We start from the raw sequence: 57,671 nt of genomic DNA, 5'->3' as shown, positions 1-57,671 counted from the left end.
TGAAGCGGCCCTTGTCGGTGAAGTAGCCGTCGGCCGCGTCGATGCGGAAGGTGACGGTCTGGTCGCTGAGGTTGCGGACCGCGGCCTGCTCCTCGGCGGTGGCGCCGGGGTCGAGGTCGAGCTCGACCCAGGAGCGCTTGTCGACGGCGCCGTCGGTCGCGGGGCTGACCGCCCAGGTGATCTGGTCGGTCGCGGCGGCGAGGGCCGGGGGAGCGGCGGAGAGCGCGAGCGCGCCGACGAGGACGGCGAGAAGGGTGCGGAGCGCGGAGGTCATGGGAGGTCCAGGTTCTCACGGGGTGGGGCAGACGCGGGCCCTCTGCCTGCGGAGCGAGGAGGCAGCGGAGCGGGCACTCTGCATGCTGATCGAGTAGCCCGCGGAGCGGGCATATCGAGTTCCACCGGGCTGAGCGGGGTGGGTCTCGATACGCCGCCCGCGGCGGCTACTCGACCGGCATGCGCAGGCTCACTCGAAGAGGGAGAGGGTGAGGGTGGAGCTGTAGTCGCCCGCGTCGACGGTGGTGGGGGTCTTCAGGGTCAGGGCCGCGTTCGCGGTCCAGGAGCCCTCCTCCGCCACTCCGGCGGAGTCGTTGGTGATGGCGAGCAGCTCCTGGTCGACGAGGCCGACTCCGTCCGGGCCGCCGTCGATGGCGGTGTCGACGACGTCGCCCTCCGCGACCAGGCCCGAGTCGCCGCCGTCGATCAGGTTCGGCGCCCAGCCCAGGTTCTCCGCGCCGATCGTGTCGCCGGTGGACGAGGTGAAGTCGCTCGCGGTGCCGAGGACGTACCAGCCGGCACCGGCGGGGATGTCGGCGGCGTCGCGGGTGTCGGTGACGGTGACCGTGGGGAGGGTGCCGGTGAACTGGCGGACCACGCTGGTGGAGCCGTTCTCGGTCAGCGCGGTGGAGTCGCTCGCGACGGTCATCGAGAGCGAGCCGGGCGTGGTGAGCGGCGCGATCTGCACGTTGACGTCGACGTCGTCGGCGCCCTGCTGCTCATCGGCGAACGCGGTCCCGGCGACGCCGAGCAGGAGCAGGCCTCCGGCGATGCCGGCGGCGCCACGGGTGAGGAGGGATCGGGCCGTAAGGGTGTTGTTCTGCATCAGGGTGTTCTCCGTTCTCGAGACGGCAGCGTCGCCGTCCGGTTCAGTGGTGTGGGGTCAGTGGTATCGGGTGGTGGAGGGAGGCGCGAGCGCGTCAGCCGCAGCTCGCCGCCGCGTACGGCGCGGTGGCCGTCGCGGTGGCGGGCTTGCCCGCGACGAACGCGGTGGCCGTGGCGGTCGCGGAGCCGGCGGGCAGCGCGGCGGTGCGGGTCGTGAAGGAGTGGGTGACGGACTTGCCGGCGGCCACCTCCTCGAACGTCTTGGAGCCCGAGGTCGAGGTGACGACCATCTTCACCGGGAAGGCGTTCGGGTTCGTCGCGACGACGGAGAGGACGACCTTGCCCTGCACGCAGCGGGTCGAGGCGGTGGCGGTCGCCGTGATGGCGGGGGCCGCCGTCGGCACCGTCTGCGGGCTGACGCTGGTGAGGGTCGGGACGACCTTCTGCATCAGGCCGGTCGCGGGGTCGAAGGTCACCTTGTCGATGGTGGTCTCGCGGTGCTGGCCGTCTCCGCCGGGGATGGCGAAGCGGTGGTAGGCGATGTACCAGTCGTCGGTGCCGGGGACGTTGATGATCGAGCTGTGGCCGGTGGCGAGGATGCCCTGCGAGGGGTCCTTCTCCAGGATCACGCCGCGGTAGGTCCACGGTCCGTCGATGCTCGTCGAGGTCGCGTAGCCGACCTTGTAGTTCTCGGAGCCGGTGTCGTCGATCGAGTAGGTCAGGTGGTAGAGCCCGTTGCGGTAGTTCATGAACGCGCCCTCGCGGAAGTCCGTGAGACCCGAGATCGTCTTGATGGTGCCGGCCTTGACGGAGAGCATGTCGTCCGAGAGCTCGGCGTACACGGGTGCGCCGTTGCCCCAGAAGAGGTAGCTCTTGCCGGTGGCCGGGTCGGTGAACGCGGCCGGGTCGATGGCCTGGCCGGACTTCACGGACTCGCCGTTGGTGATCATGGCGGAGGGCTGCGCGGTGAACGGGCCCATCGGGCTCGACGCGACGGCGACGCCGATCGTCTTGCGGTCCAGCGCGGCGTTGTGGCCGGAGAAGTAGAAGTAGTACTTCCCGCCCTTCTCGATGATCGTCGGCGCCCAGGCGTTGCCGGTCGCCCACGGGACGTTCCCGTTCGCGCCGTCCAGGGTCAGGATCGGCTGCGCGGAGCGGGTCCAGTCGACGAGGTTCTTCGACGACCAGGCGTAGAAGGTCTTGCCGCCCCAGCCGGGGAAGCCGTCCGAGGTCGCGTAGAGGTAGTAGGTGTCGCCGAAGACCGCGATGTTCGGGTCGGCGTAGAGGCCCGGGAGGACGGGGCTCTTCATCTCGACGGCCTTGAGCGTCCAGGTGGTGGTCGCTCCGCCGCCGGCCGGGGTCAGCACGACGGTCTGCGGGGTGCGCAGGTCGCGGACGGTGCCGGAGGCGGGGCTCGCAGTGACGCCCGCGGCGGTCGAGTAGGTGGCGGTCAGCTTCGAGCGGTCCGTGCCGGGCTTCACCGGGAGGGTGACGGTGCGGGTCGCCTGGTCGACGATCGGTGCGGTCTTCAGCACGTCGCCGGTGAGCGTCACGTCGGCCAGCACGGTGGTGTTGCCGGAGGAGGCGAGCACCTCGGCCGAGCTCAGGGCCCGGTTGTAGAGGGCGAACTCGCGGACCTGGCCGCGGAAGCGATTGTCGGCGTCGTAGTTCGAGCGGCCGATGGAGTTGGCCGTCGTCGTGCCGCCGCCGATGTCCTTCGGGTCGGCCGTGACGGTGCCGCCGCCGACGCGGACGCCGTCGAGGTAGAGCGTCGCGGTGGTGCCGGAGAGCGTGTAGGTCAGCTGAACCCACTGGCCGCGCGGCACGGCCGAGCCGGAGGAGACGGTCTGCTCGGTGGTGTAGTTCCCGGTGGCGAGGCTGGTGCGGTAGTTGTTGCCGGAGGTGAAGAGGTAGCCGTCGCCCGCACCGTTCGTGGTGTTGCCGAGGCCGTAGAGGAAGTAGGCGCCGCTCTGCGCGGAGTCGATCCAGACCTCGGTCTGCACGGTGACGTCGGTGACGCCCGCGAGCAGGTTGTCGGGCAGCTCGATGTAGTCGTCGGTGCCGTCGAGCTTCACCGAGCCGGTCTGCCAGGCGCCGCCCGAGACGATCGTCCCGTTCTGGCCATTGCCCGAGACGTCCTGCACCGTGGTGCCGGAGCCGCCGTCGAACGAGTAGCGGAGGATCTCGCCCTTCGCGTTCACCGGCTTCGGGGTCGGGCCGGTGGTCATGCCGCCGTAGGCCGCGGTCAGGCGCGCCTCCTCGGCGCTGGAGAGCCGCAGCACGGAGCCGTGGCGGAAGGGCTTCGAGAACGAGTACGTGTTCGCTCCGGTGGTGCCGACGGGCAGGGCGGTGAACCGCATGTCCGCGAGGGTGTCGGTGACGTAGGCGGAGTAGCCGAAGGAGTCGCCCATCACGACCCAGCGGCCGTCGGGCAGCTGGTAGACGGTGAGGCCCTCGAGGTGGTCGGAGAGGCCGCGGGACGTCTCCTCGCCGCGGGCGATCACGCGGGTCCACGGGCCGGCGAGGCTGCTCGCCTTGTCGACGACCGTGCGCCAGTCGGAGGTGGAGAAGCGGTAGTACACGCCGTTCTCGACGGCGATGGTGGTGTCGATGATGTTCGGGCCGTCGGCGTTGTTCGTCGACGAGTTCTCGTCGAGCCAGACCTTCGGGGTGGAGAAGCTCTGGAAGTCGCGGGTGGTGGAGACGTAGACGCGCAGCGCCCAGTCGTCCGTGTTCACCTGCGTCTTGTCGCGGCCGGACCAGTAGACGTAGTACTGACCGGTCGCCTCGTCCCAGATCGCCTCGGGCGCCCAGACGTTGCCCGCTTTGGGCGCGCCGGCGAAGACGAGGTTCTGCTGACCCCAGTTCACGAGGTCGGTGGAGCGCCAGACGACGAGCTTCTGACTGGCGTTCACCTGGTCCCAGGAGCCGCCGCCGGCGGTGCCCTCGGCGTGCAGGTCGGTGCCGAGGATCCAGTACTCGTCACCCGTGGGGGAGCGGACGAGGTGCGGGTCGCGGACGCCCAGCGTGCCGGCGAGGTTGGCGAGCACGGCCTTGTCGTTGTTGAGCTTCGACCAGTGCAGGCCGTCGGTGCTGGAGCCGAAGTAGATCTTCTCGTAGTCGGTCGACGCGAAGTGGGTCCAGAGGTAGCCGGCGTCGTACGCGGTGTCGAGGTCCGCGGGCGCGGCGGTCACGGTGACCGGGAGCTGCCGGGTGGCGGTGGTGCCGACGATCGTCGCGGTGAGGGTGACGGCGGTGGACGCGGCCTGGCGCTTCACGACGCCGGTGGTGCTGACGACGGCGGCGTTCGAGGAGGCCCAGGTCACGTCGTAGGAGCCGGCCTTCGCGGGCAGCGTCACGTTGCCGCGGACGTCGCCGGCGTTGACGATGCTCAGCGCGTCGAGCGCCTTCTGCGCGTCGGCGTTCGCGTCCTGCGCGGGCACGGTCGCGGTGAAGGTGCGGGTCTGCGTCGCGGAGCCGCGGGTGACGGTCGCGGTGAGCACGGCCTGGGCGCTGCCCGTGGCGGGCCGGGTGACGACTCCGCTCGAGGAGACGACGGCGGCGTTGCTGGAGGACCAGGCGATCGCGGAGCCGTTGGGCCCGGTGGTCGGCAGGGTCAGGTTCGCGGTGACGGCGGAGAGGTCGCCGAGGGTCAGCGCGGCGGCGTCGCGGGTGGTGCGGGTGGCGTCACTCGCCTGGAGGGTCGCGACGTCGGCGGCGCTGAGCGCGCTGCTGTAGATGCGGAAGTCGCGCACCGAGCCGGCCAGGAACTTGTCGCCGGTGTAGACCGAGCGGCCGATCGCGTTCGCGGTGGTGCTCCCGCCGCCGATCGCGCCGGGGGTGATCGTCACGCCGGTCTGCTGCGCGACCTGGGTGCCGTCGAGGTAGAGCCGCGCGGTGTCGGAGGCGTCGTCGAGCGTGTAGGTGAGCGTCTTCCAGACCCCGCGGGCGAGGTCGGCGCCCGAGTTCACGGTCTGCTCGGTGGTCCAGTTGCCGGTGGCGATCGAGGCCTTGTAGCTGTTGCCCGTCGTGTACAGGTAGCCGTTGCCGGCGCTGTTCGTCGTGTTGCCGAGGCCCCAGATGAAGTAGGGGGTGCCCTGGGAGGGCTTCACCAGGACCTCCGTGCTGACGGTGATCGAGGAGAGGCCGGCGAGCACGTCGTTCGGCAGCTTCACGAAGTCGTCGACGCCGTCGAGCGTCACTCCGCCGGCGCCGGTCGCGACCGCGCCGCCGGACAGGGTGCCGTCGCGGCCCTTGCCGGAGCTGTCGACGGCGGTCGTGCCGCTGGTCGCGTCGAGCGCGTAGCGGAGGACGAGATCGTCTGCCGGTGCGGCTGCGGCGGACTGCGCCGTCAGCAGGGGGACGGTGAGTGCGAGCGCCGTCACGAGGACGACCGGTCGCAGAAAGGGCTTCATCGCACTAACTCCTTGTTCGGCACCATTGCTGAAGGGAAAGGGTCCGGCACGCACCGGTAATGTTCACGGTAACACGATGTTCACGTCAACGCGACGGGTATCCGGAGGGGATTTCCACGCCTCGGATCGGCCGCGCCGAGACGTCGAGAACGGTCGCCCCCAGAGTTCCGAGGCGACCGTTCGTGACGGATCGAGTGGCGCTGCGGCCCGGCGTCAGGTCCGGTTGCGGGCCATCACCGCGCGCTGCAGGAGCACGAAGACGAGCAGGATGCCGCCGGTGATGATGGTGGTCGCCTCGGGCGGGATGCCGCCGTCGCGGGTGATCAGGACGTTCATCAGGCCGAGGACCAGGGCGCCGATCACCGAGCCGAGGACGAAGCCGACGCCGCCGGTGAGCAGCGTGCCGCCGATGACGGTCGCCGCGATGGCGTCGAGCTCCCAGCCGGTGCCGGTGATGTTCTGCGCGCTGCCGAGGCGGGCGGTGTAGACCACGCCGGCGAGACCCGCGAGGGTGCCGCTGATCACGTAGATGAGCAGCTTGGTCCGGACGACGGGCAGGCCCATCAGCGCGGCCGACGGCTCGGAGCCGCCCATCGCGTAGACCGTCCGGCCGAGCCGGGTGCGGTGCAGCACGAAGAACGCGGCGGCGACGACGATCACGGCGATGATCACGCCGGGGCTGATCACGAAGTCGTTGACCTTCGGTCCGTCGATCAGCTTGATCGGCGTCGCGAGCGACAGCACGGCCGAGTCCTCGGGGAGGCGCTCCGGGACCGTGCTCAGCATCGAGGCGAGGCCGCGGGCCAGGAACATCATCGCGAGGGTCGCGATGAACGGCTGGACGTTGAAGTACTGGATCAGCACGCCGGAGATCAGGCCGAACGCGGAGCCGATCAGCACCATCAGCAGCATCACGAGCCAGGGGTTCCAGCCGCTGTTGATCAGCAGCACGCCGCTGACGCTGGTGAAGGCGATCACCGCGCCGACCGAGAGGTCGATGCCGCCGGTGAGGATCACGAAGGTGAGGCCGACGGCGAGGATGATCAGGTGCGCGTTGTTGATCAGCAGGTTCGAGATCGTGCTCGCCTGCAGGATGCGCCCGTAGGCGACCTCGCCGTAGACGATCATGCCCAGGAAGATCACCAGGGCGGCGAGGGTCGGCAGCTTGTCGAGGTGCTGGCTGAGCCACGAGGTGGCGGAGGAGCGGTTCGACTTCGCCGGCGGGGCGGGTCGGGTCAGCACGGCGCTCATGCGGGGATCGCCTCTTTCTGCGGGACGCTGCGGCGCGCCTCGCGACGGTTCTTGAAGGCGGAGCGGACCCGCTCCGACTGCAGCAGGCACAAGGCGACGATGACGATCGCCTTGAAGGCGGGCGTCGCCGAGGACGAGACGCCGAGGAAGACGACCGTCTTGTCGAGGGTGGCGATCAGGACCGCTCCGACGGCCGCTCCGGTGATGTTGAACTTGCCGCCCGCGAGGGACGTGCCGCCGACGACGACCGCGAGGATCGCGTCGAGCTCGAGCTGGTAGCCGGTGCGCGAGACGTCGACCGTCATCACGCTCGCGGTGGCGAAGACGCCCGCGACGCCGGCGAGCACGCCGGAGCCGATGTAGGCGGTCATCAGCAGGCCGCGGCGGTTGATGCCGGCGAGGCGGGCCGCCTTCGGGTCCATGCCGATGGCCTCGATCATCAGGCCGAGCGCGCTGCGGCGCACCAGGACTCCGACGACCACGACGATCGCGATGGCGAGCAGGAAGACGACGGGGAGCCCGAAGACGTAGCCGTTGGCGAGCCAGCGGAACGGCTCGTTCGTCGCGGCGGTGTTCTGGCCGCCCGTGATGACCTTCGCCAGGCCGCGGCCGGCGAGCATCACGACGAGCGTGCTGATGAAGGGCTGGAGCCCCACCACCGAGACCAGGATGCCGTTCACGGCACCCAGCACTCCGGCGACCAGCAGCGCGAGGGCGAAGGCGGCGGCGGCGGCGCCGAGCGAGTCCGGCGCGCCCTGGGCGTTGAGGAACTCCATCGAGACGGCGCCGGCGACGACCATGATCGAGCCGACCGAGAGGTCGATGCCGCCGGTCGCGACGACGAGGCACATGCCGACCGCGATCATCAGGATCGGGGCGGCGGCGCGGGCGATGTCGATGACGTTGCCGACGAGGTAGCCCGTGGTCGGGCTGACGCTGACGCCGAGGTAGCTCGGGTCCTTGACGACGTTGACGAGCAGCAGCAGCACGATGGCCACCGCTCCCCAGAAGTACTGACGGCGGATCAGGCTCGCGAGGAGCGAGCCCCGGTCCGGTCGCGTGTCGCTGCTCATGATGCGGCCTCCTGCGTGGCGCCTTCGAGAACGACGACGTCCTCGTCGACGACTCCCTCTGCGGCGATGGTAGTGACGATCGACTCCGCAGTGACAGCGGGTCCGTTGAGGATCTCCGCGATCACGCGGTGGTCCTTGAGGACGATGATGCGGTCGCTGAGGCGGACGACCTCGTCGAGCTCGGACGAGATGAAGACCACGGCGACGCCCTCGCCGGCCAGGGCGACGACCTTCTCCTGGATCTCGGCCTTGGCTCCGACGTCGATGCCGCGGGTCGGCTCGTCGAGGATGAGGATCTCCGGGGCGGTGGCCAGCCAGCGCCCGAGGAGCACCTTCTGCTGGTTGCCGCCGGAGAGCTTGCTGATCGGGCGGTCCGGGTCGGCCGGGCGCACGTTGAGCTCGACCAGGTACTTGGCGACGATCTCGTCCTTCTCCTTCTTGGAGAGGGGACGGGCCCAGCCGCGCTTCGCCTGGACGGCGAGGATCAGGTTCTCCCGGACCGAGAGGTCGCGGATGATGCCCTCGTCGCGGCGGTTCTCGCTCGAGAAGGCGATCTTGTGCGCGAGTCCGGCGGTCGGCGTCGGGACGTCGACCTTCTTGCCGTGCAGCGTGATCTCGCCGGTGTCGGGCTTGTCGACGCCGTAGATCAGGCGGGCGAGCTCGGTGCGGCCGGAGCCGAGGAGACCGGCGAAGCCGACGACCTCACCGCGGTGCAGCGTGAGGTCGGTCGCCTCGATCGAGCCCTTCTTGGAGAGGCCCTTGGCCGAGTAGAGCGGGGCCTCGCGGTAGAGGTGGTCGCTGTCCGCGCGCTCGGAGTCGAGGGAGCGCAGCGCCGCGATGTCCTTGCCGATCATCTTGGAGATGAGCGAGGTGCGGTCCAGCTCGTGGGTGAGGTACTCGCCCACGTAGGTGCCGTTGCGCAGCACGGTGAGGCGGTCGCTGATCGCGTAGACCTGGTCCAGGAAGTGCGAGACGAACAGGATCGCGACGCCCTCCTCGCGGAGGCGTCGGATGACGACGAAGAGGTTCTCGACCTCGTTCGCGTCCAGGCTCGAGGTCGGCTCGTCGAGGATGAGCACGCGCGAGTCGCTGACGGTGGAGCGGCTGATCGCGACCAGCTGCTGCATCGCGATCGAGAGCGAGGCGAGCGGGCGGCGCGGGTCGAGGTGGCCGAGGCCGAGGCGCTCGAGGGCGCGCTTGGCGGCGTCGTGGGTCGCCCGCCAGTTGATGCCGAAGGGGCCGCGCACCTCGTAGCCCAGCATGACGTTCTCGCCGATGCTGAGGTTGGTGCAGAGATTGACCTCCTGGTAGACGGTCGAGATGCCGGCCGCCTGCGCATCGGCGGTGCCGGCGAGGCGCCGGGGCGTCCCTCCGACGACGATCTCGCCGCTGTCGATCTTGTAGACGCCGGTCAGCGCCTTGATGAGGGTGGACTTGCCGGCGCCGTTCTCGCCCATGAGGGTGTGGACCTCGCCCGGGAACAGGCGGAAGTCGACACCGTCGAGGGCTTTGACGCCGGGGAAGCTGATCGAGATGTTCTTCATCTCGACGATCGGAGGCGAATCCGCCATGTCGCGTCGTTCCGTTCTCGAGTGGCGCTGCTCTGCGCCGGAGGTGGGAGCGACCGGGACCCGCGGTGGGGCCCCGGTCGCTCCGATGGAGGGGTGGTGCTGCTGAGCGGTGCTTCCTAGAACTTGCGGTCGGGCAGGGCGGTCGCCGCGGCCTCGGGCGAGTCGAAGGTCTCGCTCGGGACGACGATCGAGGACTCGACGGTCTCGCCGGCGAGGGTCTTCTCGACGGCGTCGAGGGCGGTCTCGCCGAAGAGCGGGTTGTACTCGGCGACGAAGCTGAGCTCACCGTCGGCCAGGGCCTGCAGGGCGTTCTTGGTGCCGTCGATCGTGGCGATCTTGACGTCGACGCCCGGGGTGAGGCCGGCCTCCTGGACGGCCTGGACCGCGCCGAGACCCATCTCGTCGTTCTGGGCGAAGACCATCTGGACGTCGTTGTTGTTCGACTTCAGGACGGTCTCGAAGACGCTCTTGGCCTCCTCGGTCGACCAGTTGGCGGTCTGCGCGCCGACCTTGGTGAAGGCGGAGTCGGCGCCGATGACCTCGTCCCAGCCCTCGTTGCGCTCGTTGACGACCGAGACGCCCGCGGGGCCCTCGAGGGTGAAGTACTTCGCGCCGTCGGGGAAGCTCGACTTCGCCCAGTCGGCGACCGAGGTGCTGACCGCGATGTTGTCCGGCGCGATGCGGGTGACGTAGAGGTCGGTGTCGTCCGGCTCGATACCGCGGTCGATCAGGATGACCGGGATCTCGGCCTCCTGAGCGCGCTCGAGCGAGTCCTCCCAGCCGGAGCCCTCGGTGGCAGACAGCAGGATGATGTCGACGCCCTCGTCCACGAAGGACGTGAAGGAGTCGATCTGCGACTTCTGGTCGCCGTTGGTGGCGGGGGCGTACTTGAGGTCGTAGCCCGCGTCGGCGGTGAACGTCTCCTCGATGTTGGTCTCGTTCGCCTGACGCCACGCGCCCTCGGGGCCGACGGCCACGAAGCCGATGGTGGTGACGTCGTCGCCGCCGCCGCCGGCGGCCGTGTCCGAGCCGCCGGAGCAGCCGGCGAGGCCGAGCGCGAGTGCGCCGACTGCTGCGAAACCGAGGAACTGGCCGAAACGCCTCGTGTTGTACATGGATCTCCTCCTTGAGATCACGGACGCGCGGGAGCGTCCGTGGGTGCGGGCCCAGGGGCCCGGATGTGATGAGTGCAGTGCGGGCCTGGCGCCCGAGGTGCGGTGAGTGCAGGATGTGCGGTGGACGCCCGTCGTGCAGTGACACGTCCGGGTGCGTCCTGGGCAAAATGTTACCGTGAACAATTCTTGTGACGCAACAGCGCCGGAGCGACTTCGGTAACGATCGTGCATTGACGCCGAGGACCCGCCGCCTCCCGAGGGAGACGACGGGTCTCGATACGCCGCGGTGCGCGGCTACTCGCCGTGCCGCAGGCGGCGCCGCAGGAGCAGCGCACCGCCGCCGAGCAGGAGCGCGAGCGCCCCGAGCGGCAGCAGCGACAGGTCGACGCCGGTGGCGGCGAGGTCGCCATCGGGCCCGGCGACGGGCGCGGGCTCGTGCGGCGCGGGCCCACCCGGCGCGGGCTCCCCGGGAGCGGGGATCACGGGCGGCGCGGTCTCGGTCGGCATCGGCGCGGGCGTCGGCGTCGGCGTCGGCACCGGCTCCGTCCCCTCCTGCGCGAGCACCGGCACCGTCGACCAGTCGATGTCGCTCGCCAGCCCGTAGGACGTGTACGACGGCTGGTTGTACGCGGTCTGCTGGCGCGCGACCTCGACCCGGTACTGCGGGTCGTGCATCAGCGTGGTCAGCTTGCGGTCGGTGACCTCGGTGCTCGAGTAGATCCGGATCGCGCTCGAGTCCGCGGTCGGCAGCAGCAGCTCCTCGCGCCAGTCGCCGAGCACGTCCGCCACCAGGGACGGGTTGCCCTTCGTGCCGTTGTTCGTCACGGTGCCCTCGGCCGAGAGCAGCACCGAGCCGTCACCGGTGACGATCGTCGGAGTGACGGGCGTCGCGTCCTGCATCGTCGTGCTGGCCACGATCTGCGTGGTCATGTCCGCGGCCCAGCGGATGCTCTGGTTGGTGCCGGGCTGCTCCGCGGGGTCCCCGCCGGTGAGCGGCTCGCCGCTCGCCGAGAGCTTCCCGATCGCCCAGACCTCCTGGCCGGGGACCTCGGGGTCGACGTCGCCGATCATGCCGCGTCCGGTGTCCTTGCCGGAGTAGGCGCCGAAGAGCACCGCACCGGTGCCGGCGTCGCGCAGCGCGTAGCCGTAGGGCGCGCCGACTCCGCCCTCGTGCACGGTGAAGATCTCGAGTCCGGGGTTCGCCGGGTCGATGTCGGTCACGTGCATCGCGTCGCCGTGGCCGAGCTTGGCCTCGGTGCCGGGCGCGCTGCTGCCCTCGGGCAGGGTGTCGTAGGAGCTGTAGAGCAGGCTGCCGTCGTCGTCGAGCGTCGCGGAGCCGTAGACGATCTCCTGGCGGCCGTCGCCGTCGACGTCCGCCGCGCTGAGCGAGTGGAAGCCCTGCGTGGTGAGCGTCGCCCACTCCGGGCTGGTGCCCTCGCGGCCGTGCGGGGTGTCGTTGAAGGGGTTGGTCAGCGGGACGTGGCCGCTGTCGGCGACCCAGCGCTGCGAGAGCGAGGTGCCGTCCCAGTCGTAGGCGACGACGACCGCGCGGGTGTAGTAGCCGCGGGCGAAGACGGCGGACTGCGTCTCGCCGTCGAAGGAGGCGACGCCCGCGAGGAAGCGGTCGTTGCGGTTGCCCGGCTCGATCCGGGAGTAGGCGTAGTCGCCCCAGAGCAGGCCGTCGTCGCCGCGGGCCGGCTCGTAGGCGACGGTCTGCAGCTCCTCGCCGGACTCGCCGTCGAAGACCGTGAGGTACTCGGGGCCGCTCAGGATGAAGCCCTCGAAGGTCGTCAGGTCGTTGCGGTCGCTGCGGCTCGGCGCGTAGACGTCGATGAAGTAGTCGGCGAGCTCCGTCGCCCCGGCGCGGTCGAGCGGGTAGGCGTGCGTCGGCGCGATGCCGAACGCCTCCTCGAGCGTCGCGGGCCACTGGCCGCTCGTCACCTCCTCGCGGGTGCCCCAGCCCTCGAACACCTCGATGAGGTGCTCGCGGTAGCCGGCGGCGGAGAGGCGGTAGTCGTCCTGGGGAGTGACGCCGGCGGCGACGTCCTCGGGGAGGAGGGTGATCGACTCGGCGCGGGCGGGGTCGTCGCCGCGCAGGATCGTCGTGCCCGGGGCCGTCTTGGTCATGATCTCGGAGCGGCCGTCGCCGTCGAAGTCCGAGACCAGGAACTGCGTGTAGTGCGCGCCGGAGCGGATGTTCACGCCCAGGTCGATGCGGTGCAGCAGCGTGCCGTCGCCCTCGTAGGTGTCGAGGTAGGTGCTGCCGGTGTAGCCCTTCTGCGAGACGTCCTTCGCGTTCGAGGGGTACCACTTCACGACGTACTCGTAGTCGCCGTCGCCGTCCATGTCGCCGACGCTCATGTCGTTGGCGCTGTAGGTGTAGGCCTCGCCCGCCGGAGTGACGCCGTCGGCCGGCTTCTGCAGCGGCAGCGTCTCGAAGGCGTCTGCGGAGGCGGTGGCCGGTGCGCTCGGCTCGCCGGGGGCGCCGTCGACGAGCGGGACGACGCGGTACTCGTCGCCGGGCGCGCCCGCCGGGTCGTGCAGGTTGGTGCTGTCGGTGACGACCCCGACCCGCTCCGCCCCGCGGTAGACGGCGAAGTCGGCGCCGATCATCCCGGTGTCGGAGGAGTCGGTGACCTCGGTCGCGAGCAGTCGCCAGCTGACGAAGACGCCGCCGTCGGGCGAGGCGAGCGCGACGACCCCGCGGTCGAGGTCCTCCAGCTGCGCGGTGAGGACGGGGTTGGCGGGGGCGGTGCTCGACTCCGCCGCCGCAGGCGCGGCCCCGGTGAGCGCGAGCCCCGCGGCGAGCGCGGCGGCGACCGCGGTGGACGTGCGGCGTGAACGTGAATTCGGCATTGAATCCCTCGGCATCGATGGTCCGGGATGCAGGAATGCGCTTTCCCCGGTCCCGCGCCACCCTACGTGAGACGTTTCACAGGGGTCAACCACCTGCCCGGCCGACTCACCCACCCTGGTCGAGCAGCCGCGGAGCGGCGTATCGAGACCCCGGGTCACCAGCCGTCGTCGGCGGTGTCGTCGTCCGTGGTGTCGGCCGCGATCATCTCGACGATGGTGTCGACGGTGAGCCAGGGGCCGTTGCTGACCTCGCCGATCTTCTCGCGGTCCTTGAAGACGACGATGCGGTCGCTGAGGCGCACGACCTCCTCCAGCTCGGAGGAGATGTAGACGATCGAGACGCCCTCCTTGGCGAGCTGGGCGATGTGCGCCTGGATCTCGACCTTGGACGCGACGTCGATGCCGCGGGCCGGCTCGTCGAGCACCAGCAGGCGCGGGCGGGTGGCGAGCCAGCGCGCCAGGACGACCTTCTGCTGGTTGCCGCCGGAGAGGTACTTCACCGGCAGGTCGGGGTCGGCCGGCGTGATGTTCAGCGCCTCGACGTAGGTGGCGACGAGCGTGTCGGTCTCGGCCGCCGACAGTGGGTGCGCCCAGCCGCGCAGCGCCTGCAGCCCCAGCACGAGGTTCTCGCGCAGCGACAGGTCGCCGATGATGCCGTCCTCGCGGCGGTTCTCGCTCGAGTGCGCGATGCGGTGCCGCAGCCCCGACACCGGATCGACGATGTCCGCGTGCTCGCCGTCGATCAGCACTTCGCCGCTGTCCGGCCGCTCCACGCCGCTGAGCAGCGACGCCAGTTCGGTGCGCCCGGAGCCGCGGAGCCCCGCGAAGCCGACGATCTCGCCGCGGTGCAGCTCGAGGTCGGTGGGGGAGACGGCGCCCTTCCGGCCGATCCCGACCGCCCGGTAGATCGCCGGTCCGGTGGGCTGGCGACGGTGCTCGCGGCGGTCGGAGCCGATCTGCCGCAGCGCGTCGATGTCCTTGCCGATCATCTTCGCGATCAGCTCAGCGCGGTCCATCCGCCGCGCGGGGTACTCGCCCTCGGTGCAGCCGTCGCGGAGCACGGTGATGCGGTCGCTGAGCGTGAGGACCTGCTCGAGGAAGTGAGAGACGAAGACGATCGCGACGCCCTGGTCGCGCAGCCGCCGCAGCACCGTGAAGAGGCGTGCGACGTCGCCGAGGTCGAGGCTCGAGGTCGGCTCGTCGAGGATCAGCACCCGCGGCCGGTCGACCATCGCGCGGCCGATCGCGACCAGCTGCCGGATCGCGGGCGAGAGCGAGCGCAGCGGGAGGCGCGGGTCGAGGTCCTCGAGGCCCAGCTCCGCCAGCATCTCGGCCGCTCGCGCGTGGGTGCGCGACCAGGAGATGCCGAGGCGCCCGCGGATCTCGTGCCCGATCATCACGTTCTCGCCGATGCTGAGGTTGTCGGTCAGCCGCTCGTCCTGGAAGACCGCGGTGATGCCGGCGGCCTTCGCGTCGGCCGGTCCGCTGAAGCGCCGGGCGACGCCGTCGACGACGATCTCGCCGGCGTCGGGCTGGTGGATCCCGGTGAGCGTCTTGATCAGCGTGGACTTGCCCGCGCCGTTCTCGCCCATCAGCCCGTGGATCTCGCCGGGCACGAGCCGCAGCCGCGCGCCGGCCAGTGCCGGCCCGGACGAGAAGGAGACGTGGATGCCCGACATCTCGACCACGGGCTCCGGGCGTGCGGGACCGGGGCGTGCGGGAGTCGTCGTCGACTGAACTGACACGTGCCGTCCTCGGTTCGTGTGCGGAGCGGCGCCGGGGGAGCGCCGCGCCAGGGGTGCCGCCGATGATACGCCAGCGTCGACGGCGGCCGGGTCAGCTGCGCGGCGGCGCCGTCGACTCGCGCACCACGAGCTCGGTGGGGATGCGGGTGCGCTGCGGGATCTCCTGGCCGCGGATCCGCGCGTGGATCACCTCGGCGACGGTGGTGCCGAGCTTGTCGAAGTCCTGCCGCACGGTGGTCAGCGGCGGCAGGAAGTGCCGGGCGGTCGGCAGGTCGTCGAAGCCGACGATGCTGACGTCCTGCGGCACGCGGATCCCGCGCTCGACGAGGCCGTGGATGACGCCGAGCGCCATCTCGTCGTTCGCGACGACCATCGCGGTGAACTCCGGCACCGACTGCAGGCTGCGCGCGAACTCGTAGCCGGAGTCGGGGGTCCAGTCGCCGACGACGATCGGGCGCTCGCGCATCCCCCAGGCCTTCGCCCGGCTGTGGAAGGCGCGCTCGCGGGCGCGGGCGTCGAGCCAGTCGAGCGGGCCGGACATGTGCAGCACGTCGCGGTGGCCGAGCGAGGCGAGGTGGTCGACCGCCTGGCTCATCCCGGCCTGCTGGTCGACGGAGACGGTCAGGAAGTTGGCGTCCTTGTCGGACTTCACGACGAGCGTCGGCACGCCGATCTCGACGGTGCGCAGCGTCGCGACGGACGACGAGCGCGGCGCGATCACGCAGAGCGCGTCGATCCCGAGACCGGAGAGGTGCCGGATCGCGTCGACCGGGCTCATGTCCTGGTCGTCGCGCAGCGCGACGGAGGTGACGGAGTAGCCCTTCTCGCGCGCCGCCCGCTCGATCGCGCGGAGGGTGCTCGACGGGCCGAACTCGGCGCCGCTCTCGATCATCACGCCGATGCGGTCGGTGCGCTGGGTGACGAGCGAGCGCGCCGCGATGTTGGGGCGGTAGTCGAGCTCGGAGACGGCCTCGAGGACCTTCTGCCGGGTCGACTCCTTGATGTTCGGGTGCCCGCTGAGCACCCGGGAGACCGTCATGTGCGAGACGCCGGCGACCGCGGCGACATGCCGGAGGTTGGGCCGATCGGCCATGGCGCGGACCTCCTCCGCTCCCCTGCGGGAGAGCCGTGCACCCTCGGTGCGGGCGGGATGACGAGGGCTCGACATCGCGGGTCCGTTCAGCATAGTCAAGCGGGCCCCGGTGATCGCCGACAGCGCGCTTCAGTCCGCGACGCTCAGCACGAGCGAGCGTGCTCCGGGCTCTCCGGCGGTGGAGCGGACGGTGAGCAGTCCGGCTCCCGCGTCCCAGCGCGTGGCCCAGGCGGGCAGGCCCGCGGGGAAGGCCGTCCGCACCTCGACCGCGCGGCCGAGCAGGCTCGGGAACGCGAGGGTCGTCTCGGCGGCGTCGTCGCCGCGGTCCCAGAGCGAGAGCGCGACGGCGCCGGGCGCGCGCAGCGCCGAGGCGACCCAGCGGTCGGTCCAGCCCGGCAGGCCGAGCGGCCAGAGCGGCACGGAGCCGATCAGGTGCGGCCGGAGCTCCGCCGCCGCGCGCACCGCCTCGGCGACGAGGGCGCGCTGCGCCGGCGTCATCCGATCGAGGTGGCCGGTGAGGAGGAGCCGGCCCGCGAGGCCCGTCACCAGCGTGAAGGCGATCGCCTCGTCGCTCATCTCCGGCTGCGGGCAGGCCCAGTTCGCGGCCTGCTCGGGGAGCATCGAGAGCGGGGCCGCGGCGGCGATCGGCGGGGCGAGCAGCGGATCCTCCTGGTCGGAGGTCGACTGCAGCTGCAGCCGGGAGAGCATCGCGGAGTCGGCGCGCATCGCTCCGGAGGCGCAGTTCTCGAGGACCAGCTGCGGGTGGCGGTCGAGGACGCCGTCGATCCAGGCGAGATGCGCGCGGGAGTGCGCGAGGAGTCCCGCGCCGGCGCTCGTCGCGTCGCGGTCGGTCCCGGGGCCCGGATCGATGTTGTAGTCGAGCTTGAGGTAGCCGATGCCGAACTCGGCAACGAGCCGGTCGACGGTCTCGTCGAGGTGCGCGCGGGCCGCCGGATGGCGCAGATCGAGGTGGTGGCGGCCGCTCTCCTCCACCCGGAGGCCCGAGCGGGAGAGGAACGCGTCGTCGGGCAGGGAGCGGGCGAGCGGGCTGCCGGTGCCGATCACCTCGGGCTCGAGCCAGAGCCCGGGCACCATGCCGTGGCCGCGGATCGCGTCGACGACCTCGCCGAGTCCACCCGGGAAGCGCCGGGTCGACGGCGTCCACTCGCCGACCGTGTCCCACCAGGACTCCGTCTCGGCGTACCAGCCGGCGTCGACGCAGAACACCTCGGCGCCGACCTCGGCGGCCGCGGCGATCAGGGGCAGGAGCTTCGCGGTGGTCGGGTCGCCGCCGAGGGTGTTCAGGTAGTCGTTGAAGACCAGCGCCGGCCGGCGGTCGTCGGGGTGCGCGCGCCGGGCCGACCGCTTCGCGCGGGTGAGCGCCGCGGCGGCGTGCTCGAGGTCGGTGCCGACCGCGATCAGCGCCGGCACGGAGGAGAAGGACTCGCCCGGTGCGAGGAGCCGCGACCACTGGTGGTCGCGGTCCGTCGGGCCGGACGCGGCGAGGTAGGCGTCGCCGATCTGCTCGCCGACCTCCCAGCGCCAGGGGCCGTTGTGCGCGACCTCGCAGAGCCAGGTGACGTCCTGCCGGCGGGAGCGGACGGCGACGAGCGGGAGGGCGCCGCCGGTCGACCAGGTGCCGGTGGCGGTGCGGACGACGGACTTCCGCGGCGGCTGCGCGGTGTGCTCGGGATGCAGGTCCGGCAGCAGCTCGCGCAGCTCCCGGGCCTGCCAGCGGCCCTCGCCGAGCCACTCGCTGCGGCCCTCCAGCAGCTCCCAGTCGGCGGCCGGGTCGGTGGCGGTGCCGACGTCGAGCCGGGTGCCGAGCGGCATCGCCCAGCTCGTGACGGCCGTGAGCAGGATCCGCTCGGAGCCCGCGTTCTCGACCGAGGTGCTCGCCCGGAGGGCGCCGCCGAGCGCGTCGATCGCGGTCGTGACGAGCAGGCCGTCGGCGCTCGCCGAGACGATCCGGAGGGTGCTGTCGCCGGCTTCGTGCGAGACGTAGCGGAGGGAGTCGCCGATCGCGGTCTGCACGAGCCGGTCGGTCGAGGTGACGTGGCCGCGGCCGGCGGTGAGGATCCCGACCAGCGGCAGCGGGTGGTCGAAGCAGATCTCGAGCTCGCCGGCGACGAGCCGCGCGAGGCTCACGGGGGCGTCGGCAGCGCGGCGGAACTCGAGCTCGAGCCGCCCGGCGCGCCAGGAGAAGGTCTGCGCTGGCATGGGTGTCTCCGATCGCACGAAACGTTCGCTTCGGACTCTAGGCGGGGTGCAGTGGTCGATCAAGAGCGCGAGGCGAAACGTTTCGCCGACCGGGAGGAGGACGTCTTCCGGAGGGGTTTGACCTTGCGCAAGTGTCGCTGTTACCGTGAACAAAATCTCGCCCCGGCTCTCGGACCCGCGCTCTCGCGGCCGACCGGGTGCGCCCGCATCACGACTGACGACGGAGTCATCCATGCACCTGACCGCGCCCGCACCGGGCCTGCGCCGCCGGCTGACCGCCGGCCTCCTGATCCTGCTCGCGGCGGTCGTCGCGCTGCCGCTGGCTGCCGCGAGCCCGGCAGCGGCGATCGGCGAGTCGACGTTCACGAACCCGCTCGAGCCGGACACGGCCGATCCGACCATCGAGTTCCACGACGGCAACTACTACCTGGTCGCGACCACGTGGGACAACCGCGTGGTGATGCGCAAGGCGCCGACGCTCGCGGCGCTGGGCACCGCGACTCCGGTGACCGTCTACTCCGACACGAACCCGGGCCGGAACGCGAACATGTGGGCGCCCGAGCTGCAGCGGCTCGAGGGCCCGAACGGCTGGCGCTGGTACCTGATGTACACGATGGGCACCGCCGGGAACTTCGACCGCCAGCACCTCCAGGTGATCGAGAGCGCGGGCGACGACCCGATGGGCCCGTACAGCTACAAGGGCCGGCCGATCCCGACCGACGACTGGAACATCGACGGCGCCTACCTCGAGCTGAACGGCGAGCTCTTCGTCACCTGGTCGGCGTTCTCGGCCGGGCCGAACCGCCTGCAGAACAACTACATCGCCCGGATGTCCGACCCGTGGACGGTCTCGGGCCCGCAGAACGTGCTCTCGCAGCCGCTCGAGCCGTGGGAGACCATCGGCGCTCCCGTCAACGAGGGCCCGGTCCCGCTGCAGAAGGACGGCCGCACCTGGATCGTCTACTCGGCGAGCTTCTGCGGTACCGAGGACTACCAGCTCGGCACCCTCGAGTACGACGGGACCGGCGACCCCGTGCTCGCCTCTTCCTGGACCAAGAGCGACGGCCCGGTCTTCTCGAAGGCGAACGGCGAGTACGGCACCGGCCACAACGACTTCTTCGACTCGCCCGACGGCACCGAGACCTGGAACCTGTACCACGCGAACCCCGGCCCGGACGACGGCTGCGGCCGCCAGCGCTCGGCTCGCGCGCACCTCGTCGACTGGACCGCCGAGGGCGAGCCCGACTTCGGGGTCCCGCTCGGCACCGCCGCCCGGGTCCCCGTGCCCAGCGGCGAGAACGCGCCGATCACGGCCCGCGTCGAGGGCGCGCCCTGGCAGCTGGTCAGCCGCAGCACCGGCCTCTGCGCCACGGTGTCCTCCGCGCAGAGCGGTGACGGCGCCGGCGTCGTGCAGGGCTCCTGCGCCACGCCCCGCGCGAGCTGGACGCTCGACAGCACCGGCGACGGCTTCCTCCGCCTCGTGAACGCGAGCAGCGGGAAGTCGCTCGGGCCGGTCGGCTGCTCGACCGCCTCGGGTGCCGCGCTGCAGCAGTCCGCGTGGCTGACGACCTCCTGCCAGCAGTGGACGGTGGCCCCGGGTTCGGGCGGCTACTCGACGCTGACGAACCGCACGAGCGGCAAGGTGCTGGACGCGGTCTCCGGTGCGATCCGGCAGTCGATGCCGAGCGCCGCCGCCTCGCAGGAGTGGGCGCTGCGCCCGGCCGGCGCGGTCGCCGTCACCTCGCTCGTCACCGGCAAGTCCTTCGACCTGCCGAACTGCTCGACCGCCGACGGCGCGGTGCTGCAGCAGCAGGAGTGGCTCGGCTCGCCGTGCCAGCGCGTCACCTTCACGGCCGCCGCTGACGGCGCCGTCGAGATGCACCCCGTCTCGGCCGCCGCCAAGTGCCTCGCGGTCACCGGCGGCTCCACCGCCGACGGCGCGACCGTCACGCAGGGCGCGTGCAGCGTGACCGGCAGCAGCTGGCGGCTCCGCCCGGGGAACGACGGCACCGTCGAGCTCCGCGCCGTGCACAGCGGCAAGGCGCTCGACCTGTCGAACTGCTCGGACCAGAACGGCACCCGGATCGGCCAGTGGAGCGTGCTGAACAACGACTGCCAGCGCTTCCGCGTCTCTCTCGGCGCCCCCGCCGCCCCGGTCGCGCTGCAGCTCGCCGCCACCTCGTCTGTGCGCTGCGTCGCAGGCAAGCCGGTGCTCACCACGACCGTGAAGAACACGGACGACCTGCCGGCCGACATCACCGTCACCACCGCGGCCGGCACGAAGACCTTCGCGGCCGTCGCCGGCGGGAAGAACGCCACGGCGAGCTTCACGGTGCGCCAGCCGACGCTGGCCGCGGGCTCGGCGGCGGTCGCCGGCACGGGAGTCGACGACACGGGCCGCGCGGCCACGCAGTCGGCCGCCTACCCCGCGATCACCTGCTGACGCCGGGGTCTCGATACGCCGCTGCGCGAGGCGTGCATCTCGCTGGTCGAGTAGCCCGCGCAGCGGGCGTATCGAGACCCACCCTTCAGAACAACCGCCCCGTGCAAAGGAGCACCATGCCCACCCCCGCCCGCCGCGCGCCTCTGCGCGCGGCCCTCGCCGCCCTCGGACTCGGGGCGGTGCTCGCCGCCGGCCTCGTCGCCCCCGCCGCCACCGCGGCCGCCGCCGCGATCCCCACCGCCGGCCTCCTCGCCGACTACCGCTTCAGTCAGTCCACCGGTGCGACCGTGCCCAACTCCGCCGGCGGAGCCGTGGGAGCCGCGCGCGTCGTGAACGGGACCGACGCGCTCTGGACCGGCACGTCACTCCGTCTCACCGGCGGCGCGAAGACCAGCGCGGCCCCCTGGGTCGAGCTGCCCGACGACCTGCTCACGGGCAAGAGCTCCGGGACGGTCACGATCGAGACGCGCGCCGACGCGTCGATGCTGTCGAGCTTCCACTTCCTCTGGAACATCGGCAGCGACAGCACCTCGCAGTACTGGTTCGCCTCGGTCCGCGACAAGGTGCGCACCGCGATCACGACGTCCGGCGGCGGCGGCGAGAACAACGCCCGCAGCGCCTCCGGTATCGCGGCGGACCGCTGGTACAGCCTCAGCTCGGTGATCGACGGCGCGGCCGGCACGATCTCGTTCTACGTCGACGGCACCCGCGTCGCCTCCGCTCCGACCGCGCTGAGGCCCGCCTCGGTGGCGGACCAGTCGCTCAACACGATCGGCCGCGCGCCCTACCCCGACCCCTTCTACAAGGGCGAGGTGTCGAGCTTCCGCGTCTACGATCGGGCGCTGAGTGCCCAGGAGGTGGTGGCCGTGTCGACGATGGATGCGCAGGCGCACGCGGCGAGCTTCGCGCCGCTCGTGTCGGGAGTGCTGGACTCGGTCCAGCCGCTCACCATCGACGACTCGACCACGAACCTCCCCGACTACGGCGGCGCCGTGACCTGGGCCTCGAGCGACCCGACCCTCCGCGTCTCGGCCGACGGCCGCACGCTCGCCGCCGACCGCCCCGCCGTCGGGCAGGCCGCGCGCACCTCGACGCTCACCGCGACCGCGTCGATCCGCGGCGTCGCGCAGTCCCGCGACGTCGCCGTCACGGTCGAGCCGCAGGTCGGCGTCGACACCCCCTACGGCTATCTGATGGTGCACTTCGTCGAGGACGCGCAGGGCTACGCCGAGAAGATCTACCTCGACGTCTCGCGCGGCGACGACCCGGAGAAGTGGGACCCGCTGAACGGCGGGAAGCCGATCCTCGCCTCCGATCTCGGCACCACCGGCGTCCGCGACCCGTACCTCACCTACAACCCCGAGACGAAGAAGTACTACATCATCGCCACCGACCTCCGCGTCTTCGGCGGCGACCAGGGCTCGGGCTCCTGCACCACCTGGTGCTACTGGACCACGCAGGGCAGCACCAAGATGAACGTCTGGGAGTCGAGCGACCTCGTCTCCTGGAGCGACCTGCGCCAGTTCGACGTCGCGCTCGACGCGGCCGGCACGAAGCAGCTCGAGGCCGGCATGATGTGGGCGCCCGAGGCGACCTGGGTCCCCGACTACAACGGGGCCGGCAAGGGCGCGTTCGTCGTCTACTGGTCCTCGACCGTGTACCCGAACGCCGCGCACACGCCCGGCACCGGCGCCTCGCGGGTGCTCTGGGGAGCGACCACCGACTTCACGCAGGCCACGTACTCCTACGGCGGCACCTTCATCGACACCGGCGCCGACGTCATCGACACCACGATGATCCAGGACGGCGGCACGACCTACCGGATCTCGAAGGACAACGGCACCGGCCGCGGCATCTACATGGAGTCGACGACCGCCGAGCAGTGGTGGCTCCCGTCCACCGCGTGGACGCAGCTGCAGGACCGCATCGGCGCCGTCTGGGCCGGCGGCAACGCCGGGGGAGTCGAGGGACCGGCCGTCTTCAAGGACCATGATGCGGATCGCTGGTACCTCTACGTCGACGTCATCCCCTCGACCGGCTACCGCCCGATGGTGACGACCGACCTCGACGCCGGCTGGACCCAGCTGAACGACCCCGGCTTCTCGCTGGCGCCGTCGACCAAGCACGGCGGCATCGTGTCGCTCACCGCCGGTCAGTACGCCGAGGTCCGCGCGGCCGACGCCGCGACCGCCGTGCGCTCCGACCTGGGTGAGGTGGGCTCCGTCGCTGCGCTGCCCGCCCGGGCCGACGTCGTCCTCGCCTACGACCGCGGCACCGCCTCGCAGCCGGTGACCTGGGACACGTCTTCCGTCGGCACCGCGCCCGGCCGCTATCCGGTCACCGGAGTCGTGCGCACCATCGGCGCGAACGACAACCAGTGGGTCGGAGCGGGCGGATCGACGGCGTACAACGCGCCCGGCCGCGTGCTCTCGAGCTCGACGGCAGTGCGAGTCACCGCGACGGTCGTCGTGGCGGCGTCCACGGCGACCCTCACCGCGTCGACCCGCTGCGTGGCCGGCAAGGTCGTCGTGACCGGAGTCGTGAAGAACACGGGCACCGCGCCGCTGTCCGTCGTGATCCGCTCGGCCTGGGGCACCTCGCCCACGCTGACCGCGGCCCCCGGCGGCAACGCGACGCACGCCTTCACCACGCGCGCCACCTCCGTCGCCGCGGGCACCCTCACCGCGACGGCCGGCACCGCCACGCTGCAGGCCCCGTACACGGCCCGCACCTGCGGCTGACCCGCCCACGCCGATCGAGCACCGCGCATCCCATGCTGGTCGAGTAGCGCGGAGCGCGTATCGAGACCCGCCCTCCTGGTGACGCCGGATCTCGATACGCCCTCTGCGAGGGCTACTCGATCAGCATGGATCGGCGCCGCCGTGCTGAGCAGGCGTGCGCGCCCCTGCTGGTCGAGCAGCGCGGAGCGCTCAACGAACATGCTGGTCGAGTAGCGCGCAGCGCGTATCGAGACTCGCCTTCGTCAGAACGGAGGCGGTGCGTCCTCGAAGCGCGGACCCGGCGGGGCGCCGGCGAGGGCCGGTGGGCGGATCGTGACGAGGCGGCCGGTGGGGGTGGTCCAGACGATGCTGCCGTCCGGGTGGGGGACGTAGGTCCACCGGTCGCCGTGGCGGACGTGGTGGTGCGACGTGCAGAGGCAGACGAGGTTGTCGAGGGACGTCTCGCCGCCGTTGCGCCATTCGAGAGTGTGGTCCGCCTCCGCCCTCGAGGCGGTGCGGGTGCAGCCGGGGAAGCGGCAGGTCTGGTCGCGCAGCTGGAGGTGCAGACGCATCTGCGATGGCGGGACGCGGTAGGTGCGGCCGACGGACCTCACGGCGCGGGTGTCCGGATCGGTGAGCACGCGGGTGAACGACGCGCCGGTCGCGACCAGTTCGCGGGCGAGGTCGGCGGGGATGAGGCCGTAGCCGTCGAGGTCCGCAGGCGCGTCGTCGAGACCGACGGCCGTCGACGCGGCGAGCGTGAGCCGCACCTCGGCACGGATGCCGGGCACGTACGACGAAGGCATCTGAGGGCCGTCGCCTGCGGGCGTGGTGCCGACGATGTCGCCGTCGCGCAGAAGATCCGTCAGCACGTCGGCCTTCAGCTGCGCCAGGGTGCGCTCGTCGCCGCCCTCCCGGAGGCTGCGGGCGATGCGGTCGACGCGCTCGGCGATGCCCATCGCGTCCGGCGCGGGGAGCAGCGCACACAGTGTCGCCATCCCGTCGACCTCCGGCGAGACCCAGACGGCGCGGTCCTGCCGGGCGCGGACGTGCCGCTGGGCGAGGGGCTCCTCGTGCAGCTCGTCACGCAGCCGGGCGACGATCCGCCTCAGCTGCGTGGGCGTCACGTCCGGCGCGATCTCGGCGGCGCGCTCGTCGAACCGGGCGCGGGAGGTGGCGGGCAGGGTCGCGGCGGTCGCGCAGACGATCTCGCTCGACTCCCACAGCAGCCGGCCCTCGGCGAGCAGGGCGCGGATGCGGGGGAGGTCCTCGACGAGCAGCCGGGCGTGCTCGAGCACGGTCGCCGTCGCCCGCTCGGACAGGCGGAGCTTCACCGCGAACTCGGCGCGGACGGACCGCTCGACCAGGGTGCGCGCTTCGCTGCGGGAGAGCGAGTTCCCGCGGGCGAAGGCGTCGGGGACGGTGACGGCCGCGCGGTAGGCGAGGTGCAGGGTCTGCGCGCGGGTGAGGAGAAGCTGTGCGGAGGTGCGTCCGATCTCCGCGGCGATGTCGGTCAGCGCGTCGACGGCCGAGAGTGCGCTCGGCTGTCCTGCTGCTCCCGGGTCGCTGTGCTCATCCATACGCGTATTGAACCAGGGACCACCGACACCCGAGCGGCCATCGGGCGGAACCCTCGGACAACTCCGCGAGATCGGATCTGTGGAGGAGAGCGCTACTCCCGCCGCCACTCCTCGAGGAACTCGGCGGTCGTCTTCGTCTCGAGCTCCAGCTCGATCTGACCGAGCAGGACGTAGGGGTCGCCGATGTCGGCGGGCGTGCGGATGACCTCGGCGCCGGTGTCGAGGCGGGCGACCACGAGGTCGTGCGTCGTCATCACGCCGCCGCCGAGCAGGGCGTCGATCGTCATCCGGAGCCAGGTCAGCGTCCGGGGTCTCAGCTCGGCCCGCAGGTACTCGGCCGCGACCTCGCGCTCGCCGTCGTCGTCCCGCCCGTCGTCCTCGTTCACGCCGTCACTGTAGCGAGCGCGCTGCAGGGCTCGGCGTCAGTGGCGCACCTGGAACCAGCGGATCAGCTCGCGCAGCGCCGGCAACGTCGCGCTCGCGTCGACGTCGGTGTCGATGTCCTCGAAGGTGCTGCGGTAGCCGGGCAGCTCGGTCGTCATCGAGTCGGTGATCGCCTCGTACGCCATCGTCCAGGAGGGGAACAGCCGCTGCGCCGGCGTCTCCTCGAGCAGCACGCGCAAACCGGCGTGCCGGGGGTCGTCGGCGATGATCGCCATCCGCTCGCGCAGCGTCGCGTCCGGCCCCTCGAGCAGCTGCAGGAACCGGCCGTCGCGGAACAGCAGGATGCCGGTCAGGCCGAGGCGCTCGTTGTTCGCGCGGCACTGCTCGAGCAGCGCGGGCAGGTCCGCCTCCTCGAGACCGGCGGCGGTGTGGCTCGCGTAGACGATGGAGCGGAGGTCGTCGTCCTGGGACGGGCGAGCAGCGGAGTCGGGCATGACGCCATCCCATCAGGGGTGCGGGGAGACGGCAGCCCCCTGCCCTGATCCGCGCGGCCCTGCTATGCGTCGCGCCAGGAGGCCTCACAGCAGGTCCGTGCCGCCCGTCCGCCGCAGCGCCCTGCGGGCAAGAGCCCAGCCGAGCAGCCCCAGCCAGAACCACGCGGCGCCGAGAACGACGACGGCGCCGCTCTGCACCGCGAGCGCGCCGGTCCACCCCTCGTCGAGCAGGGTCCGCAGGGCGTCGGAGGCGTACCCCAGCGGCAGCACCCGAGCGACGGCCTCGACGACCAGCGGCAGCTCGCCGACCGGCGCCACGACTCCGCCGAGGACGGTCAGGACCGCCGTGAACGGCCCGACCCAGGCCAGCCCGTCGCGCGAGCGGAGGCCGAGCACTCCGACGGCGAACCCGCAGCCGCTGCCGGCGAGGGCGGCGCAGCCCGCGAGTGCGATCGTGCCGGCGGCGACCTGCCACGGGACGCCCTGCCCGAACAGCAGGAGGGCCCAGACCAGGGAGACGAGGCCCGCGGCGAACCCGACGACCGCCGCCGCGAGCGCGACCCCACTCCAGAGCAGGACAGCCGGACGGGTGCTGAGCAGCACGGTTCCGAGCACCGCATCGTGCCGCATGCGGATGAGCGACACCGTGACGGCGTCGACGGCGGTCAGGGTGGCGAGCAGGAGACTCGCACCCGCGCCGACCACGATCGACGGCGCCGAGACAGCAGCGAAGTACAGCACCTGCAGCACCGGCCCGACGACGACCGCGACCAGGAGCGTCCGCCGCGTCCGCGTGGCGTCGAACGACCGCAGCGCGACCACGATCGACGCCGCCACGAGCCCGCTCACGACAGCGCCAGCGTCCCGGCGAGCCGAGCCCGCCGCAGGGCCGTCCGCAGAATCAGGCGGGCCAGCAGCAAGGAGAGCAGAGACGTGATCAGCCCCTGCGCGCTCCAGAGCGCGATGACGTCGCCGGACGCGTCGCCCGAGTCTCCGGCGTGCAGGATCTGCACCGCACCGGTCAGCGGATCGACGACCCCGAGCAGCTGCAGCGGCACCGGCAGCTGCGCTCGGTCGATCACGGTGCCGGAGAGGAGAAGGACGGGAGCGACGAGGACCGGTTCGTAGACCGTCGCGTGCGGTGTCAGCACGAACAGGCCGGACAGCACGAGCGCGGTCGTCCCGCACGCGGCGAGGAGCAGGACCAGCCCGAGGGCGATGAGTGCGGGGGAGCGCGGCGCGGACCCGCTGCCGAGCAGCCACGAGGCGACGACCGCGGCGGGGATCGACAGCAGCCCGACGCCGGCGCAGGCGAGTGAGATCGGCGCGAGCGCACCGCCCAGCGGCCGAGGGGTCAGCGCGATCTGCTCCAGCGTCCCCTGCGACCGCTGGTAGCCGAGGATCCCGACCGCCGCCGCGGTCACCGTCCAGACGCCGACAACGGCTCCATCGACTCCCAGCGCCGGCCCGCCCCGACCCGCCTGGACGCGCAGGACGACGAAGACGACCGGTGCGATCAGAGCGGCCTGGACGAAGTAGGCGTTGCGGAGCAGCAGCCGCAGATGGAAGGCGCCCTCCTGCAGCCCCCCGATCACTCCCGCCCTCCTCGGCACCGGTCGACGAGGGCGAGGTAGCCCTCCTCGAGGGTCGCCGACCGGGTGGTCCAGGTCCCGGTCGGGACGTCGGTGACGACGGCCGCCAGGGCGCGCAGGTCGGGCTGCGAGGAGTCCCAGCCGACGACCACGACGGGCCGACCGGCGATGCTGTCGGAGCGGACCGAGCGGACACCGTCGAGCGCGGAGAGACGGTCCGCGAGCTCCGCGGTGAGTGCTGGAGCGGCGAGGGTCGTCACCTCGCCGAGCCCGCCCGCGGCGGCGATGTCCTGCGGTCGCCCCGCCGCGCGGATCCGGCCGTCGAGGAGGACGAGGCTCCGGTCCGACAGCTCCTCCGCCTCGTGCAGGTGGTGGGTGGTCAGAACGACGCCCCGCCCGTCCCGGCGCAGCTCGCGGACCAGGGCGCGGAGCGCGAGCGCCGCCTCCGGGTCCAGCCCCACCGTCGGCTCGTCGAGCAGGAGCAGCGGCGGCTCCGCCAGCAGCCCGCGGGCGAGGTGCAGCCGCTGGCGCATCCCGCGGGAGAACTCCTCGACGCGGTCGCCACGCCGCGCGCTGAGGTCGACCGCCGCGAGCACCTCGAGAATGCGGCTGTCCCTCCGCCGTCGCGGCACGCCCGCGAGAGACGCGAAGTACCGGAGGTTCTCGAGCGCGGTCGCGCGCAGGAAGAAGCCGCGCTCGCCGCCGAGGACGAGGGCGAGGAGGCGCCTCGCCTCGTCCGGCCTCGCGACGGCGTCGACCCCGTCGACCCGGATCGAGCCGCTCGTCGGCATCAGCAGCGTCGCGATCATCCGCGCGAGCGTCGTCTTCCCGGCGCCGTTCGGCCCGAGGAGCGCGACGACCTCGCCGGCCTCGACCCGGAGGTTCACGCCGCGGACGGCCCAGGATGCCTCCGTCCCGGTGCCGAATCGGCGCGACACGGATTCGACGTCGAGCAGGGGTACGCCCTGATCCATCGTGCCGGTCCTGCCCATCGTCCGCCCTTCGCCGCGGAACAGCGTTCCCCTTCTCCGCTCCCCAGTCCGCATCGGTGGCGCTCGCTGAAGACCGTGGCGGCGGGCGGCGCCACGCCTTCGAGCCCGCTCAGCCCGCGTGCCGAAACTTCACCGAAAGCAAATTGTTCACGGTAACATCGCGCCCAGTACCGATCTCAACGACGAGAGGCTCCACCGATGACGACGAAACGACGGATCCCGATCGCGACCGCGGCGGTGATGGCGCTGACGGCGGGACTGCTCGCGGTCGGCCCGACCGCGCAGGCCGCGCCGGCCACCTCCCTCGACAGCGCGAAGGTGCTCGAGCTGCCCTTCGACGGCAGCATCACCGACACCAGCGGTCGCGGCAACACGGTCGGGATGCAGAAGGGCACCGCCGCGTACGGCACCGGCCTCGCCGGCCAGGCCTTCGAGTTCACCGGCGGCAACGCGGTGTCGCTCGGCACCGACGCCCGCCTCCAGCCCGCCGACCTGACGGTCTCGTTCTGGTACAAGCCGACCGCGGCGATGACCGGCGAGCAGGTCTTCACCTGGAGCAAGACCGCCTACAACTCGGACGGCTGGTACCTCACCTCCGAGAGCGACGCCACTCCGCTCGCGCTCTCGATCGGCCCCTCGACCGGGCAGCCCTACAAGGTCGCGATCGACACCGCGCGCGCCGGCTTCTTCCCCACGAACGAGTGGACCCACGTCGTCGCCAGCTACGACAGGGCGACCAAGCAGGTCGCCTTCTACCGCAACGGCGTCAAGCAGCCCACCGTCACCAAGTACGAGGCGACCGGAGCGGCCACCGGCGTGCTCGGCTCCGAGGGCACCTCGACCAAGACGATCGGCTTCAACGGCCCGCAGTACAACGGCGCGCACCTGCGCGGACTCCTGGACGACTACGTCCTCTACGGCGAGGTCGCCACGACCACCGACGTCGTCGCCCTGACGAAGGCGCACAACGCGGCCTTCGACCCGGCCGCCGTCGCGAAGGCCGACCTCGACGCCGTCACCCTGCCCGCGAGCACGAGCACCGGCTTCTCCGTGCCGACCCGCGGCGCGAAGGGCTCCGACCTCAGCTGGACCTCCTCCGACGAGTCCGCGATCGCGATCTCCGGTGGCACCGCCACGGTCACCCCGCCCACTGGCACCGCGACGACCGTCACCCTCACCGGCTCCTCGACCTACGGCGGCAGCACCGCCGTCACCCGCACCTTCACGATCCAGGTGCAGCCGAAGGGCGTGAAGAGCTCGAGCCACCTGCAGGAGGCGGGCCTCTCGGATGTCACCGTTCAGGACCCGTACCTCGACAACGGCGAGCAGCAGACCGTCGAGTACCTGCTCAGCCTCGACCCCGAGATGTTCCTGCACTCCTTCTACACGCAGGCCGGACTCACCCCGACCACGGCCGGCGGCTACGGCGGCTGGGAGCGCGAGAGCGGCACCCGGTTCCAGGGCCACTTCTTCGGCCACTACATCTCCGGCCTCTCGCAGGCCTACGCGAGCGAGCAGGACCCGACCACGAAGGCCGCGCTCCTCGCGAAGCTCACCGCCTCCGTCGACGGCCTGAAGAAGGTCCAGGACGCCTACGCCCTCAAGGACCCGGCCAACGCCGGCTACGTCTCCCCGTTCCCGGTGAGCTACCTGCCCTCCGGCGCCGACGGCCTGCTGGTGCCGTTCTACAACCTGCACAAGGTGCTCGCGGGACTGCTCGACGCGCACCAGTACGGGCCGAGCGCCGTGTCCGCGGAGGCGCTCGTCGTCGCCGACGGCTTCGGCAGCTGGATCACGACGTGGGCCGGCCGCCAAGCGAATCCCGAGCAGCTCCTCAACACGGAGTACGGCGGGATGAACGAGGCGCTCTACCGCCTCTACGAGACCACGCAGAAGCCGGCGCACAAGCGTGCGGCTGAGTACTTCGACGAGACCGCGCTCTTCCGGAAGCTCGCGAACAACGAGGACGTCCTCAACGGGCTGCACGCGAACACGACGATCCCCAAGCTGATCGGCGCGCTCAAGCGCTACACCCTCTTCACTGACGACCCGGCGCTGTACGCGACGCTGACCGCCACCGAGAAGGCGGACCTCGACATGTATCGCCGGGCCGCCGAGAACTTCTGGCGGATGGTGGACGAGAGCCACAGCTATGCGAACGGCGGCAACAGCCAGTCCGAGCACTTCCACGGCGCGGACACCCTCTACCAGTACGCGACCAACGGCCAGACGACCGGCTACGGGGAGAACTCCACCTCCGAGGGCTGCAACATCTACAACATGCTCAAGCTCACCCGGGCGCTGTTCCAGGTGACGAAGGACGTGAAGTACGCCGACTTCTACGAGAACGCGTTCATCAACGGCGTGCTCTCGGTGCAGAACCCGGAGACGGGAATGGTCACCTACTTCCAGCCGCAGACCGCGGGCTACGCCAAGGTCTTCGGCGAGGAGCACGACGAGTTCTGGTGCGACCACGGCACCGGCGTCGAGAGCTTCACCAAGCTCGGCGACTCGATCTACTTCGAGGGGCCGAAGACGGTCTACGTGAACCAGTTCCGCTCGTCGGTGCTGAGCTCGGGCGGCAGCAACCTCAAGGTGACGCAGACGGCCGACATCCCGAACACCGACACCGCGCGCTTCACGATCGCGGCGCTCGGAGCGGGAGCGGTCGCCGAGGGCACCACGCTGCGCCTGCGGATCCCGGCCTGGGTCGACGGCGCGCCGACGCTCACCGTGAACGGCGCCGTCCGCGACGTCGCCGCGCTGACCGAGGGCGGCTACGCGGTCGTCCCGGTGGCGGCGGGCGACACCCTCACCTGGAAGCTGCCGGCGGCGGTCGCCGCTGTGGCGAACACCGAGAACGCGAACTGGACGGCCTTCACCTACGGGCCCGTCCTCCTCGCGACCGAGCTGAACCGGAACAACGTCGACGCCTCCTACCCCGCGGGCGTGCTCGTGCAGATGAGCGTCGCCGACAAGTCGGTCAACTCGAACGTGGTCGTCGCGAACGCGGCCGCGTGGACGTCCTCGGTGAAGCAGAACCTGCTCCGCCTGCCGAACGGCGCGAACGGCAACGGGACGACGACGATGCGCTTCGGCATGACGAACGTCGACGCCGCCTCCGAAGCCCGGATCTTCCAGCCGTACTACAGCCTCTACAACGCGCGATACGCGACCTACATGACGCTCATCGCCCCCGACTCCGCGGAGGCCCAGGCGCTGATCCTCAAAGAGAAGCAGCAGCTGCGGGTGGCGGAGACGACGATCGACTCGCTGACCTCGTTCGACAACAACAACTCGGAGGCGGACAAGAACTACAAGTACAACCGCTCGGCGGTCGGGACCTGGCGCGGCGAGGGCTACCGCGACGGCGAGCGGTCGGCGGAGGCGTACTTCCAGTACGACATGATCGTCGACCCGACGCTGCCGAAGAACCACCTCGGCGTCCGCTACTACGGCGGCGACGCGGGGCGCACCTTCGACGTCTACCTCAACGACGTGAAGCTCAAGACCGAGGTGGTCTCGGGCGCCGCGGGCGCGCTGAACTGGTACGTGCAGTACGACGAGATCCCTCGGGCGGTGCTCGACGGCATCGCGGCGAAGGACAGCTACAAGCGCAACCAGTCCGGCGCCTACGTCCTCGACGCCCAGGGGAACAGGGTGCCGAAGGTGACGGTGCGCTTCCAGGGCACCGGGACCGCGAGCAACGTCGGCGGCGTCTTCGGCGTCTCCACGACGGAGTCGACCGGGTTCGCGACGAACGCGGAGCTGACGAAGCTGACCTCGTCCGTGGGCACGTTCTCGCCGGCGCTCGCCGCCGGAGTGCGCGATCTGACGCTGACCGTGCCGGTCTCGACGACGAGCGTCGCGCTCGATCTCGACCCGGCCGTGGCCAGCGGGCTGGTGAAGGTCGACGGCGTGCTGATCGACGACACCGTCGCCCGGACCGTCCCCCTCGCGGCCTCGGGGACCACGAACGTCGTGATCACCTCCTCCGCGCAGGACCACACGACGTTGGCGACCTACCGGCTCGCGATCGTCCGGGCCGCTCCGGCCGCCGTGATCGACCTGACGGTCTCGGCCACGACGCGCTGCGTGGCCGGCAAGGTCGTCCTGACGACGACGGCCCGCAACGACTCGAAGACCGCGGCGTCGATCTCGATCGCGACGCCCTACGCCACGAAGTCCTACCCGGGCATCGCGGCGGGCAGGAGCGCGACGCAGGCAGACACGACCCGCGCCGCCTCGATCCCGGCCGGCACCGCGACCGTCACCGCGACGGCCACGATCGACGGGAAGGCGGTGACGACGACGAAGGCGGCCCCCTACTCCGCCCGCGCCTGCGGCTGACCCCGCGCCGGCTGCCTCCGCGAGATGCCACTTGTGCACGCTTTTCACGGCGTGTCGCGTACCCAAGTGGCATCTCGCGGCGGGGATCAGGGCGTGGGGAGGCGCCGGGCGTTACCTATTCGTTACACATCTCGACCAAACCAGCACCACACTGCGAACGGGCAGGTCAAGGGCGGAGCATGACTCCCATGGAACAGACAGGGAAGAACCCGCGCGTGCCGAAGCTGCGGTTCATCGCACTCTCGGCCGTCGCCGGCATCGTCGTCGCGGGCGTGCTGCTCGCGATCGCCGAGCTCGTCGCGCTCGTGGTCGCGAAGAACGCCAGCCCCGTGCTCGCCCTCGGGGCGTTCGTGGTCGACATCGTCCCGCGCCCGCTCAAGGAGTTCGCGATCGAGACGTTCGGCGCGAACGACAAGATCTTCCTGCTCGCGGGCATCGGCGTCGCCGTCCTGGTGGCCGCCGCCCTCGCCGGCGTGCTGCAGCTGATCCGCCCGCCGCTCGGCCAGATCCTGCTCGTGATCGCCGGCGGCCTGTCGATCGCCGCGATCGTCACCCGCACCGGAGCGACCCCGCTCTCCGCGGTGCCCACCCTCGTCGGCCTCGTCGTCGCCATGATCGTGATGCACCTCACCGTCTCGCGCCTGCGCCGCTGGCGCGCCGCCTCCACCGCCGAGAAGACCGGTGCCGCGCCCGCCGCCCGTCCGGTCGGCATCGAGCGCCGCGGCTTCTTCCGCGTCACCCTGATCGCCGCCGTCGGCGCCGCCGTGATCGGCGCCGGGGCCCGCGCCGTGAGCGCCGCCACCTCGTCGCTCGCCAGCGTCCGCGACGCTCTGCGCCTGCCCAGCCCGCGCAGCACCGTGTCGGTGCCCGCCGGCGCCGATCTCGGGATCGACGGCCTCACCCCGCTCTACACGCCCAACGCCGACTTCTACCGCGTCGACACCGCGCTGACTGTGCCCTCGATCGACCCCTCCACCTGGTCGCTGAAGATCTCCGGCATGGTCGACCAGGAGGTCACGATGTCGCTGCAGGACATCTTCGACATGGGCCTGGACGAGTACGGCATCACGATGACCTGCGTCTCGTACCAGGTCGGCGGCGACCTCGTCGGCAACGCCAAGTGGCTCGGTGTCCCGCTCCGCGACGTGCTGAAGAAGGCCGGCGTGCAGAGCGGCGCCGACATGCTGCTCTCCACCAGCGTCGACGGCTACACCGCCAGCACCCCGCTCTCCGCGGTCACCGACGAGAACCTCGACGCGATCCTCGCCGTCGGCATGAACGGCGAGGCGCTGCCCTTCGAGCACGGCTTCCCGGTGCGGATGGTCGTCCCCGGCCTCTACGGCTACGTCTCCGCCACCAAGTGGCTGACCGAGCTGAAGGTCACGACCTTCGCCGCCGACGAGGCCTACTGGACCCCGCGCGGCTACGACGCCGAGGCCCCGATCAAGATGTCCTCGCGCATCGACACCCCGCGCATCGACGCCGCGATCCCCGCCGGAGCGACCAAGATCGCCGGAGTGGCGTGGGCGCAGACCACCGGCGTCGCCAAGGTCGAGGTCAGCATCGACGACGGCGACTGGCAGGAGGCGACGCTGTCGACCGCGGTCAACCTCGACACCTGGGTGCAGTGGTACGTCGACTGGGAGGCCGAGACCGGCGCCCACTACGTCGCGGTCCGCGCCACCGACGCCGACGGCATGCTCCAGATCGAGGACCGCGCCGGCGTCGCCCCGAACGGCTCCTCCGGCTGGCAGCGCACCCTCGTCCGCGTCAGCTGACGCCGAACCGGATCTCGACAGGCGCTCGGCGAGCGCTCCTCGATCGGCATGATTGCGCGAACGGACCCGCGATGGGCTTCGAGCGCTGAGCAGCGCCCCGCACGGGTCCGCTCGAAGGCACCGCTGCGGGCGAGTGGACCCGCAGCGGGCCCTGCACCTCTGCTGCACCCCGCCCCGCGTCCAGTCGTCCCTCGCCCGCGCCACGCCCTCGCCCGCTCGATCAGCAGGATCGCCCCATGCTGGTCGAGGAGCCGCGCAGCGGCGTATCGAGACCCGCCGGCTCAGGGGCGGAAGGTCGCCGCGTGGTGCTCCGGGGCGAGGTGCGGGCCGGTGCCGAGCATGCGCTCGCGGAAGGTGGCGCCGGTGGGCTCGGGGTCGAGGCGGCCGCGGCGGCGCAGCTCGGGCTGCACCAGCTCGATGAAGTCGCGCATCGAGGCGAGGCCGAAGACGGCCTCGAGCATGATGCCGTCGAGGTCGGTCTCGTCCATCATCCGGTCGAGCTCGTCGGCGACCTCGACCGGGTCGCCGGTGATCGCGAAGCCGCGGGTGCCCTTGCCCTTCAGCTCGTCGAGGATCTCGCGCACAGTCGGCGCGGTGCCGTCCGGGCGGGTGAGGAAGCGGTCGATGTTGCTGGTGCCCATCTGGCCCGCCTGGTCGTCGAGCACCAGCTGCTCGGCGAGCGTCCGGTCGAGGTCGTAGGCCAGAAGATCCACGCCGGTGTTGCCGGCGTAGTAGTGCGCGGCCAGCTCATCCGTCTGCAGGGCGTCGAACTCGGCGCGCAGCTGCGCCGCCTCCGCCGAGGTCGGCGCGACGACGATCGTCACGCCCACCATCACCTTGATCGACGCCGGATCGCGGCCGTTCTCCGCGGCCCGGCGGCGGATGTCCACGATGTCCGCCGTGACTTTGCCGTAGGTCGAGCCCTGCACGAACACGCACTCGGCGTTCTTCGCCGCGAAGGCGCGGCCCACCGGCGAGGTCCCGGCCTGGAAGAGCAGCGGCGAGCGCTGCGGCGACGGCGGCAGCGTGTGGTACCCGTGCGAGCGGTAGAACTCGCCCTCGTAGGCCACCGGCCGGATCCTCTCCGGGTCGGCGAAGACGTTGCGCTCGTGGTCGAGCACGATGACGTCGTCGTCGTTGCCGCCCTCCCAGAAGGAGAAGGCGACGTCGACGTACTCCTGCGCGGCGCGGTAGCGCTCGTCGTGCGGGACCATCGCGGACTGGCCGAGCATCGCGGCCATCGTGTTCTGCGAGGCGCCGGTGACGATGTTCCAGCCGATGCGCCCGCGCGTGACGTGGTCGAGGGTGGAGAACTTGCGCACGGCGTGCAGCGGGTGGTCGGCGCCGGTGGTGCTGGTGACCACGAAGTTCAGGCGCTCGGTGCCGACCGCGAGCGCGGGGATGAGGTAAGCGCCGTCGAGCGCGAAGGTCATGCCGGCCTCGACGAGGACGTCGGAGAGCTCGCCGCGACGCGAGGAGTAGCCGAAGGAGCCGCCGGCGAAGAAGAGGAAGTCGAAGCCGGCGTCGTCGAGCAGCCGAGCCATCCGCTGCCAGTAGTCGATGTCGCGGAAGTCGCCGTCGCGGCTGCGCGGGTGCGACCAGCTGATGGTGCCGCCGACGTGCGGGGTCCCCGCTTCGAAGACTCCGAGGACGATCCGCTTCTGCATGCTCTCCCGCGTTCCGGCCGGCGTCCGCCGGCACTGCTCCGGGAACCCTAGCGAGCGCGCGTTTCGGGGCTGTTGCGGGGGAGGGCGTGCGGGGGGGGTCTCGATACGCCCGCTGCGCGGGCTACTCGACCAGCATGGATCGCGTGGCCAGCATGAATCGCGCGACCACCAGGGGGCGCGCCAGCACGCTGGTCGAGTAGCCGCGCAGCGGCGTATCGAGACCCGCGCCGTCAGTCCGCGGAGACGCCGGTCAGGCCGAAGCGGAACTCCAGACGCCCGTCGAGGGGACGGACCTCGTACTCGGGGTGCGGGCGCGCGCCCCAGGAGTCGTCGCCCGCGACGCCGCGCCGCCGCAGCGCCGGGCGCAGCACGGTGCGCTGCACCGGCGGCAGTTCGTTCGGGTGCTGCGCGTTCTCGATCTCGTACGGCGTCCACGGCAGGGCCGAGAACTCCATCCCGCCGGCGCAGTCGACCCGCAGGCCGAAGCCCCCGTCGTCGGTCACCTCGGCCCAGCGCGCTCCCGTGCGGCTGCCCGACTCCTGCGGCTTGAGGTACGGGGTCAGCTCGCGCGCGACGTCGCTCTCCCAGACGTCGAGCCGCGCGCCGAGCCGGCGGTCGGAGTAGCACTCGTCCGGTCCGTCGCCGTACCAGCGCAGCCGGTGGGCATCGGCGCCGGTGGTCAGCTGCATCCCGAACTCGGGCAGACCGGGCAGTCCGTCCGGCACCGTCATCGCGAGGGTCACCTCGATCCGCCCGTCGCCCGTCACCCGGTAGTCGACGTCGCAGACCGCCCGCGGCGTGGTCGGCAGCTCGTAGCGGAAGCCGACCGTCACCGCGTGCTCGTCGACGGACACCCGCGCGGTCCGCAGCGCCTCGCCCGCGGCCCGCGCGTACCGGCTCGCGAGCAGCCACTGTCCGTCCTCGAACGGTCCACCCCAGCCGCGCTCGTTCGAGGTCGGCGCGTGCCAGAAGGACGGCATCGGGATCGAGGTGAGCAGCTCGCGCCCGCCCTCGGGCCCGCCGCCCCAGCGGTACGACATCAGCCCGCCGTGCAGTCGGGAGAAGAGGACGCTGAAGTGCTCGCCCACGACGCCCACGTTGTGGGTGCCGTCGATGAGCTCCGGCCGCGGCGCGTGCTCCGGCCGCGCACTCCCCGCCGCGACCTCGAGCACGTGCTGCCCGCGCGCGACGACGTGCCCCGCCGCCGCCCAGCGGGTGTCCTCGCGCAGCCGCAGCTCGACGTCGAGCGTGTACTCGCCCGGCAGCTCGGGCAGCGGCACCGGCTGCGGGAAGCTCGAGGACCCACCCGGCGCGACATCGGTCGCGAGCTCCCGCTCCGCGAGCACCCGTCCCTCCCGCCGCAGCACGACGACCGCCGCGTACGCGGAGGACGCGGTGGCCAGCAGCCGGTTCCCGATCACGATCTCCGGCGCCGAGACGTCGACGCGGAACGGCTGGTACAGGTGCGCGACCTCCTGCAGCTTCGGCGTCGGCGTGCGGTCGGCGAAGAGGATCCCGTTGCCGCTGAAGTCGCCGTCGTGCGGCGACTCCCCGCTGTCGCCGCCGTAGCCGAGGAACGGCACCCCGTGCCGGTCGGTCATCGCGACGGCCTGGTCCGCGAAGTCCCAGATGAAGCCGCCCTGGAAGAGCGGCTCCCGCTCGGCCAGGTCGAGGTAGCGGTCGACCGCGCCGAAGGAGTTGCCCATGGCGTGCGCGTACTCGCAGAGCAGGAACGGCTTGTCGCGGTGCTCCGCGAGGTACTGCTCGATCTCCGCCGCCGGCGTGTACATCTGGCTGACCACGTCGGTCGTCTCGGGGTAGCGGGAGTCCCAGTGCACCCCCTCGTAGTGCACCGGCCGGTCGTCGACCGCGCGGAACCAGTCGGCGAGATCGCGGAGGACGGTGCCGCCGAACGACTCGTTGCCGAGCGACCACATCACCACGCTCGGGTGGTTCTTGTCGCGCTCGCGCAGGCTCCGCGCCCGGTCCTGCAGCGCGGGGGCCCACCGGCCGTCGTCGCCGGGCACCGACTCGGCGAGCGGCGCGTCGAGGTATCGGACGCGGTCCCACAGCCCGTGCGTCTCGAGGTTCATCTCGTCGATCACGAGGAAGCCGTACTCGTCGGCGAGGTCGTAGAAGTAGGAGTTGTTCGGGTAATGGCTGGTGCGGATCGCGTTGACGCCCACCCGCTTCAGGATCCGGAGGTCCTCCTCCGTCTGCGCCCGGTCGACGACGCGCCCCTGCAGGCCGAACTCGTGCCGGTTGACCCCGCGGAAGACGACCCGCCGCCCGTTGAGGCTGAGCACGCCGTCCTCGATCGCGAAGCGGCGGAGCCCGACGGTCTGCGGGATCACCTCGGTCACGGCGCCGTCCGCGTCCCGCACGCGCACCGTCAGGCGGTGCAGGTGCGGGTCCTCGGGGCTCCACAGCCGCGGCTCCGCGAGCCGGAGGCGGTGCACGCCGTCCGGGTCGAGCCGCAGCGGGCCGACGCCGTCGAGCTCGACCGTCGCCGAGCCCGCCCCGTCGAGCCGCAGCTCGACCGCGACCTCGGCGCCCTCGTCGTCGACCGTCGTCCGCACGCGGAGGTCCTCGACGTGCGCGCGCGGGCGGCGCAGCAGCACGACGTCGCGGAAGATCCCGGAGAAGCGGAAGAAGTCCTGGTCCTCGAGCCACGAGCCGGCGCTCCACTTGACCACCTGCGCGGCGAGCAGGTTCTCGCCGGGGAGCAGCGCGTCCGTCAGATCGAATTCGGCGGGCGAGAAGCTGTCGGCCGAGAAGCCGAGGTAGACACCGTTCAGCCAGAGGGCGATCGTGCTCTCGGCGCCGCGAACGTCGAGCGCGATCCGCTCGCCGGGCGCGAGCGGCGCGTCCAGCTCGAAGGTCGTCCGGTAGGAGGCCGTCGGGTTGAAGCGCTCGGGAGCCTGCCCGGGCAGGATGCTCTCGCGCCCGTCCCAGGGGTACTGCGTGTTCACGTACTGCGGGCGGTCGTGGCCGTGCAGCTGGAGGTGCGCGGGCACGGGGATCAGCTCCCAGTCGCCCGCGTCGAACTCCGGCCGCTCGAAGCCGGCCGGCGCGTCCGCCGGCCGGGGCGCGCAGTGGATCCGCCACAGCCCGTTCAGCGACTGCTCGAACGAGCTGACGCCGGCCTGCGCCTCCTCCTCGGAGCGGAACCAGCGGTGGTCGGAGTGGGCCGGCCGCCGGTTCTCGGCGAAGAAGCCGGGGTCGGACAGCCGTGCGAGGTCGAACACGGCAGCAGGCGCGGCGGCGCCCGGGAGCTCCGCGAGGCTCACTTGATCGCTCCCGTGATGCCCTCGGCGAAGGAGCGCTGCAGGATCATGAAGACGATGACGGTGGGCACCGAGGCGAGGAAGACGGCGAGCATCAGCACGCCGTAGTCGACGACGTAGCCGGCGCTGAGGTTCGAGATCAGCATGGGCATGGTCTGGAAGTCGTTGTTGACCAGGATGACCTTGGGCCAGAGGAAGTTGTTCCAGGCGGTCATGAAGGTGATGACGGCGGCCGCGGCATAGGTCGAGCGCATCGACGGCAGGTAGATCCGGGCGAAGATCCCGAGCTCGCTGACCCCGTCGATCCGCGCGGCCTCGATGATCTCGTAGGGGAACGAGCGCGAGGCCTGGCGGAAGAGCAGGATCAGGAACGGGGTGGACACCGCCGGGATGATGACCGCGGCGAGCGAGTTGATCATCCCGACCTCGGCGAAGACCTGGAAGAGCGGGATCATCGTGGCCGCGAACGGGATCATGATCGCGATCAGGAGGACCGCCATCACCAGGTCCTTCGCCCGCGAGTGGAAGACCTCGAACCCGTAGCCGGCGATCGAGCAGACGATCAGCGCGAGCACGGTGGTGCCCACCGCGACGGTCGTCGAGTTCCACAGCGCCGCACCGACGTCCTGCAGCTCGAGCAGACCGGCCAGGTTGTCGAAGAGCGCCAGGCCAGGGAGCATCCGCGAGTCGAGCACGTCCTGGCTGGTGTTCGTGGCCGAGACGGCCATGAAGTAGAGCGGGAAGATCGAGAAGACCGCGAAGACCGAGAGGAAGAGGTACTTCGGCAGACCGCGCAGCCGCGAGGACAAGGGCGCCGTGCGGACGGGCACGGTGGTGCTCGGGGCGACGGACTCGACGTCCTCGATCGCGGGCAGGGTGCTGACGCGCTCAATCACGCTTGTCACCGACTTTCAGCTGGACGAACGCGAGGACCGCGACGAGGAGGAGGATCACGTAGGAGAGCGCGGAGGCGTAGCCGAAGTTCGGGTTCTTCAGGAACGAGACCTCGTAGAGGTAGTGCGACATCGACATGGTCGTGTAGGCCGGACCGCCTCGGGTCAGCGCCCACGACTCGTCGAAGAGCTGCAGCGTCCCGTTCGTCGACATGATCGCGGTGAGCAGGATGATCGGCTTCAGCTGCGGGATCGTGACGTGCCAGAAGGTCTGCAGCGCGCTCGCGCCGTCCATCCGCGCGGCCTCGATGCTCGAGTAGTCGACGTTCTGCAGCGCCGCCAGGTAGAAGACCATGTTGTAGCCGGTCCAGCGCCAGAGCAGTCCGAGGATGATGACGAAGCGGCCGGTGTCGGGATTGCCGAGCCAGTTGATCGGCGAGTCCATCAGGCCGATGCCCATCAGCACGTCGTTGACGAAGCCGTCGTTGGCGAAGATCGTGCGGAAGACCAGCGAGTACGCGACGAGGGAGACGGCGCACGGCAGGAAGATCGCGGTGCGCCAGAAGGTCTTGAACTTGAGGTTCCGGCTGTTGAGCACATTGGCGAGCACGAGCGCCATGATCAGCATCACCGGCACCTGGATGATCAGGTAGATGAAGGTGTTCTGCAGCGTCAGCCGGAAGATCTCGTCCTGCAGCAGTCGCTCGTAGTTCAGCCAGAACGGCTGCGCGTAGCTGAGGTTCGCCCCGCGCCCGGTCTGCAGCGAGAGCAGGAACGCCTGGATCATCGGCAGGAAGCTGACCAGGAAGATCAGCAGCGCCGCCGGCAGGAGGAAGGCCCAGCCGGTGAGGCTGCGGCGGCGCTCGCCGGTCAGGCGGATCGGGCGGCTGCGGAGATCGCGCTGCGGCCGGGGTGGGACGCGCAGGCGCGGGCGCGGAGGGGCGGAGGTCGACACGGGCGGGCTCGCATTCTCGGAAGGGAGAGGGACGGGGAGGGACGGGCCGGGGAGGAGGAGTCCTCCCCGGCCCGGGGTGCGAGCCGGCTCGCGGTGACGCCGGCTCGCGGCGAGCCCTAGCTCATGGCGAACTCGACGTTCTTCTGCGCCTCCTCCAGCGCCGACGCGGGGTCCGCACCGCCGATGATCTGGGTGATCGCGGCGCTCACGGCGTCGCGGCCCTCGTAGTAGTACGCGCCGGTGTTGTTGCTCGGCACCTCGGCGCCGAACTCGGCGACCTCGGCGAAGATCGGCTGGCCGGCGAAGAACTCGTTCGGCGCCTCGTAGGCCGTCGAGGATCCGGCGGGCAGCCAGTTCGCCACGGCGCCCGACGTCGGCAGGATCGTGTCGTAGAGCTCGGTCGAGCCGGCGAAGGTCGAGGCGAGGAAGTCGGCCGCGAGGTCGACGTCGGCGTTCGCGCTGATCGCCCAGGACGATCCGCCGCTGGCCGTGTAGTTGGTCGCGCCGGAGATGCCGTCGAGCGAGGGGACGTTGGTGATCGCCCAGTCGCCGGCCTGATCCTCCGCGGACTGGATGGAGCCGACGATCCAGACGCCCTGGATGGTGCCGCCGACGGAGCCGTTCACGAAGGTGCCGAGGTACTCGTCCCACGAGTTGACCTCGACGAAGACGCCGGACTCGACGAGCTGCTTGTAGACGTCGATCGCGGCGAGGAGCGCGTCGTTGTCGGTGATCGTCGGGTCGCCCTCGTCGTCGAAGAGGCTGGCTCCGGCGCTCTGCAGCATCATCATGATCATGTCCGAGGAGCCGGCCTGACCGGAGAGCAGCGGCGACCCGGTCTTCGCCAGGACGTCCTTGCCCTTGGTCAGGAAGTCGGCCCAGGTGATGTCGGTGAAGTCGTCGATCGTGTAGCCGGCCGCCTCGAGGACGTCGGTGCGCAGCGCGGTGACCGCGGTGCCGGAGTCGAACGGCACGCCGTAGTGCACGTCGTCGACGGTCGAGTAGGCGGTGACCGCCTCGGGGAACTCCGCGAAGTCGACGGCGTCCTCGGGCAGCTCGCTGAAGATCTCCGGGTAGTTGACGAGGTTCTTCTGGAACGCGTTGTTCTGCATCAGGAAGACGTCGGGCAGCTCGCCGTACTGCTGCGACTGCGCGAGGGTGGTCAGCTTGGGCTGCAGGTCGTCCCAGGGGGTCTCGATGATGTCCAGCTCGAAGTCGGGGTGGTCCTCCTGGTAGATCTTCTCGGCCTCCTCGAGGGCCGCGATGTTGAACAGCGGGTCCCAGGCCCAGACGCTGAGCGTCTCGTCGCCGTCGCCTCCGCCGGCGCTGTCGCCACCGCCGCCGCCCCCGGCCGCGCAGGCGCTGAGGGCGAGGACGAGGGGCAGGGAGACGGCCACGACGGTCGTGAACTTCTTGGAGCTTCTTCGCACGGATTCGTTCCTTCTGTGTGGGTGGAGAGTGCTGCTGCGGAGTGCAGTGCTGCTGCGGATGCAGTGGTGCTGCGGGAGAGAGGACAGTGGTGCTGCGGGAGGGAGGAGAGGGGGCGCTCGGGCTCAGCCGAGCGGCTGCCAGGGCCCGTACGGGTCGCCCGGGGCCTGGTTGCGGGTCCACCACTTCGCGCGGTAGCGCTGGCCCTGGTGGACGACGACGTCGCCGGTGTCGAAGATCCGCGAGGCCGTCCAGACGGCGGTGCCGTCGGGCGCGGTCGCGAGCTGCTGCCACGGGCCGTTCGGGTCCCCGGGGGTCTGGTTGCTCGTCCACCACGACGCCCGCCAGAGCGAGCCCTGGAAGAGGACCGTGTCGCCCTGCTGGTAGACCGACCCCGCCGACCAGGAGGCCGCGGCCTGGCGGCGGAGGGCCAGCGCGTCGACCGTCAGTCCTGCGCCGCCGGGGCCGCTCGCCAGGATCGCGACCGTGGCGGTGCCGGCCGGCAGCGAGAACTCCGCCGAGCGCACGTCGGCCCAGCCGCTCGTCGCGGGGATCTCGGTGCGGTGCTCGACGCCGTCGGCCCCGGTGACCACGATCCGCGCGGAGTCGAGTCCTCCCGGCCGGTCCGCGCGGAGCGACAGCGTGTAGACGCCCGCGGGGACCTCGTCCTGCTGCTGCACGCCGCCCGAGAAGGCCTGCGCCGCGCCGAGCCGGAGGGCGAAGCGCGAGCCGTCGGCGCCGGGCGAGGGGTTCGAGACGAAGGCGGTGGTGGTGGAGGCGGGGTCGGTCGTCTGCGTCCAGCCGGTGATCGCGGTCACCGGGATCCGGTCGGCGGCGAAGTCGGGGTTGAGGATCCAGTTGTTGCCGGCGCCGACCTGCCACTCGCCGGAGCGGGCGTTCACATCCCACTCGCTCAGCGACTCGAAGCGGACGTCCGCGCCGGTCCCGCTGAGCGGCAGCCACTGGTTGTAGCCGAGGCCGTTCCAGGCGAAGTCGGCCCAGCGGTCGCCGGCGTAGATCACGGTGTCCTGCTCGGTGCCCTGCACCGTCAGGAAGAAGCCGCTCTGGGTGACGTGGCTGTAGTCCTTCTCGGTGCCGGGGAGCACGTACATGCTCGAGTACGGGCCCTGGATCCGCCCCTCCAGCGAGCGCACGAGGTAGGTCTGCGAGGTGTTCCAGCCGTGCAGGTCCGAGCTCGCGACGTAGTACTGGCCGTCGAGCTTGAACATCGCGTTGCCCTCGCGGCCGGCGCCGCGGTAGACCTCGACGGCCGTCTCGACCGAGAGCGAATCGGTGTCGCTGATCCGGCCCACGTAGGTGCGGCTGCGGCCGTCGCGGTAGGAGAAGACGAGGTAGTCCGCGCCGTCGTCGTCGGTGAAGACGGTCTGGTCGCCGGTGCCCTGCTCCCAGCCGGGCTTGCTCGGGTTCCGGTAGACGCCGGGGATGTGGGTCTGCAGGTTCGCGTACTCGAAGTCGGCGACGGGCGAGTCGCCGCTGAGGAAGAGGACTCCGGCGTTCGTGACGCGGGCGGGGTCGGGGCTCTCGAACTGGGTGAGCAGGACGTACTTGCCGGTCTGCTCGTTGTAGGCGACGCCGAGGCGGCCGATCCAGACCGCGTCGGCGAGCGTCTCCATGTCGGAGAAGTAGGTGCCGGAGACGTCCTTCGAGGCGGGGATGTCGAGGCGGGTGTCCCGGGTCGCCACGTCGTTCTCGAACGTCCAGTGCACGAGGTCCTCGGAGGAGTACGCCGTCACCGCGACGAAGTCGCCCTCGCCGGCCCGGGTGTAGGCGCGGGTCGGGGAGTCGTAGTAGAGCTGCGAGCCGGTGTACTCGACGCCGTACCAGTAGTAGCGGTCGCCGAAGCGGAAGATCCCGCCGCCCTGGGAGAAGATCGGATCGCCCGCGGTGTCGAGCCAGAACCGGTTGTTCTCGATGGTCTCGAGGGTGCCGTCGGCGAGCGGGACGAGGGCGGCGGCGGTGGTCTGCAGGCCGTTCTTCGCGGCGACGACGGCCGCGGCGCTCGCTCCGGAGTCGTCGAGGACCTCGCCCGCAGTGACGGTCGCCGCGGCGAAGGGCGCCCAGGACGCGGCCGTGTAGGCGGAGGGGACGCGGGTGCGGTACTCGTCGAGCCGCTCGCGCAGCCCGGAGATCCGGACGAGGCCGGTCTCGGCCGTCTCGAGGTCGCTGCGGGCGGCCAGCAGGGCGGCGTCGGTCGAGGCGGCGTCGTCGCGGGCGGCGGTCGCGGTCGCGACGGCGGCCGAGAAGGGGGCCCAGGAGGAGGCGGTGAAGTCCGGAGCGGCGAGGGCGCTCACCCGGTCGAGCGCGGCGGCGAGGCGGGCGCGCTCGTCGACGAGCACGGTGCTGGTGAACTCGGCGGAGGCGTGGTTGATGAAGCCGACCGTGACGACCCGGAGGACGTGCTCGCCGGGGGCGAGGCCGGTGAAGCTCGCGATCGGGACCGTCGTGGTCGATCGGGCGCCGCGGTAATCGGCCGAGCCGATCTTCTCCCCGTCGACGAAGACGTCCGCGGTGCCGTTGGTGGTGGCCTTCCGACCCGAGAGGGCGACCGTCTCGCCGGTGAAGGCGATCTCGAAGGCCGCGCCGCCGGTCGCCCAGGTGTGCGTGCTGTTCTTCGACCAGGCGCCCTCGTAGAAGGTGGCGTTCGGCGTGCCGCGGACGGTCGTGGTCTCGGTGAAGGCCACCGTCGTCGTCCGGATCTCGGCCGCCTCGGCGGTCTGCCCGGCGAGGGGCGACTGGCCGGTGAGCACGAGCAGCCCGGCGAGCAGAGCAGCGATCAGGGCGGGGAGCCGCCTCGTCGTCGTACGCGTCATGTCGTGCCTCCGTCATCGCAGGTCCACCGTGGTACAGCGCTGTACCACGAACGCGAATCTAGCCTGGAGGATCCTGCGAGGGCAAGGAGACTTTTCGCTGATCAGCGGGTCGTGCCGCGGGCGACGACCTGCGACCGGGCGAAGAGGGTGGTCACGGGGGTGTCCACCCGGTCGATGCGCGCGACCAGCCGCTCGAGGGCCGTGCGGGCGATCCACTCGATGCGGGAGTCCATCGAGGTGAGCGGCGGGGACAGGAACGCCGACTCCTCGACGTCGTCGAAGCCGATCACCTGCACCTCGTCCGGGATGCGCAGACCGCCCTCGCGCAGCGCCGAGAGCGCGCCGGTGGCGAGGACGTCGTTGAAGCAGACCAGGCCGTCGAACGGCACCCCCGCCTCGACGAGACCGCGGGCGACCCGGAAGCCGGAGCCGATCGTCCAGTCGTAGCCGGTGACGCCCACCAGCCGCGGGTCGAGGGTCCGGCCCGCGGCGGCGAGCTCCTCGAAGACGCCGCGCAGCCGCAGCTCGGCGTTGCCCTCGCGGGCGGAGCCGATCCGCCCGGCGTCGAAGGGGGCGTGCGCGCCCACGACGGCGAGGGTCGTGCTGCCCCGCTCGAGGAGGTGGGCGGTGGCGGCGCGCGCGTCGGCGACGTCGTCGGTCGTCACGCGGTCGACCAGCTCGTAGGTGTCGCGGGTGCCCAGGCAGACCAGGGGGTACTCGACGTCGAGCGCGGAGCGGTCGAGGGTCTCGTGCTCGGACAGCGAGAGCAGCAGGCCGTCGGTGAGCTGCGAGTTGAACCGCTCGAGCAGCCGGCGCGAGCCGTCGCCGCCGTCGTCGGGGTAGGTCGTCACGGAGACGACGAGATTCATGTCGCGCGCGGTCTCGATGACCGCCTCGGCCAGCTCGGCGAGGTAGACCGCCTTCAGGGTCGGCACCGCGAGCGTCACCGCATCGGTCCGGCCTCGGGTGAGGTTGCGGGCCGCGACGTTCACCGTGTAGCCGAGCTCCTCGACCGCCGCCCGGACGCGCTCCCGGGTGCCCTCGGCCATCCGGCCCGTGCCGTTGACGGCGTTCGACGCCGTCTTGAGCGAGACGCCGGCGCGCTCGGCGACGGACTCGAGCGTCGCCTTCCTGCGCGGTGGTGCCATGTCGAGCGCCTTCCGTCGTCCCGGGGTGGTCGGCCTCCCGGCCACCCCATGGATACACCACGGCTCGGCTCCGACACTGCGCGGGTGCCGATGGTCAACCCTCCCCGGTCGCCCGACCGCGATCGCGGAGCGCGGCGGATACTGGGAGCGCACCCGATAGCAGACAGATGTCGGACTGCGCGGAGCGCGGCCCGGCGAAGGAGGAATCGTGAAGGCACTGCGCTACACCACCGTCGGACAGGCCCCCGAGGTCGTCGAGATCGAGAAGCCCGTGCCCGGTCCGGGCGAGATCCTTCTGCGGGTGACCGCGGCCGGCGTCTGCCACTCCGACGACTACGTGATGAGCCTCCCCGAGGAGCACTACCTCGCTCAGCACTACCCGCTGCCGCTGACCCTCGGCCACGAGGGTGCGGGCGTGATCGAGGAGTTCGGCCCCGGCGTCGAGACGGGCCTGCAGATCGGCGAGGCCGTCGCCGTCTACGGACCGTGGGGCTGCGGTCACTGCCTCAACTGCTCGCGCGGCGCGGAGAACTACTGCACCAACGCCGAGGCGGAGGGCATCCGCCCGCCCGGGCTCGGCAATCAGGGCTCGATGGCCGAGTACATGATCGTCGACGACGTCCGCCACCTGATCCCGATCGGCGACCTCGATCCGGTGAAGAACGTCTCGCTCACCGACGCCGGCCTCACGCCGTACCACGCGATCAAGCGGAGCCTGCCGAAGCTCGGCGCGGGCACCTGCGCCGTCGTCATCGGCTCGGGCGGGCTCGGCCACGTCGGCATCCAGATCCTCAAGGCGCTCTCCGGCGCGACGGTGATCGTGCTCGACGTGAGCGAGGAGAAGCTCGAGCTGGCGAAGCACGTCGGAGCCGACGTCACGCTGATCAGCGACGCCTCCGCCGCCGAGAAGATCCGGGAGATCACCGGTGGGCTCGGCGCGGACGCCGTGTTCGACTTCGTCGGCGCCGGCCCGACCATCGCGACCGCCACGGCGGTCGCGGCCGTCGAGTCGGACGTGACCATCGTCGGCATCGGCGGCGGGCAGGCGACCGTCGGCTTCGGCACGATCGCCTACGACGCGGCCCTGCGGATCCCCTACTGGGGTTCGCGCAGCGAGCTGATCGAGGTCTTCGAGCTCGCCAAGGCCGGCCGGATCGACGTCGAGGTGCAGCAGTACGCCCTCGACGACGCCCCCCAGGCCTACGCGGACCTGCACGACGGCACCGTCCGCGGCCGCGCGGTCATCGTCCCGTAGGCCTTCCTGGTCGCCCCTTCCTGCTGATCCGGAGGGGCTCCTCTTCATGCTGGTCGAGTAGCCCCGGAGGGGCGTATCGAGACCCACGTCCTCCAGAACGCCGGATCTCGATACGCCCTCTCCGAGGGCTACTCGATCAGCATGGAGGAGACCCCACCCGTCTAGCCTTCGAGGATGCGCTCCCGGCTCCTGCACGCCCGCGAATCGTTCTGGTTCCTGCCCACGCTCTTCGGCGTCCTCGCGATCGTGCTGGCCTTCGGGCTGATCGAGCTCGACCGCCTGCTGATCCGCGCCGGGATACAGGACCTCCCGCTCGTCGAGGACCTCTCCGCGACCGGCGGCCGGGCGATCCTCTCCGCGATCGGCGGCACGATGCTCGGGGTCGCCGCGACCTCGTTCTCGATCACGATCTCGGTCCTCGCGACCACGTCCTCCGCCTACGGGCCGCGGCTGGTCCGCAACTTCATGGCCGACCGCGGCAACCAGGTCGTCCTCGCGGTCCTCACCTCGACGTTCCTCTACTCGCTGATCGTGCTGCGCTCGGTGCACACCGAGGAGGACGCGACCCTCGCCTTCGTGCCGGTCGTCGCGGTCGGCTTCGCGGTGGTGCTGGCCGTCGGCGACGTCGCCGTGCTCGTCTACTTCATCCACCACATCGCGCTGTCGGTGCAGGTGACCACGCTGCAGAAGCGCGTGCTCGGCGAGCTCGAGGACGTCATCGCGGAGCTCTCGGGCGAGGGTGAGCGGGACCCGCGCGAGGAGCCGTTCCCCGCCGGCGGCGTCGTGCTGACGGCGCCCCGCGCGGGCTACGTGGAGCAGCTGGAGCTGGAGCGCCTGATCGCGCTCGGCACCCGCCACGACGCGGTGCTGCGGGTGCTCGCCCAGCCCGGCGACCACGTGCTCGCCGGCGACCCGGTGCTCGAGGTCGTCCGAGGGGGCGACGGCTCGGGAGACCTGGCGGAGGCGGCGCTCGCCGCGGTCGTGATCGCCGACGCGCGCACTCCGCACCAGGACCTCCGCTACGCCGTGCAGCAGGTCGTCGAGATCGGCGTCCGCGGCCTGGCGACCGGCACCAACGACCCGTACACCGCGGTCAGCGCGCTCGACGCCCTGACCGGCGCGCTCGTCGAGCTCTGTCGGGGCGACGGCCCGCGCACCCGCTTCCGCGACGCCGACGGCGTCGCCCGCCTGTTCTGCACCTGGCCGACGGCGGCCGATCTCCTCGCCGAGGTCTACCTCGCCCTGCGCGCCTATGCGCTGGATCAGCCGCTCGTCGTCCGCGCCGGCCTCCGCCTGGCGCAGCGCCTCGAGCCGGTCGCCCGCGGTGCATCCCGAGCCGAGCTGCACCGCCAGATCGAGGCGTTCGCGGCGGCCTACGACGCCGCCGACCGCGACGCGCTCGAGGCCCCCGTGGTGCGCCGCGACCTGGCGGAGCTGCTCGCGCGCCTGTCCGCCGCGGATCGCGCGCGCGACTGAGGAACACCTGCTGACTCGATCAGCATGAATCGATTCGCAGCGACGGCTGCAGTCATGCTGGTCGAGTAGCCCCGCAGGGGCGTATCGAGACCCGCCGTCAGCGCAGCGGCGCCGTCGACGAGCGCAGCACGAGGCGCGCCTGCACGGCCGTGCGCTCCTGGCGCTCGCCGGTGCGGATCCGCGCGGCCAGCATCTGCAGGGCCTTCTCGCCCAGCAGCTGGTGGTCGAGGTGCATCGTCGTCAGCGGCGGCGAGTAGTAGGCGGACTCGGGCATGTCGTCGACGCCGACGATCGAGTAGTCGTCGGGTGCCGTGCGACCGCGCTCGGCCATCGCGCGGAGGAAGCCGAGCGCGATCTGGTCGTTGGCGGCCGACACCGCGGTGAACGACCCGGGATCGACGGCCCTGCCCTGCTCGGCTCCGGACCGCGCGTCCCACTCCCGGCACCGCAGCACCTCCAGCGGGGCGACGCCCGCCTCGGCCAGCGCCGCCCGGTAGCCGCGCTCGCGGTCGACGGCCTCGTTGCGGTCGCCGGGGCCCGCGAGGTGCAGGATCCGCCGGTGCCCGAGCTCGAGCAGGTGCCGGGTGCCGAGGAAGCCGGCACCGTAGGAGTCGGCGTAGGTGGAGTCGCCGGCCGGGCCGCCGCGCTCGGACCGCGTCACGACGGGGACGGACGCGGCGATGTACTCGACCAGCTCGTCGAGCCCGCCGTAGGGGGTGCCGACGATGATCCCGTCGACCTGGAACGAGAGCAGCTTGTCGACCGCGTGCCGCATCTCCTCGCGGGCGCCGGGGGCGTCCGGCCCGACCTCGATCAGCGCCGTGATCAGGGAGAGCCCCTCGGCGCGCGCCCCTCGGCTGACGCCCGTCAGCAGCTCGGAGTGCCCGTAGTTCAGCGGACCCATCGCGAGGAAGCCGATCGTGTCGGTGCGCTGCACCCGGAGGTTCCGGGCGACGCGGTTGTGCCGGTAGCCGAGCTCGGCGATCGCCGCCTCGATCCGCACGCGCGTCGCCGGTGCGACGTAGCCGCCGGTGAAGAAGCGGGAGACGGTCTGCGCCGAGACCTCGGCGTGCCGGCCGACGTCGGCCATGCTCGGCCGCGCGCGGGGAGGGGTCGTGCTCGACATCGAGGCTCCCTCCCTGGCGGCGACCCGCTCACTCTACTGAGCCGATTCCGGCCGGAATCCCGTTACCCGATCGTGACCCATCAACCGGTTGCGCGCATTGTCGTCCGAATGTGTTATCGATAACGTATCCCTCATCCACCGCCGCGAGAGCTCCAGTCCCGGCTCCGATCGGCGGATCCGACGTCGATGTCGCGCTGCTGCGATGTCGAGCAGCGAAAGGACGCGAAGATGCGTGCTCTGACCCGATCCCGTGCTCTGACCCGATCCGTCGCCCTCGCCACGGGAGCTCTCCTCCTCGCGGGCGTGGCCGGCTGCTCCGCGAGCGGTGGCGACTCCGGCGGGAGGACCGAGATCACCTGGTTCAAGCTCACCGAGTCGGCCGAGTCGGCCAACGCGACGATCAACGGGATCGTCGACGACTTCGAGGCCGCCAATCCCGACATCACGGTCAAGGTCGAGGAGCGCTCGACCGACGCCCACAAGGACGCGCTGCGCACCACGCTCGGCACGAGCGGCGCCCCCGACGTCTTCTTCTCCTGGGCCGGCCCCGGTCTCGGCGGCGAGTTCATCGACGCCGGCGCGAGCCTCGACCTGAAGGAGTACTACGACGAGTACGGCTGGGCCGACCGCTTCTCCGACACCGCGATGTCGACCGTCACCCAGTACGGCGGCTACGACGGCGTGCCCTACACCCAGCGCACCGAGGCGGTCTTCTACAACAAGGACCTCTTCGAGCAGGCCGGCATCGACGCCGCGCCCGCCAGCTACGACGAGCTCGTCGAGGACGCCGGGAAGCTCAAGGACGCGGGCATCACCCCGTTCGAGTTCGGCGGCACCGTCAACTGGCACGTGATGCGCCTGCTCGACAGCCTCCTCGAGACCGAGTGCGGCGCCGACGGCTACCAGGCCCTCGTCACCGGCGAGGCGAGCTGGGCCGACGAGTCGTGCGTCACCGACACCTTCACCGAGTTCGCCACCTGGACGAAGGACTACGTCAACGACGGCTTCATCTCGATCAACAACGACGAGTCCAGCTCGCTCTTCTTCGGCGGCAAGGCGGCCATGGCGATCGAGGGCGACTGGTTCAACCAGCAGGTCCGCGACGCCGGCATGTCCGAGGACTCGGTCGGCATCTTCGCCTTCCCCACCGGCACCGACCGCATCTACGGCTTCAACGAGAACAACTACATCTCGGCGAACTCCGAGCACCCCGCCGAGGCCGCGAAGTTCCTCGACTACCTGACCTCGGCCGAGGCGCAGTCGACGTTCATCGAGACCTTCGGCAGCCGCTCGGTCAACGTCGACGTCGCCCCCGAGGACCAGAGCGCCTTCGACGCCCTCTGGAACCCGATCACCGAGGCGGCGACCGGCGTCTACATGAACAACGACCAGAACCTCTCGCAGTCGCAGACCACGGAGTACTGGCGCATCCAGAACCTCGTCGCGACCGGCGAGCTCGACCCGTCCGACGCCGGCGCCGAGTTCCAGACGTTCATCGACCAGCAGTGACGCCGCGGGCGGAGGGGGCCGCGCGTCCCCTCCGCCCGAGCGCCGCCGTGCCCGAGCATCCCGTGTCCGAGACGTCCGAGAGGTCCGACATGACGACATCCACCCCCGCCCGCCCGCGGCGGGCCGCCCCGGAGCCGCCGCGGCCGAAGCACCCGCGCCGCCGGGCCCTCGCCCGCTTCGGCGGCACCGGCTTCCTCGCCGCACTGCCGTTCCTGGCACCGGCGCTCGCCGCCTACCTCGTCTTCGTGGTCGGCCCCTCGCTCGAGTCGGTGCGGCTCAGCTTCTTCGAGTGGTCCGGCTTCCAGGGCGCCCCGCAGGTCTTCGTCGGCCTGCAGAACTACGTCCGCATCTTCACCCAGGACCCGGTGTTCTGGACCGCGTTCTCGAACACCCTGATCTGGGTGGTGCTCTCCCTCTTCATCCCCGTCGGCCTGGGCCTCGTGATGGCGCTGGCGCTCAACCGCCCGCTGTTCGGCCGCAACGCTTTCCGCTCGCTCTTCTACATCCCGGGTGTGCTCGCCCCGATCGCCATCGCGAACATGTGGCGCTGGATGTACAACCCGAACTACGGCGTCGGCGTGAACCTCGCGCAGCTGTTCGACCTGCCCTGGCTGGCCGAGGTGCAGTGGCTCGGGGACAAGAACCTCGCGCTGTACTCGATCTTCGCGGCCTTCGTCTGGCAGATCGCGGGCACGAACATGGTGCTCTTCCTCGCCGGCCTGCAGAGCGTCTCGCCCGACCACGTCGAGGCGGCCCGGCTCGACGGTGCGAACGCCTGGCAGGTGTTCCGCAACGTGACGATCCCGGCGCTGCGGCCGACCACGGTCATCGTCGTGGTCCTCACGATCATCAACTCGATCAAGGTGTTCGACCTGATCGTCGGCATGACCGGCGGCGGCCCCGCGCAGCAGACGCAGGTGCTCGCGCTCTGGTCGTTCCAGCAGTCCTTCAACAACCACGAGTACGGCCAGGGCAACGCGATCGCCACGGTCCTGCTCGTGATCACCCTCGTCATCGTCGTCCCGTACATGGTGTGGACGGCACGTCAGGAGAAGAACTCATGAGCGTCACGAGCATCCCGACCAGCGCGCCCGGCCTGGTCGAGCCGCCGAAGCGGCAGCGCCGCCCGGTCGGCGGCCGCGACTACATCCGGGCAGGCCTCTGGATCGGGCTGGTCTTCGCCGTCCTGATCTGGGCGGTCCCGCTGATCTTCATGGTCTTCACCTCGCTGAAGAGCGAGGCGGACATCTTCAGCACCCCGGCCTTCGTGCCGCCGTGGTCGCCCGACTTCGGCAACTACGTCGAGGCACTGGACCGCGGCGACCTGCTCACCGCGGGCGGCAACAGCCTGATCATCGCGCTCTTCAAGGTGCCGATCGGTCTGTTCATCTCGGCGGCCGCCGCCTTCGCGCTGGCCCGGCTGCGGTTCCGCCGGCAGCGCCTGCTGATGGGCGTGATCGCGCTCGGCGCGATGGTGCCGATCCAGGTCGCGATCGCCCCGCTCTTCCAGGTGATCAACGGGCTGGGGCTGCTGAGCAGCAATGTCGGGATCATCCTGCCGTACATCGCGTTCGGCCTGCCGTACCAGACCTTCATCCTCTACGGCTTCTTCCGGCAGATCCCGGAGGAGATCGACGAGAGCGCGCGGATCGACGGCGCCGGCAACTGGCGCCTGTTCCTGACGATCATCCTGCCGCTGGCCCGCCCCGCCCTCGCCGCGCTGTTCATCCTCGACTTCGTCTCCACCTGGAACGAGTACTCCATCGCCCTCGCGCTGCTGCAGAGCCAGGACTCCTGGACGATCCCGCTCGCGCTGCAGGGCTTCCAGTCGCAGTTCACCAGCTCCTACGGGCCGCTGAACGCCTTCACCATCATGTCCGTCTTCCCCGTGCTGATCGTCTACCTGATGTTCCAGCGCTACTTCGTCGAGGGCGCCTTCGCCGGCGCCGTGAAGGGCTGACCGTGCCGCACACCACCGACACCGCCGAGCGGTTCTCGCGCGAGACGCGCCTGTTCGAGGTCCTCCGCGACCCGCGCGGGCACGCGATCGTCGAGCGCCGCCTCCCCGGGCTGGTGCACTCCTCGATCCTGCACACCCTGCACGGCTATCCGATCGGCCTCGTCGTCGACACCGAGGAGTCGCTCGGCGAGGCGGAGCGCGAGGCGCTGCTCGCCGAGGTCGCCGCGATCCCGACGGAGGAGCCCGCCCCGGTCCGCGAGCAGGAGCGGTTCGCCGAGCCGTCCGGGGACTACGAGGGCGCGGAGGTGCCGCTGGCGTCCGCCGCGGTGTCCGCGCCGGCCACGGCCTCCGTCTTCGGGCGCGTCGAGATCGAGCTGCGCGGCCCGTCGCACGGCAACCCGTTCGTCGACGTCGCGCTCTCGGCGATCGTCGACGGGCCGGGCGGCTCGGTGCGCGTGCCCGGCTTCTACGACGGCGACGGCGTGTACCGCCTGCGCTGGATGCCCGAGGCGACCGGCGAGTACGCCTGGACCACCTCGAGCAGCGCCCGCTCGCTCGACGGCGTCACCGGCTCCGTCTCGGTGACCGCGGCGCTCGAGGGGCGCCACGGCCCGGTGCGGGTGGCCGACACCTTCCACTTCGCGCACGCCGACGGCACCCGCCACCGCCCGCTGGGCACCACCTCCTACGCCTGGACGCACCAGGGCGACGAGCTGGAGGAGCGCACGCTCGCCGCGCTCGCCACCGCGCCGTTCACGAAGATGCGGATGTGCGTCTTCCCGAAGTCGTACCTCTTCAACGAGAACGAGCCCGAGCGCTACCCGTTCGAGGGCTCGCCGGCGACGGGGTTCGACTGGCAGCGCTTCGATCCGGAGTTCTGGGCGCACCTGGAGCAGCGGATCGAGCAGCTGGGGGAGCTCGGGATCGAGGCGGACCTCATCCTCTTCCACGCCTACGACCGCTGGGGCTTCTCGACGATGGACGCCGTCGCCGACGACCGCTACGTGCGCTACGCCGTGGCGCGGCTCGCCTCGTTCGCGAACGTCTGGTGGTCGCTCGCGAACGAGTACGACCTGCTGTTCGAGAAGACCGAGGAGGACTGGGAGCGCTTCGCGAGCATCGTCGTCGAGGACGACCCGTCGCGGCACCTGCTCTCGATCCACAACTGCCGCGAGTTCTACGACCACTCCCGCCCGTGGATCACGCATGCCAGCATCCAGCGGCAGGACGTCTACAAGACGGCCGAGATGACGACCGAGTGGCGCCGCTGGGGCAAGCCGGTCGTGATCGACGAGTGCGCCTACGAGGGCGACATCGACCAGGGCTGGGGCAACATCACCGGCGAGGAGCTGGTGCGGCGGTTCTGGGAGGGCGCGCTGCGCGGCGGCTACGTCGGGCACGGCGAGACGTACGTGCACCCGGACGACGTGCTCTGGTGGTCGAAGGGCGGCGAGCTGCGGGGGACGAGCCCGGCGCGGATCGCGTTCCTGGAGTCGGTGCTGGCCGCGGGGCCCGCTCGCGGCCTCGAGCCGATCCCGCTGGACTGGGACGTGCCGCGCGCCGGCGTCGAGGGCGAGTACTACCTCTACTACTTCGGCTTCGACCGGCCGACCTACCGCCGCTTCCTGCTCGAGCCCGACGTCTCGTACACGGTCGACGTGCTCGACACCTGGGCGATGACCGTCGAGCGCCTGCCCGGCACCTACTCGGGCCGCTTCCGCATCGACCTGCCGGGCCGCGAGCACATCGCGGTGCGCCTGCAGCGCGCGCACTGACGCCTCCCTGCTGATCGAGTAGCCCGCGGAGCGGGCGTATCGAGATCCACCCTGCTGACGACGGTGGGTCTCGATACGCCCCTGCGGGGCTGCTCGACCAGCATGGTGCGGGCGCATCCGAAGCAGGAGCAGCATGTTTATCGAGGACTCGAATCAATTCGACTAGGCTCGACGGCATGACCGAGAACACAGGCACCACCGAGACTCCGGGGGAGCTGCGCGTCGGCGTCGTCGGCCTCGGCTTCGCCGGCACCACCCACCTCGACGCCTTCCAGGCCCTCCCCGGCGCGCGCGTCGTCGCGCTCGCCGGCCAGGAGGAGGAGCGCCTGCGCGAGCTCGGCGCCAGCCGCGGCGTCCCCGACCTCTACGCCGACTGGGAGGACCTCGTCGCCCGCGACGACCTCGACGTCGTCTCGATCGGCGTGCCCAACCACCTGCACCACCCGATCGCCGTCGCCGCGCTCGCCTCCGGCAAGCACGTCTTCTGCGAGAAGCCGCTCGCCACGACCGCCGAGCTCGCCGCCGAGATGGTCGACGCGGCCCGCGCCAACGACCGCGTCCTCGAGATCGCCTACAACCACCGCCGTCGCGCCGACGTCGCCTACCTGCGCACCTACCTCGACGACGCCCCGCTCGGCGAGATCTACCACGCCCGCGCGAGCTGGCAGCGGCGCACCGGCATCCCCGGCATCGGCTCCTGGTTCACCAGCAAGGAGCTGGCGGGCGGCGGCCCGCTGATCGACCTCGGCTCGCACGTCCTCGACATCGCGCTGCACCTGCTCGGCGAGCCGCGGGTGACGAGCGTGTCCGCGGTCGCCTACGGCGAGATCGGCCGCTCCGGCCGCGGCGGGCGGCCGCACGGCGTCGCCGCCGCCGGCACGCACGCCTTCGAGGTCGAGGACTTCTCCAGCGCGCTGCTGCGCCTCGACAACGGCCGCAGCCTGCAGCTCGACGCCTCCTGGGCCAGCTACTCCAAGGTGCACGAGGACATCGAGGTCGAGCTGCTCGGCTCGGCCGGCGGTGCCCGCCTGCACGTCGCCGACTACGCGACGGAGGGGACGCTCACGTTCTACTCCGAGGTCGCCGGGGCCCCCACCACCTCGCGCCCCGACGTGCCGGTGCCCGCCGGGCACCACCGCTCGGTGATCGCGGAGTTCCTGGCCGCCATCGCCTCGGGTGCCGACGCGCCCGCCGGCGGACCCCGCTACGCCGGCCACTACGGCGACTACGCGCTGCACCGCAGCCGGGTGGTCGACGCGATCTACCGCTCCGCCGCCGAGAAGAAGGAGGTGGCGGTCGCATGAGCGCTCCCCTCGAGGTCCTGGTCTGGAACGAGTTCCGCCACGAGACGCGCGGCGACGAGACCGTGATGCGGCACTACCCCGACGGCATCCACCGGGTGATCGCGGACGGATTGTCCGAGTCGCTCGGCGACGCGGTCTCGGTGCGCACCGCGACCCTCCCCGAGCCCGAGCACGGGCTGACCGAGGAGGCGCTCGCGAAGACCGACGTGCTGCTCTGGTGGGCGCACATCGCGCACCCGGAGGTGTCGGACGAGGTCGTGCAGCGGGTGCTGCGGCACGTGCAGGAG

Annotated in this window: 37 protein-coding genes (2 of these 37 running past the window's edge); 12 read left to right on the top strand and 25 right to left on the bottom strand. The window is 71.4% G+C overall.

All coding sequences use genetic code 11. The features are described from left to right. The 11 genes from HRK28_RS07700 to HRK28_RS07650 all read right to left on the bottom strand — a co-directional run. Positions 1 to 274: the beginning of a DUF916 domain-containing protein gene (locus HRK28_RS07700; protein ID WP_173250899.1), read on the bottom strand. It extends 758 nt beyond the left edge of the window; only the first 274 of its 1,032 coding nucleotides appear in the window; it begins with the start codon at positions 272 to 274; its stop codon lies beyond the left edge, outside the window. A 189-nt stretch (positions 275 to 463) separates the two neighbouring features. Then, positions 464 to 1,099, bottom strand: a complete 636-nt coding sequence (locus HRK28_RS07695; protein WP_173250898.1) for a hypothetical protein — start codon at positions 1,097 to 1,099, stop codon at positions 464 to 466. 94 nt (positions 1,100 to 1,193) lie between these two features. After that, positions 1,194 to 5,513: a family 43 glycosylhydrolase gene (locus HRK28_RS07690; protein WP_173250897.1), complete on the bottom strand. Its 4,320-nt coding sequence runs from the start codon at positions 5,511 to 5,513 to the stop codon at positions 1,194 to 1,196. A 213-nt stretch (positions 5,514 to 5,726) separates the two neighbouring features. Continuing rightward, a complete protein-coding gene (locus HRK28_RS07685) occupies positions 5,727 to 6,764 on the bottom strand; it encodes a sugar ABC transporter permease (RefSeq protein ID WP_173250896.1) in 1,038 nt (345 codons plus the stop codon). After that, positions 6,761 to 7,837, bottom strand: coding sequence for an ABC transporter permease (locus HRK28_RS07680; RefSeq protein ID WP_173250895.1), 1,077 nt, complete (start codon positions 7,835 to 7,837; stop codon positions 6,761 to 6,763). The genes HRK28_RS07685 and HRK28_RS07680 overlap by 4 nt, the downstream gene beginning before the upstream one ends. Further along, positions 7,834 to 9,408 (bottom strand): sugar ABC transporter ATP-binding protein, encoded by a 1,575-nt coding sequence (locus tag HRK28_RS07675; RefSeq protein ID WP_173250894.1) that lies wholly within the window; start codon positions 9,406 to 9,408, stop codon positions 7,834 to 7,836. The genes HRK28_RS07680 and HRK28_RS07675 overlap by 4 nt, the downstream gene beginning before the upstream one ends. A 116-nt stretch (positions 9,409 to 9,524) precedes the next feature. Continuing rightward, positions 9,525 to 10,523: an ABC transporter substrate-binding protein gene (locus HRK28_RS07670; protein ID WP_160086789.1), complete on the bottom strand. Its 999-nt coding sequence runs from the start codon at positions 10,521 to 10,523 to the stop codon at positions 9,525 to 9,527. A 294-nt stretch (positions 10,524 to 10,817) separates the two neighbouring features. After that, entirely contained in the window at positions 10,818 to 13,379 is a 2,562-nt protein-coding gene (locus HRK28_RS07665) for a rhamnogalacturonan lyase (RefSeq protein ID WP_173250893.1), read from the bottom strand. A 155-nt stretch (positions 13,380 to 13,534) separates the two neighbouring features. Next, the gene (locus tag HRK28_RS07660; RefSeq protein WP_367948358.1) at positions 13,535 to 15,124 is read right to left on the bottom strand and encodes a sugar ABC transporter ATP-binding protein; all 1,590 of its coding nucleotides are present in this window, start codon (positions 15,122 to 15,124) and stop codon (positions 13,535 to 13,537) included. A gap of 91 nt (positions 15,125 to 15,215) precedes the next feature. Next, complete coding sequence (locus HRK28_RS07655) at positions 15,216 to 16,217, bottom strand: LacI family DNA-binding transcriptional regulator (RefSeq protein WP_167306038.1); 1,002 nt, start codon at positions 16,215 to 16,217, stop codon at positions 15,216 to 15,218. A 129-nt stretch (positions 16,218 to 16,346) separates the two neighbouring features. Continuing rightward, complete coding sequence (locus HRK28_RS07650) at positions 16,347 to 18,437, bottom strand: glycoside hydrolase family 36 protein (protein WP_173250892.1); 2,091 nt, start codon at positions 18,435 to 18,437, stop codon at positions 16,347 to 16,349. A gap of 232 nt (positions 18,438 to 18,669) precedes the next feature. Here HRK28_RS07650 and HRK28_RS07645 point away from each other — a divergent pair, with 232 nt between their 5' ends. Both HRK28_RS07645 and HRK28_RS07640 read left to right on the top strand, forming a co-directional pair. Next, positions 18,670 to 20,880 carry an RICIN domain-containing protein gene (locus tag HRK28_RS07645; protein WP_173250891.1) on the top strand — a complete coding sequence of 737 codons (2,211 nt, stop codon included), beginning with the start codon at positions 18,670 to 18,672 and terminating at the stop codon, positions 20,878 to 20,880. A 116-nt stretch (positions 20,881 to 20,996) separates the two neighbouring features. Next, entirely contained in the window at positions 20,997 to 23,621 is a 2,625-nt protein-coding gene (locus HRK28_RS07640) for a LamG-like jellyroll fold domain-containing protein (RefSeq protein WP_173250890.1), read from the top strand. A gap of 242 nt (positions 23,622 to 23,863) precedes the next feature. Here HRK28_RS07640 and HRK28_RS07635 read toward each other — a convergent pair whose 3' ends face one another. The 6 genes from HRK28_RS07635 to HRK28_RS07610 form a co-directional block, all read right to left on the bottom strand. Next, entirely contained in the window at positions 23,864 to 25,180 is a 1,317-nt protein-coding gene (locus tag HRK28_RS07635) for an HNH endonuclease signature motif containing protein (protein ID WP_173250889.1), read from the bottom strand. Positions 25,181 to 25,272: 92 nt separating this feature from the next. Then, positions 25,273 to 25,566 carry a hypothetical protein gene (locus tag HRK28_RS07630; RefSeq protein WP_173250888.1) on the bottom strand — a complete coding sequence of 98 codons (294 nt, stop codon included), beginning with the start codon at positions 25,564 to 25,566 and terminating at the stop codon, positions 25,273 to 25,275. A gap of 36 nt (positions 25,567 to 25,602) precedes the next feature. Beyond that, on the bottom strand, positions 25,603 to 26,058 hold the full coding sequence (locus HRK28_RS07625) for a BLUF domain-containing protein (RefSeq protein ID WP_173250887.1): 456 nt from the start codon (positions 26,056 to 26,058) through the stop codon (positions 25,603 to 25,605). An 84-nt stretch (positions 26,059 to 26,142) separates the two neighbouring features. Then, positions 26,143 to 26,907 (bottom strand): ABC transporter permease, encoded by a 765-nt coding sequence (locus tag HRK28_RS07620; protein ID WP_173250886.1) that lies wholly within the window; start codon positions 26,905 to 26,907, stop codon positions 26,143 to 26,145. Next, positions 26,904 to 27,653: an ABC transporter permease gene (locus HRK28_RS07615; protein WP_173250885.1), complete on the bottom strand. Its 750-nt coding sequence runs from the start codon at positions 27,651 to 27,653 to the stop codon at positions 26,904 to 26,906. Before HRK28_RS07615 ends, HRK28_RS07620 begins: the two co-directional genes overlap by 4 nt. After that, the gene (locus HRK28_RS07610; RefSeq protein ID WP_173250884.1) at positions 27,650 to 28,624 is read right to left on the bottom strand and encodes an ABC transporter ATP-binding protein; all 975 of its coding nucleotides are present in this window, start codon (positions 28,622 to 28,624) and stop codon (positions 27,650 to 27,652) included. The genes HRK28_RS07615 and HRK28_RS07610 overlap by 4 nt, the downstream gene beginning before the upstream one ends. A 216-nt stretch (positions 28,625 to 28,840) precedes the next feature. On the opposite strand from HRK28_RS07610, the gene HRK28_RS07605 reads away from it, so the two are divergent. Together HRK28_RS07605 and HRK28_RS07600 are read left to right on the top strand one after the other, a co-directional pair. Continuing rightward, positions 28,841 to 32,992: a beta-L-arabinofuranosidase domain-containing protein gene (locus HRK28_RS07605; protein ID WP_173250883.1), complete on the top strand. Its 4,152-nt coding sequence runs from the start codon at positions 28,841 to 28,843 to the stop codon at positions 32,990 to 32,992. Between the two features lie 188 nt (positions 32,993 to 33,180). Beyond that, positions 33,181 to 34,770 (top strand): molybdopterin-dependent oxidoreductase, encoded by a 1,590-nt coding sequence (locus HRK28_RS07600; protein ID WP_173250882.1) that lies wholly within the window; start codon positions 33,181 to 33,183, stop codon positions 34,768 to 34,770. A gap of 281 nt (positions 34,771 to 35,051) precedes the next feature. On the opposite strand, the gene HRK28_RS07595 is transcribed toward HRK28_RS07600, so the two are convergent. From HRK28_RS07595 to HRK28_RS07565, 7 genes are all read right to left on the bottom strand, one after another. Further along, positions 35,052 to 36,437, bottom strand: coding sequence for an NtaA/DmoA family FMN-dependent monooxygenase (locus tag HRK28_RS07595; protein ID WP_173250881.1), 1,386 nt, complete (start codon positions 36,435 to 36,437; stop codon positions 35,052 to 35,054). 230 nt (positions 36,438 to 36,667) lie between these two features. Then, positions 36,668 to 39,727 (bottom strand): glycoside hydrolase family 2 TIM barrel-domain containing protein, encoded by a 3,060-nt coding sequence (locus HRK28_RS07590; protein ID WP_367948357.1) that lies wholly within the window; start codon positions 39,725 to 39,727, stop codon positions 36,668 to 36,670. Continuing rightward, on the bottom strand, positions 39,724 to 40,620 hold the full coding sequence (locus HRK28_RS07585; protein ID WP_244231746.1) for a carbohydrate ABC transporter permease: 897 nt from the start codon (positions 40,618 to 40,620) through the stop codon (positions 39,724 to 39,726). The genes HRK28_RS07590 and HRK28_RS07585 overlap by 4 nt, the downstream gene beginning before the upstream one ends. Beyond that, the gene (locus HRK28_RS07580; RefSeq protein WP_244231747.1) at positions 40,613 to 41,572 is read right to left on the bottom strand and encodes a carbohydrate ABC transporter permease; all 960 of its coding nucleotides are present in this window, start codon (positions 41,570 to 41,572) and stop codon (positions 40,613 to 40,615) included. The genes HRK28_RS07585 and HRK28_RS07580 overlap by 8 nt, the downstream gene beginning before the upstream one ends. Before the next feature lie 116 nt (positions 41,573 to 41,688). Then, positions 41,689 to 43,002 (bottom strand): extracellular solute-binding protein, encoded by a 1,314-nt coding sequence (locus HRK28_RS07575; RefSeq protein WP_173250879.1) that lies wholly within the window; start codon positions 43,000 to 43,002, stop codon positions 41,689 to 41,691. Positions 43,003 to 43,125: 123 nt separating this feature from the next. Next, positions 43,126 to 45,831 carry a carbohydrate-binding protein gene (locus tag HRK28_RS07570; RefSeq protein WP_173250878.1) on the bottom strand — a complete coding sequence of 902 codons (2,706 nt, stop codon included), beginning with the start codon at positions 45,829 to 45,831 and terminating at the stop codon, positions 43,126 to 43,128. Positions 45,832 to 45,932: 101 nt separating this feature from the next. After that, entirely contained in the window at positions 45,933 to 46,979 is a 1,047-nt protein-coding gene (locus tag HRK28_RS07565) for a LacI family DNA-binding transcriptional regulator (protein WP_173250877.1), read from the bottom strand. Between the two features lie 208 nt (positions 46,980 to 47,187). Here HRK28_RS07565 and HRK28_RS07560 point away from each other — a divergent pair, with 208 nt between their 5' ends. Beyond that, positions 47,188 to 48,234: an NAD(P)-dependent alcohol dehydrogenase gene (locus HRK28_RS07560; RefSeq protein ID WP_173250876.1), complete on the top strand. Its 1,047-nt coding sequence runs from the start codon at positions 47,188 to 47,190 to the stop codon at positions 48,232 to 48,234. Positions 48,235 to 48,408: 174 nt separating this feature from the next. Then, positions 48,409 to 49,710, top strand: coding sequence for a DUF2254 domain-containing protein (locus HRK28_RS07555; protein WP_173250875.1), 1,302 nt, complete (start codon positions 48,409 to 48,411; stop codon positions 49,708 to 49,710). A 97-nt stretch (positions 49,711 to 49,807) separates the two neighbouring features. Here the strand turns inward: HRK28_RS07555 and HRK28_RS07550 are convergent, their stop codons facing one another. Further along, the gene (locus HRK28_RS07550; RefSeq protein ID WP_160086858.1) at positions 49,808 to 50,836 is read right to left on the bottom strand and encodes a LacI family DNA-binding transcriptional regulator; all 1,029 of its coding nucleotides are present in this window, start codon (positions 50,834 to 50,836) and stop codon (positions 49,808 to 49,810) included. Between the two features lie 228 nt (positions 50,837 to 51,064). Here HRK28_RS07550 and HRK28_RS07545 point away from each other — a divergent pair, with 228 nt between their 5' ends. From HRK28_RS07545 to HRK28_RS07520, 6 genes are all read left to right on the top strand, one after another. Continuing rightward, positions 51,065 to 52,345, top strand: coding sequence for an ABC transporter substrate-binding protein (locus tag HRK28_RS07545; protein ID WP_160086860.1), 1,281 nt, complete (start codon positions 51,065 to 51,067; stop codon positions 52,343 to 52,345). 89 nt (positions 52,346 to 52,434) lie between these two features. Then, complete coding sequence (locus tag HRK28_RS07540) at positions 52,435 to 53,409, top strand: carbohydrate ABC transporter permease (RefSeq protein WP_173250874.1); 975 nt, start codon at positions 52,435 to 52,437, stop codon at positions 53,407 to 53,409. Further along, positions 53,406 to 54,305, top strand: a complete 900-nt coding sequence (locus HRK28_RS07535; RefSeq protein ID WP_173250873.1) for a carbohydrate ABC transporter permease — start codon at positions 53,406 to 53,408, stop codon at positions 54,303 to 54,305. The genes HRK28_RS07540 and HRK28_RS07535 overlap by 4 nt, the downstream gene beginning before the upstream one ends. 2 nt (positions 54,306 to 54,307) lie before the next feature. Further along, a complete protein-coding gene (locus HRK28_RS07530; protein WP_367948356.1) occupies positions 54,308 to 56,080 on the top strand; it encodes a DUF5605 domain-containing protein in 1,773 nt (590 codons plus the stop codon). Positions 56,081 to 56,256: 176 nt separating this feature from the next. Further along, a complete protein-coding gene (locus tag HRK28_RS07525) occupies positions 56,257 to 57,384 on the top strand; it encodes a Gfo/Idh/MocA family protein (RefSeq protein WP_173250872.1) in 1,128 nt (375 codons plus the stop codon). Then, a protein-coding gene (locus tag HRK28_RS07520; RefSeq protein WP_173250871.1) for a ThuA domain-containing protein crosses the window boundary here: on the top strand, positions 57,381 to 57,671 show its 5' end (the start). 450 nt of this gene lie beyond the right edge of the window; the window shows 291 of its 741 coding nt (coding positions 1-291); it begins with the start codon at positions 57,381 to 57,383; its stop codon lies beyond the right edge, outside the window. The genes HRK28_RS07525 and HRK28_RS07520 overlap by 4 nt, the downstream gene beginning before the upstream one ends.

Source organism: Rathayibacter sp. VKM Ac-2835 (assembly GCF_013266705.1).
In the GTDB taxonomy this organism is placed as follows: Bacteria; Actinomycetota; Actinomycetes; order Actinomycetales; family Microbacteriaceae; genus Rathayibacter.
Note: the sequence above shows the minus strand (reverse complement) of the source record. Positions and strands in the feature narration are given on the sequence as shown.

What these genes read in the sequence shown, in the direction of transcription:
- HRK28_RS07670 (WP_160086789.1), bottom strand. Translation starts at nt 10,523, where the DNA reads ATGTACAACACGAGGCGTTTCGGCCAGTTCCTCGGTTTCGCAGCAGTC.
- HRK28_RS07650 (WP_173250892.1), bottom strand. Translation starts at nt 18,437, where the DNA reads ATGCCAGCGCAGACCTTCTCCTGGCGCGCCGGGCGGCTCGAGCTCGAG.
- HRK28_RS07565 (WP_173250877.1), bottom strand. Translation starts at nt 46,979, where the DNA reads ATGGCACCACCGCGCAGGAAGGCGACGCTCGAGTCCGTCGCCGAGCGC.
- HRK28_RS07550 (WP_160086858.1), bottom strand. Translation starts at nt 50,836, where the DNA reads ATGTCGAGCACGACCCCTCCCCGCGCGCGGCCGAGCATGGCCGACGTC.
- HRK28_RS07645 (WP_173250891.1), top strand. Translation starts at nt 18,670, where the DNA reads ATGCACCTGACCGCGCCCGCACCGGGCCTGCGCCGCCGGCTGACCGCC.
- HRK28_RS07545 (WP_160086860.1), top strand. Translation starts at nt 51,065, where the DNA reads ATGCGTGCTCTGACCCGATCCCGTGCTCTGACCCGATCCGTCGCCCTC.
- HRK28_RS07695 (WP_173250898.1), bottom strand. Translation starts at nt 1,099, where the DNA reads ATGCAGAACAACACCCTTACGGCCCGATCCCTCCTCACCCGTGGCGCC.
- HRK28_RS07625 (WP_173250887.1), bottom strand. Translation starts at nt 26,058, where the DNA reads ATGCCCGACTCCGCTGCTCGCCCGTCCCAGGACGACGACCTCCGCTCC.
- HRK28_RS07540 (WP_173250874.1), top strand. Translation starts at nt 52,435, where the DNA reads ATGACGACATCCACCCCCGCCCGCCCGCGGCGGGCCGCCCCGGAGCCG.
- HRK28_RS07605 (WP_173250883.1), top strand. Translation starts at nt 28,841, where the DNA reads ATGACGACGAAACGACGGATCCCGATCGCGACCGCGGCGGTGATGGCG.
- HRK28_RS07655 (WP_167306038.1), bottom strand. Translation starts at nt 16,217, where the DNA reads ATGGCCGATCGGCCCAACCTCCGGCATGTCGCCGCGGTCGCCGGCGTC.
- HRK28_RS07685 (WP_173250896.1), bottom strand. Translation starts at nt 6,764, where the DNA reads ATGAGCGCCGTGCTGACCCGACCCGCCCCGCCGGCGAAGTCGAACCGC.
- HRK28_RS07680 (WP_173250895.1), bottom strand. Translation starts at nt 7,837, where the DNA reads ATGAGCAGCGACACGCGACCGGACCGGGGCTCGCTCCTCGCGAGCCTG.
- HRK28_RS07555 (WP_173250875.1), top strand. Translation starts at nt 48,409, where the DNA reads ATGCGCTCCCGGCTCCTGCACGCCCGCGAATCGTTCTGGTTCCTGCCC.
- HRK28_RS07635 (WP_173250889.1), bottom strand. Translation starts at nt 25,180, where the DNA reads ATGGATGAGCACAGCGACCCGGGAGCAGCAGGACAGCCGAGCGCACTC.
- HRK28_RS07600 (WP_173250882.1), top strand. Translation starts at nt 33,181, where the DNA reads ATGGAACAGACAGGGAAGAACCCGCGCGTGCCGAAGCTGCGGTTCATC.
- HRK28_RS07570 (WP_173250878.1), bottom strand. Translation starts at nt 45,831, where the DNA reads ATGACGCGTACGACGACGAGGCGGCTCCCCGCCCTGATCGCTGCTCTG.
- HRK28_RS07610 (WP_173250884.1), bottom strand. Translation starts at nt 28,624, where the DNA reads ATGGATCAGGGCGTACCCCTGCTCGACGTCGAATCCGTGTCGCGCCGA.
- HRK28_RS07690 (WP_173250897.1), bottom strand. Translation starts at nt 5,513, where the DNA reads ATGAAGCCCTTTCTGCGACCGGTCGTCCTCGTGACGGCGCTCGCACTC.
- HRK28_RS07675 (WP_173250894.1), bottom strand. Translation starts at nt 9,408, where the DNA reads ATGGCGGATTCGCCTCCGATCGTCGAGATGAAGAACATCTCGATCAGC.
- HRK28_RS07640 (WP_173250890.1), top strand. Translation starts at nt 20,997, where the DNA reads ATGCCCACCCCCGCCCGCCGCGCGCCTCTGCGCGCGGCCCTCGCCGCC.
- HRK28_RS07665 (WP_173250893.1), bottom strand. Translation starts at nt 13,379, where the DNA reads ATGCCGAATTCACGTTCACGCCGCACGTCCACCGCGGTCGCCGCCGCG.
- HRK28_RS07525 (WP_173250872.1), top strand. Translation starts at nt 56,257, where the DNA reads ATGACCGAGAACACAGGCACCACCGAGACTCCGGGGGAGCTGCGCGTC.
- HRK28_RS07535 (WP_173250873.1), top strand. Translation starts at nt 53,406, where the DNA reads ATGAGCGTCACGAGCATCCCGACCAGCGCGCCCGGCCTGGTCGAGCCG.
- HRK28_RS07595 (WP_173250881.1), bottom strand. Translation starts at nt 36,437, where the DNA reads ATGCAGAAGCGGATCGTCCTCGGAGTCTTCGAAGCGGGGACCCCGCAC.